Origin of the sequence: Paenibacillus sp. FSL H8-0175 (assembly GCF_045040615.1) — a bacterium.
GTDB classification, from domain to species: Bacteria; Bacillota; Bacilli; order Paenibacillales; family Paenibacillaceae; genus Paenibacillus_AQ; species Paenibacillus_AQ odorifer.
Genome location: NZ_CP150299.1, coordinates 2,595,043 through 2,652,713, shown reverse-complemented (window position 1 = coordinate 2,652,713; position 57,671 = coordinate 2,595,043). Strand labels below are relative to the sequence as shown.

Below are 57,671 nucleotides of genomic sequence, written 5' to 3'. Positions count from 1 at the left end.
TACATCAGGTATGACAGCTACGGGCACAGAGCCATTTTTCCCATAAAAATAAAATTCATCATAATCTTAAGTGTATGTAAGCATAAACAAACCGTAAGCTCTTCTACTCTTCATTACCTTTTCTGCATGCTGTAGAGCATCCTGCCGATTCCTTTTCTCCACTAACCCTTTCTAGTTGTTCTCCTTCACTAAGGTCTGTACTGCTCTTCTAGCAAAACAACCTTACCTTCTACAAATGTCAGATGGAATAATCTATCCATTAGCTCTTCGCTAATAAAACTCGTATAGTCCACTTGCTGATGTCTCGCCCCGTTTAGTTCAGCTATAGTTACATCAGTCTCCAGCTTAACCCGCTTAATTTCTTCGCTTGCGTTTCGGATATAGAATCCATTAGGCAATGATTCGGGTTCTAGTACACCATCTTCTTTAGCTGCAATTTCTGCCGCCTCTCCACCGAACCATTCCACCTCATCCAGATCCAGATAAACCGTATTCCCTTCTGTGATAACGCCCTTTATAAAAGCTAATTTTTTCTCCACTTGCGGTAACTTATAAATAATTTTTTTCAGTTCCTCCACACTCTCACCCTGCACTCCGCTCTCAGAGTTAGATTGGATTGAAATCTCACCTATAGTTTGAACTAGCTCCTTGGTAGTTGGGTTAGTCTCTTTTGGTGGCTTGTTATAAAAAGAATATCCATTAAAACCAAGTGAGACTAATGTGATACCCACTAAGACTGTAACCCTTAAATTTTTCCATTTCATAAGCTTCACCCTCTATCACGTGATTTAACGGAACCTTAATAAACAATTGCGCTATATCATAGACAATCACTAGTTGACCGGGCAGAATAAATATTATATACATGTCTTACCTATAACGTAGTTGAAGGAGCTCACACTTATGACAGAATCATTTCAAGCGTTAGTTGTCGACAAAACAGAATCATCCTTCTCCGTAGCTGTTAAACCGGTTACCCTAGAGGATCTGCCAGCTGGAGAGGTTGTAATTAAGGTTGCTTACTCCAGTGTAAACTATAAAGACGGTTTAGCCAGTATTCCAAACGGTAAAATTCTAAGAACATATCCCTTTATTCCAGGGATAGATTTATCCGGTATTGTGGTATCTTCCACAGACGAGCGGTTTCATAAAGGGCAGCAAGTCATTGCAACAGGATATGGTGTTGGCGTATCACACTTTGGTGGCTTTAGCGAATACGCTCGTATTCCCGCAGGTTGGATCACTCCCCTTCCCGAAGGCCTGACGCTTAAAGAAGCTATGATCTACGGTACTGCAGGACTGACAGCCGCCTTATCCATACTGGCCCTGGAAGATCATGACGTTTCCCCGGACAAAGGCAAAGTACTTGTAACAGGCGCTACCGGCGGTGTAGGTGGATCTGCTATTGCCATGCTTGGCGCAAAAGGGTATAGCGTAGTGGCAAGCACAGGTAACGCCGAAGCTGCCGATTACCTTAGAGGTATAGGAGCCGAAGACGTGATTTCACGTGAAGAGGTCATTGGCGGCGCCAGCAAACCCTTGGACAAACAATTATGGCAAGGCGCAGTAGATTCGGTGGGTGGTGACACCCTTGCCGCAGTTTTGAGTAAAATCACCTACAGAGGTTCTGTAGCTGCAAGTGGCTTAACCGGAGGCACTTCAGTTCCAACTACAGTACTTCCGTTTATTCTTCGGGGTGTTAACCTTCTCGGCATAGATTCCGTTGAATGTCCTGCAGACCTTCGCCAGAAGGCTTGGAAACGGATGGCGAGCGATCTGAAGCCAAGTCAGCTGGAGAACCTCGTGGATCGTGAAGTCACGTTAACCGAGCTACCGCAAGCATTGGAAGATATTCTACAAGGAAACCTTAGAGGAAGAGTACTTGTCCGTTTATCCTAGGTTTAACAACGAAACCTCCCGGAATCTAGAGTTCCGGGAGGTTTTTTTAGTTTACTCTTGGTTATTCGGATATTGGTAATGCGGCTGCTGCTGTACATAGGGTTGTTGGCGATAATGCTGATCATAACCCTGCGTATAGTACCCTTGCATCGGGTATGGCTGATAATTAAAGGCTTGTGTAGCTGGAGGCATTTGTGAAGATATCGGGATGGGTTGCGCCTGCATATGAGCGTATGGATTCATATTTGGCTGCATATTAGGATGCATATTTGGTTTAACATTGGCTTGCATATTTGGAGCCATATTAGGGGCCATATTAGGAGCCATATTGCTGCTGCCCATTACTTTATCTTCTTCGCAGCAGTCAGCAGGAGGGCCGATGAAGGTTCCAGGCTTGATTGGAGCTAAAGCTTCTTTTACCTTAGCTTCATTTAAGCAGTAAGTATGGGCTAATACATTTGCCGGGGTTTTGCTAAGAATATCCGAACCTAAGATAACCTCAGGAATAGGTGCGTCAAAAATCGCGAGCAGATGTGTATTATCGACAGTAGCTATCTCATAATGCCACCAGCCTTGCGGCACATTTGCCACTTGACCCGGACAAATCGGAAAATGCAGAAGTTCATTTGTGAACGGATTGATTAAAGACACTACCGCTGAACCGCAGATACAATATACAAGCTCTGCAGCATTTTGATGATAATGAGGTTCAACCACATTTGATTTGCTAAGAAAAATATCCAGCAGTGATATGTTCTCGAGCGTATTCAATTGTTTAACCGACAGCAAGTTAATGAAGTTGTTGGCATCTTTTTTAAAAAGTGTATTAGTGTTCACATCAAAAGTAAACTCTGTATTGGGGGACGTATAGTCCATGTATGAAGTCACTTTTTTTCCTACCTTTCTGTTGCTATAAATTTTTGCTTTCCCTAAACACAAGATATGCGTTTGCCTATGCCTAGGTGCGGAGATTCACTACTCCTGATAAAAATTCATCTTTCTTTTCTAAACGGGGCATCCTCTAAGTATTACACTCTCACCCCACATAGGAGGCACAGTATGAAATCGATTCGCACAAAAATAGTGTTAGCTTTATGTATCACTGTCTTTACAATTATGGGTTTCCAGCCTATGAATCTTAGCTCCACAGTTGAGGCCGCCAATAACAAAACAGCAGCGAAACAAGCGTCTCTTACATTCGTTCTAGTTCATGGGTCTTGGGCTACTGCTGGTTTTTGGGATCAAACGGCCGCCGCACTTCGCAGCTTAGGGCACACCGTCTATACTCCGGAATATGCCGGACATGGCGGGGACAAAAACAATAATGTAACACATGCGCAAATCACACAGTCTGTTGTCGACTATATCAAGCAAAAAGACTTAAAGGATATCATTCTGCTCGGACATAGCTTTGGTGGTTCGGTGATCCAAACCGTCTCTCAGCAGGTACCGGATCGAATCAAACGTCTGGTATTCTTCGACGCCTTCGTACCACTGGATGGGCAAAGTGTGGCGGACCAATTTCCAGCTGATTCGCTGAAGTACTTTGAACAGCTGAGAGATACTTCCGGCAATAACACCATAACGCTCCCTTTCCCTCTTTTCCGGGATACATTCGTCAACACCGCCAGTCTTGCGGAAGCGCAAGCTTTTTATAAACAAGCTCCTCCTGAGCCAGCAAGTCCACTTTTCGAAAAGCTTGATCTCAAGAAATTTTACAGTCTCCAGATCCCTAAAAGTTACCTTTATCTAACGGAGGACACCGCGATACCGCAAGGTCCATACGGATTCCACCCTACACAATCCAGTCATTTAGGCGTCTTCCGCTTCATCGAGGGCAAAGGAGATCACATGACCACCGTTCGAACCGAACCCAAAATGCTGGCGGAATTAATGGTGAAGGCGGGAAGAGATTAGTCGCTTAACAGCTGGATAATCTAGGTAGCTGTTGTGGCTTGGCTGGGGTTTTTGGCGCTGAGCTGGTGATTGAGCTGAGCTGTGTGATGTGAGTTGGGCTATGCGATGCGAGTTGGGCTGATGACGCTGGGCCGGGCTATGCGATGTGAGCTGAGCTGGCGGCTCGAGCTGCGCTTTGTGAGCAAGCTAGACTACTGACGCTGAGCTGGGCTATGTCATTCTGAGATAGCCTTGCCACTTTGAGCTGGCATTGTCACTCTGAGCTGAACATTGCGACTTTAAATACACTAGAGTTTGGCGGTGATCGGACCGAGGAGCTCTTATTTTCATAATTTCGGCGATTTAGCCTTGCTATCGGACTCAGATGCAGCTATTCACCCAAATGTACTCCTATAATGCGTGATTTCACGGGAATAAGAGCCATACAGTCCGAAACTCTCGCCAGGACGACCATAATGCCAAAATAACTGCAATACGGTCCGTAACGATCTGTGAAGCGAGGTTTCTTAAATAATCACCAACGTAAGCTGATGATTTGTGACGCTGAGTTGGCATTGCCACCCTGGGCTGACATTGTCACTGATCATTTGTAGAAAAACAGACCACGTGGACTAAACGATGTGCTTTCGAATCAAAAAAAGAGCAAGCGTATGGGCCCCCCTACTACGCTTGCTCTTTTTCCTATCCATAACCAACCTACTTCCTAGGCAATCCGCCACGCGGCAGCTCGGGGTCCGATGTCACTCCGGTAATCACCCAGCTATTCTTCTCTTGCACAAGTGAGATTGTCAAAAGTATAGAAGGTGCTGGTCCACTTGAAGTCGCAGTATCCAGACGCATTTCTATGACCTCTGAGTTCTTGTTAATTATCGTTTCTTTAGTGACCTCGTAGTTCGTGATCCAAGGACTTGAGACACCCGTCACCCAGTTTAGTTCAACAAACCGCGGATACATAATCTTTTTGAAATCTTTAGAGAAGATCGAATATTGAATCGAGGCATTCCGATGCTGTAATCCGAACCCGTATAGCTCTGATGCTTGAATTGCAGAAGGTAATATAATGCGCCTAGACTCCGGAGCTGGCTTGGGCATAGCCGATAGCAGTTCTCCATTAACGTGAGTCATAGTAACGGGAGCTGATGCACCCATAGCCATACCCGGCAGAAGCAACAATCCCGCAATTAGGGCAGTCGCCATTTTCATTTTGCTAATTAGAATCACCTCATTCGTAGCCTGTTCACTACATGTGAATTGAATCTAATTATTCCCCCACTTCACTCATAAATATGTACACGGTTTCCAAATCCACCAATAATGTATACCTCAATGAATTAAACTGGTAATATAAAATACAATGATACTACACAACCAGCAATTTCATTAAATTTTTATAGGAGTGTTCCCATGAAAAAAATCTTAAACATTTGTCTAGCAGCAGGTCTGCTACTCACTCTATCCGTCGCTACCTTGAATACAGCAAGCGCAGAATCCAAGGTCAAAACCTACAAAAACTGCACGGAGCTAAACAAAGATTACAAAGGTGGAGTTGCCATTTCCAGCTCAACCAAGAACAAAGGCGGCAAAACGAAATACAAACCCTACGTATCGAAAGAACTCTATAATGCCAATAAAAAAAGCGACCGTGACAAAGACGGAATCGCTTGTGAGAAATAGGCTTAGCCTTGCTCCACTATTTGCTTGAGCCTTAGATCCGGCGTGAAAAAGAGTCGGTAGCTCAGTACACTGAGCAGCATACTCGTTATGGCAGCAGAGGCAGTGAACGAGAACACAATTAATATCTGATAACGAACAGCTACTACAGGATCAGCGCCCGCGATGATCATTCCGGTCATCATTCCAGGGAGTTGAACAAGCCCAACCGTCTTCATACCGTCGATGGTAGGAATCATGCTGAATTTTACAGATCTTTTTCTAACTTCCTGGATCGCCTGTGGGATCGTTGCGCCAAGAGACAACAACGTTTCAATCTCCCCTTTGCTCTGCTGAATTTCATGCTTGATATGGTTAATGAACAACCCTGAAACCACCATAGCACTGCCAATGGTCATGCCGCTAATCGGAATGATATATTGTGGCGTAGCCTCAATGATATGTAAGCTGAGCAGAATGCCCATCATGAGCAGTTCCATAGTAGCAATCGCCAGTCCAATTCTCCAGACTAATCCGCGCAAGCCTTTGCCTCTTTTGGCTGCATTCCATGCGGCTACACTGATCATAAAGAGTATTATCACAATTACATAAATGACCTGATCCGATTTAAAAATAAATTGCAGCACATACCCCACCGCAAGCAATTGAATGGCCGACCGCACTGTGCCTACAATGATATCTTTTTCCAGTCCGAGCTTTTGCCACACGGAGACCAACATTGTCCCTAATACAAACAGAAGCGTGAAACTTAGTGCTGTATAACTCATAACAACGACGCTCCTTCCGAAGGCCAAACGAACCTTTTAGCCAATTCTTCCGCAGATTCAGCAAAAAAAGACTCGCTCACATGCTGTTCCAACCTGCCTTTTCCCATAAACCATGTAGTTGTGCTTATTCTGCTCGCCTGCCTAAGATCATGAGTGACCCAAATCATCGAAGTGCCTTCTTCCTTATGCCAATCCTCTAGTAGCTTCTCAACCATTTGAGTGCTGTTAACATCGAGCGAAGCGGTGATTTCATCGAGCAATAATACCGTAGGTCGGAGCAGCAAGGATCGAATTAAAGAAATCCGCTGCTTTTCACCACCCGAACAATCTGCCGCTTTTTTGCTTAAATCCAAATGCTCCAGCCCCAATTGCCCAATTAGTCGCTGCACTAGTTTAAGATCATAAGGTTTGTCATGCAGTCTGCTGACAGTTCTTAAATTATCCTCCACACTGCCAGACAGCATGACCGCTTGTTGTGCTACAAACCCTATTTTCATCCTCCATAATCTCGCATCCATACTTTTATATGAAGTCCCCTTTACCAACATATCTCCCTCATCCGGAGCATCCAAGAGAGCCAGGATTCTAAGGAGTGTACTTTTCCCTTGGCCAGAGGCACCAATCAATGCGATGCGGTCCGATTCAGCTATGTCTGCGGAGATCTCCGAGAAAAGATATTTCGAAGTTTGCTCGTTACTTTTCCAGTTAAGTTTTGCAAGTCTCTGAATCTCAAAAATACTACTCAATCCCCTACCTCCTAATACCATCCGCTAAAATAGCATACCGTCTAGTATTATAGCATTTCAGCTATAAAAAAGAGAAAGACATCCAGTTTCAGGACGTCTTTCCCTATTCGAACTATTGCATTTTATTGATTAAAACGGGCCACAACAAACACCGCAGGTGAATTCCAATAGATCGTCACTTCATTCGTAGAATAGCTAAGCTCATGATCGACAAAGCACTGCGCAGCTGGTTTTCCTTGTAAATGCTCAACTACATATTCATCATGCAGCCCACGATCTGGCCCCCCTGACACCAATCCCGGCACCGGATCAGCCACATGGTCACCTACAGAAGGGCGATGATGCGGATTCATCACGGCATGATCCCCAAACCCGGTAACATAGCTGATATCCAGAACGTTACGCCCTATCAGATAATGTAGATGATCTAAGGCACAGTCCGCAAAACCGGAGTCTCCACTAAAATATTCAGCCGCCAGCAGCAGCATTGCATTGTTCATTACTAGCATATTGCTGCCCCAGATATAGTCCTCCTCTTTTAAGGAGATCCTATAGCCCTCCTCACGACTCTGTTCCGCTAATCGTTGTGCCTCAGCAACAAGCCCTTCTTTTAACGAGGCATATAAAGCACGGTCTGCTTGCTCCTCACCATTTAACAGATAAGCAATAGTGCCATAGCCCCCCATATCACCCCAGCCTAAACTGTATTTTGGAAAAGCAAGCTGCACTAGCTGCAGAACAGCTTGATGATATTCCTCTTTCCCTGTCGTACGATACAGCTCCGCCGCTGCCCAATACCGCTCGTCCTTATCGACTCCATCCCCGTATTCTCCAGTGCTAATCTCAGGCGGATTCGTAAAACCGGGTACATCTGGATGCTGTACAACCCATTCCCATGCTGCCCCCGCAGCATCCAGACATTTATGCGCAAAAGCAGCATCAAAAGGCTCGTACACTCTTGCAGCCATAGCCATAACACCAGCAAAATCCCCAGTTGCAGTAGCAGATATTGGTGAGAAGTACAGGTCTGCTGTATCGTCCTCAGGCATAACATCCAGACCAGGAAAGCTTAACGTAGTCAATTTATGGTATACACCACCTGTTGCGGAGTCTTGCATTTTAAACAACCAATCGAGCTCCACCCTGCATTCCAGCAGCACATCTGGCGTAGATCCATCACTTTCAGGCAATGGGATAGCGCTTACAAAAGCCGAGGGATATAATTCATAGGCAAGCAGCATATCCGCGATAGCTTTCGCACCGGGACCGCTATATTTTCCATAATCACCTGCATCATGCCAGCCACCCGAACAGTCTAGTTGAAGATCCGGTTGCCCATATACAATCCCTTTTGCAGTATGGCACGCCTTGTGCTTCCAATCTCCAGCATATTCTTCAGTCAACTCAACGCCACAGCGATAATAATAGAAAGCTTTCAGCAAGCCCTGTTGAAGCTCATGATAAGGCTGATCTGAGATTGTAAAGGATGCCGAAGCTACACCCTCGCTCTGCTCAATCCGATATCTTCCCTCAGTATTGACTTCCGAGAAATCACCTGTGTGCAAAGTTACTCCACTGGCTTTATCAAATCTTCCAGCATCTGAACTACCTTTGAACACAATAGTCCCACTATCAACATCAACTACCTGAAAATCATGCTCAGTACCTGTAAATACTGCGATCTTTTGTCCATCCAGCGGATATCCGATTTGATTCACAGTAATGGTGCGAAGTGTACGCTCGCTCATCTTCATTCTCCTTTTATGTAAAAATGATGAAGCTAAAGTAACCATTCTCTTCTAGTTGAGAATACTCTATTCTAGTTATCTATGGCAATGATGTATACAAGAAAAAAACCTAGAGTCACCCGAAAGGAAACGGATAACTCTAGGCGGACAAAACAGCTTATTTGTCGTCAAGCAATTTAATAAAGTTAGCTGGAAGTGTGAACTGCTTATTATGAACCACTATACGGCGAAGCTCTTCCTCGAAGGAGCTAAGATCATCTTCATCATCGTCTTTAATTTCCTTTATATCCCGGTGCAGACGCTCCATTTGCAGATCAAGGGCATGAGCGGCATCCGCCGCATTTTTCAGTTCACGAGTCATACTCTCAGGTACTGATTTATTATATTTATAAAAGATTTTATGTTCGAGGCTTGCCCAGAAATCCATAGCAATGGTACGAATTTGAACTTCTACACAGACAAGCTCCTGGCGATCGGACATAAAAACAGGGACTTGAATCAGCAAGTGAAGACTCTGATATCCGTTAGGTTTAGGGTTCTTAATATAATCCTTTACCTCAAGGACCGTTAGATCATCCTGCTTCTGAAGCATCTCACTAACATGATAGATATCAGAGATAAAAGAACAGGTGATCCGCAGACCAGCGATGTCTTTAATACAATTTTTCACTGAATCCAGCGATAATTCACCATTTTTGCGCAGCATCTTGTTCATGATACTTTCTGGAGACTTAATACGCGATTTGGTATGTTCAATTGGGCTGTAATCATGCAGAGACTGAAACTCCTGTTTTAGGATCTCAATCTTCGTTTCCATCTCATCCAATGCAAATTTATAAATTAACATGAAACGAGTGATATCGTGCTTAAGCTTCTTAAATTGTTCGATTTGATTCTCGGGGGTCATTATCTCATTTCTCCTCTTGTAGCGTTTCTCTATATTTATCATAGCCAATCCACTAGTGAATTTCAAATTCAGCGGTAATGTAGCCATAATCCAAACCTACACTTCGTTTGATTACGTACCTTTTGCGCCGTGAATCCGCTTGCGAAGTCGCTATAGGACCCAGTTGACCTTATACACAGTATAATCCCATAATCGGGATGCTATCGGACTCCATAATCGCTATTGGCAAAAAAAACACAAAATATGAACCTCTTCATAAGAAATAACGTCACTGGAGTCCGAAACCCTGCTCAAACGGAGATAAACCTAAGAACCAAACCCATGATGCCCAAGAAACTAAAGTAACCCAAATAACCAAACTAGCCAAAGACCCTCAATATGTTACGGACCGTATTGCAGCTATTTGAGCTTTTGGGTCATTTTTACAGAAGTATCGGACCGTATAGCTCTTATTACCATGTAACAGTGTAGAATCCGTGTGGTTATGAGTAAATAGCTGCAATATAGTCCGATAGCTCGCCTAAAACATTCGAAATGGAGAAATAAGGTCAGCTGAGTCCGAGCGGTAAAGGTCATAGAGAAACTAATGCCTGATTTCGGTTGGTTTACGTCCAGATCACAGTGTACCCGAGTACCCGATCATTAAACTAATAGTTCATTATTCAGTTGAGCTGTTTCCACTTTTGCTCAAGCGTTTGCGGAACATACTCCTTCAATAGAGTTAAGAGTTCCAACGGCTCGTTGGATACGTTTAGCAGACTGAGATGCGAAGAATTAGAGAAGCCTTCTTGGATACTGTTATGTATCAGATTCATCAGAGGATCAAAATAATTCCTGATATTTAGAACCCCTACCGGCTTCTTGTGTATGCCAATTTGTGACCAGCACAAAACCTCAAAGAGCTCCTCATACGTTCCAAACCCTCCAGGTAAAGCAATAAAGCCATCTGCCAGCTCTCCCATTTTTGCTTTACGGCCATGCATATCCTCTACCTCTATCAACTGCGTTAACTCTCTATGTACCATTTCCCCATTAAATAATCCTCTAGGCATTACCCCGATTACCTCGCCTCCACCATTCAAAACAGCATTAGCGACCTCACCCATTAATCCGATTTTTGAACCACCGTAAATTAAACGATAATTATGCATAGCCATGTAGTTACCAAGTTCAACAGCTTTAGCTTTATAATCCTCATGCACCCCTAAATTCGATCCTGCGAAAACACATATTGATTTCAAAATCTCATCTCCAAACTATATATTGATAATGTCCGCTATCTAATATACTATATGTTGGAGTATAAATCATGTGAAAGATTAAGGAGTGCTACATAATATGGAAATTAACGATGTGCAGAAATGGATTAATCATTTTTATGGAGAACGAGGCTGGACTACTTATGGTCCTTTTATAAGAGTCGGATTCTTAATGGAAGAGACAGGTGAAGTCGCTCGAGCTGTACGCTCCTATGAAATCGGCAGAGATCGACCGGATGAATCGACTCGTACTCCAGAGCAACTGAAAAACGACTTGATTGAGGAAATCGGGGATGTTCTCGGAAATATCGCATTGTTAGCTGACTTATATGGCATCACTTTAGAAGAAGCTTTTACTGCACATAAAGAAAAATTAGTGAAGCGATTTAATTCCTAGGGACGAAGTAATCCTAGAAAAAATAGGACTACAATCGGCAAGACCGAATTGTAGCCCTTCTTTATTTTACTCTTTAAGCCCTGTTAAGCTTTACCGCCTAAAGTATGATTCGAAATGGCTTTGATTATTGTTTCCCAATCATCCGGGTGGACTTCGTGGCCCGTTCCTTCCAGGGTTAGAAGCGACGCATTAGGAATTTCCGCCGCAAGCGCCAAACCATGCTCTATAGGAAGCACCGTGTCTTCTGTGCCGTGGATAACCAAGGTAGGAACCATGATATTTTTTGCCTTGCCCTCGTAGCCGTCATCCCCTGTAAGAAGAGAATGATTAAACATGCTAAGCAAGTTGTTGGCACGTTTTATTTCCAGCCTTACTTGTTTATACGCTCTTTTCTCATCGAATTTATGTTTTGAACCACAGAGTATGCCGGAACCTGAAACCAAATAATTGGCTACCTCTTCCTCATTAGACCAATCCAGTGTTGCTCCATTTGCATGGAATGCGAGGATCCGCTCATCCATAGGAGGCAAGTTCCGATCATTATCGTCAGATTCGAAAAAACTTGATGCGATCAAGGTTAAGGTTAGAACTTTTTGCGGATGACGTGTAGCAAGGACTTGCGCAATCATTCCGCCTAAGGACATTCCAACGATATTTGCCTGTTCTATATTATAGGCGTCTAGTAACCCAGCAGCATCATTTGCCATGTCCATCACGGTATAATTGGAACTCCCAGGCTCATAAACAACGGAACGTCCAACATCCCGGTTATCATAACGAATAACGTAACGTCCGGTATCTGCTAATCGCTGACAGAACTCTTCATCCCAATAAACCATAGAACAGGTGGCACCCATAATCAGCAATATCGCAGGATTGCTAGGATTTCCAAAACTTTCCGAACATATATCAATTCCGTTTACTTTTACTATTTTTTCGCTCATTGTTCATTCCTCATTTCATTCGAATTTTATCAATGAATGCACAGTTAAATAAGACTCAATACATTTTCAAAAAAATGGATGATGTCATCATTGAATTGCACCTCAAATTAACGTAAACGAATGAATTTGATAATCACGATAAGCACTCTCCTATTCCATATTGAAGGGTTTTTAACCCAATTTCGATTATAACACAAAAAAGCTATCCCCTGATTTTACGGATCAGGGAGATAGCCTCCTATTTATCGCCACAAAAATATTCGTTAAATAAATACTTCTTCAACAGTCAAATTACGCTCTTTAGATAAGTCTCTAAACGTAGTCTCATTTATTTTTACCAGAGGTTTGAAAATATCCAACGGATTATTCATAATAATCGTACCTTGCTCACCATTGCTAAGCTGAACGCTCTTACCCACAAAATTCGGCAATAAATGTCCGATCAGAGCTTGTACCGCATTTCCATTCAGCTTGCCAAATCCAAGCTCATGTACCTTGCGCAGAACGTTAATCAGGCCTTGTTTTGGTTGATTCGCTCTTCCTAAGGTCATGCCTACATAAGTATTTGCGACAGCAACAATCTGCGTATACGGATGCAAGTCCTGTTTACGGAGATTGTTAGGATAACCTGTACCATCCTCGAATTCATGATGCTGAAGCGCCACTAGTGCGGTCTTTTCGTCATTCATCGATTTAAGGATAATATCGTATCCATACGTAGTATGACGTTTTAGTTCTTCTGATTCTTCGGGAGTTAAGTTATCCGTCTTATTTAAGATATGTGGAGCAATCTGGCTTTTTCCGATATCGTGCAAATAACCGGCTCTACTAATCTCAAATCTTTCGGCTTTTGTATGACCTAACCAAGTCGCTATGTAAAACGATAACAGTCCGACCTGCAATGAATGATTGTATGTACTGATATCATCACGTTCCAGCAGCAATAATAAAGAAACGACATCCTTTTGTTCATCCAATTTCTCCAGCAATGGCTGCAGCGTATTATCAACATCCGACTGCGTAAAGCTACCCTTGCTGAGTGCTTCCAGAAATATAGATTCATAGTTTTGGATGGCTTGATCAAAATTACCATCTATCCCTTGTGTCACATTCATTTCTTCATTATCCAGCACCATCATGCGTGGTTCAATATCGACATAATCAATCTGATGCCTCATCAGGATGGTGATTTCTTCTCCGTAGACCACTGTCCCCTTCGGAAGCACGTGTAGGCCAACACTATTGAATGTATCTGTGATTAGACAATCGCCATGTTTGAGATCTGTGACATGAGCTTTCAAAATTCAGCACCCCTTACTATATGTAGGTATATTTTACCTTAAGGATAGCTAAATTCTTCCAAAGTAACAATATGGTTAAAGACTCATTAAAGCACTCGGTTAGTTCAAAAGACCCCCGCGACTTCAGCACCCCTAAATCTATTTTTAGAGATTAAGCCTTACATTTATCCGTCTTACACACTACCTAAAAGGGATTGCTAAATTCAGCGATCACTTTCCCAATCAGCTTATCCTTCGACACAAATGGAGTATCCCACAGATGAGCATCATAGCTTATATTCCGGTTATCTCCGAGAAAAAAATAATGATCGGCGGGTACCGTAACCGGTCCAAAAGTGTAATCCATCTGTTCATTGAGGTAAGGTTCGTTAACCTTCGCTCCGTTTCGGTAAAGTGCGCCATCTTTAATTTCCAAGGTATCTCCAGGCAGCCCCATTAGCCTTTTTACATATCTTTTATTCTCATCACCAGCTACAGGTGGCGTAAATACAACAATATCTCCATGCTCCAGTGTGGTCATCCATAACATTTTCTCAACAATTAAGCGATCATTGATTTGAATCGTTGGGATCATAGAGCCCGTTGGAACTCTCATGGCTTCAGCAACATAGGTTCTAACAAACAAAGAAATAACCACTGCGATCACAATACTCGGCAACCATTGCTTCATAAATTTCAACATTATTGCTCACCTCACATTCATATTATAGAGTCAAACTTTTTTAGCTGGTTCATATTCAGTTCATATTGTCGTCATGTATAGTTCATCTTCATCGGGTAAGCTTTCTTTAGCAACTCATTAAGGTAGCTAGAATAAAGCGATTAGAACAGGAGAAGATGCGATTGAAACCAGAAGAAGAGGTTATAAAAAAAAGGATGAATAAACCGCTGAAAATTATACTTATTTCCTTAGGGGCTTTAGCTACTGCAATAGTACTTTTTCTAGTGACTGTTTTTGTCGCTAATATTTTCCTCAATAAATCGGACCAAGCTAAAATAAAACCCTATGGTCAGTCTGTAAGCGTCGATGGTAAAAATATGAACGTTTTGATTCAAGGAAAGGGTGAAGAGACAGTCGTGCTCTTACCTGGTTATGGAACGGTGGCACCGGGACTTGATTTTAAGCTGTTAATAGATGAACTATCTCCATTTTACAAAGTTGTCGTGATTGAGCCTTTCGGTTATGGATTAAGTGATAGAACTGAAAAAGAGCGAACCACAGAAAACATTGTGAGTGAAATTCATGAAGCTGTAAAGCAGCTTAATATTGACCGTTATATTCTAATGGCACACTCTATTTCCGGTATGTACAGTTTGAATTATGTGAACAAATATCCAAACGAAGTGAGTGCATTTGTCGGGATTGATAATAGTATTGCAACGGAAGACAGAATAGGTGTTAAAATACCAACAGGAAAATTAAAACTACTTAGAGAATCAGGCTTGGGCAGATTGTTATTTAAATCAAGTGGAAATCCCTATGCTGAATTGCCGTTTGATGATGAAACTAAAGAACAATTGAGATTGCTTACGCTTAGAAACACTTATAATTACACTAACTTAAATGAAGTGGAACATATGTCTTCTAATTATAAAGGGGCTCTAAATTCAACTTTTCCAAAGGATCTCCCCCTTTTGCTCTTTGTTCAAGGGGATGATACTCTCTTAAAAGATTGGATATCATTGCATGAAGAGCAAGTCAAAAATTCCGTACAAGGAAAATTGGTAAAACTTGATGCAGGACATTATCTGCACCATACCAAATCAAAAGAAATCGCCGAAAATTTTAAGACATTTATGGAAGAATTAAAATAAAAAGCGTTTCTTCTATTCTCCATGCTGCGGTCATCATGTGCAAGTTTCCTTGCATTTCATGACGCAGCATTTTTTCCTTAGTATTTAAATCTCGAACCGCTCAATAATTCGATTCATTTCCCCATCAACATCAATTGAAGTATTCTTAGGAATATGAATGACGAACAAACCGCCAAAGATCAACTCACATTTGCCTTCATTCTCTATAATTCTATGTTTAAAAGCTGCAATGGCCGTTGAATCAACAGCTTCTTTACTAAGCAGCCAAGCGTATCTTTTGAAAGGAGATTTCTGAACAGTCTCTTGGTAATAATAGACTCCATTTTCTTCCTTCACCTGTATAATATCTCCCATTGTAACAGCCGGATTAAAAATCGGTGTCTCTTCAATTCGAAATTTATCTTTGCCAAATGGAGTAACATCGAGGATTTCTATTTCACGGCCATCTGCGTTGAAGCAGATATGGATTCCGGACGATTCTAGCATCGGCACACCTCTATCCTTGTTCAATATCTAATCTTGTTCATTCTAAATAACACAAAACAAAGTAAATACATTAGACTCGTAATCCCGAACAACCTAAAGATTCCGGGTGTTAATAACATATATAAACTGTAGGGAAAACTCCAGATAAATGCAAGCAGCATTAGCCGACTTCTGTTTAAAAAGACACCTATTGCTAATAACCCCGCCGGTAATAACAACATGATTATACTAATCACAAGAGTGGAGCGATTCGTAATCTCAGCATAAGGATTGATGAATATAAAAATTAGCCATAAAAAAACGGTCATCAAACTGGACACATAACCTATTAGTTTAATGATTGTTAAATTTATGGATGACTCCATCCTATCACCTCAATTCTTTCGCAATAATTCTCTCCAGCCACTTCCATGGAAGCAGCGTTTTGCCTAAAATTAAGATTCGCGTACCTTTGCCGATAGGATAACGTAGCCGTGGTGCTTTCATTTCGGTAATACGACCGATAAGATTAGCCACTTGACTAGGGTCAGGCGCTGTCTCAGCAGTATGTTTGGAATATCGTAGCACAGCGTCAAGACGCGCTTTATACGGAGAATCCTCCTTACGTCGAATTTGCTCCATGCCTTTTCCCCATATCGGTGTACGGAAGGAGCCCGGTTCAATTAATACCACCCTTATTCCATAAGGGGACATTTCATGACGCAGGCTTTCGCTGAAGCCTTCAACAGCAAATTTAGAAGCTGCATAAGGCGCATAACCTGGAAATCCGGATAATCCACTTACACTTCCCACATTAATAATCGTGCCGCTCTGCTGTTCTCGCATAATGGGCAGCACAGCTGTTGTCACAGCCACTAATCCAAAAAAGTTCGTCTCCATTTGCCGCCGCCATTCCTCCATAGATATTTCTTCTATGAAACCGCCAATGGCAAAACCTGCATTATTGACTAGAACATCAATTCTTCCAAATGTTTCGTGTACTGAAGATATTGCTGTCTCTATAGAATCGCTGTCAGTTACATCCATGGTCATTAAATGAAGCTGCTTTAAAATCCCTGCCTGCTCTGCCTGCAGCACCAGCTCGCCTTTACGGCTTAAATCACGCATGGTTGCTATCACCTTAAACCCCTGTCCAGCTAATTTGAGCGCTGTCAGCAGTCCAAATCCACTGGAGGTTCCGGTAATCAGAGCCACTCGATCGTGCCCATACTCTAGATGTGAACTCATATTTACTCCCCTTTGTATTTCACAATTATAAAAATAAGCAAACAAATGTTCTATTATTCATTGACTATCCATTAATTTCAAGTTATAGTAAGAGCATCTTTATATTTCTGTGCGGGAGAAGCACCTCGCAAGACAGGCGTCAATGCCTATCTTGGAGGTGCTTTTTTGCGTATATTAACTAATCCATTAAGGAGCTGAGAGGAATGTTTAAGCCAAAAAACACCGTCAGATGTAGAACGAACATTTTCAGAATTAGGGATTTAAAATGGATGGCTCAAGTAGTGCTGGTAGCAGCTTTCTTAACCTGTAACCTCACACTTGTGTCTGCTGCTACTGGCTGGGATTCCGCGCTGGATGACATTAACAGTCTTCATGGTAATTATACCGCGCTTCAAGCCACCCTCAAGACAGATAACTCAAAAATTCAGAAGTTACGCAAACAGAATAATGACGCTCTGAAATCTATTCGTACCGTCATACAGTCAACAGATCAAGCACTGTTAAGCCGCTTATCTTCAGAAGCTAGCTCAGTTCAGAAGAAACATGCTCCCCTTCTGGAACAATACAGCACACTCAGTAAACAGTCTACCGCAGCCAAGAAAGCTAAAGACTTGAAAACAGTCACATTGCTGGACCTGAAGCGTAATAAACTAAAGGCTGCTGTAACCCTCGCCCGAGCCGAAATTAAGACAAAGACAACCGCTTTGGCAGCCGCTCGCAAGCAAACCGCTGCTAAGCTTAAACCCGTCAAAGATGCGTTGGCACCCATCACTGCTTTAAAGAAACAAATAACTGCCGAGAGTAAGAATCTCGCTGCCACGCAGAAAGTACGCGCGGAAGCTGACAAACAATATAAAGCAGCTGTTAAGCAAGGAGATGCAGTTAGAGCCGCCACAGAATTGAAATCATCCTATGAGCAAATGAAACGAATTCATTCCATGCAGCAGAATATTTACAGCTGGGAACAGAAGACTTCGCTAGCACTACGAGCAGCAGAATCTAAACTTCCCTAATGATTATGATTCGCCCCCACCGGCTCAAATCAGCTTCACTAACATACTAATTAATTGGGCTGCAGGCACAATTAGGAGCTGAGCAAATATAGTGCCTACAAATCGTGAACCCATCAATACCACATATATTTTTCCTAGCTGATCACGGTATTCTACATTTTCAGTAGCCTTATGGGTAATAAGACCAAGCTGTGGGTCGATAAATATGGTCAGCAGAATAGTCGCCATACCGTTAATCAGTCCGGAAGCTTGAGAAGCAGTCGTGCTATATTGAGGCATTAGATGAGCAGCGTACAAAGATGATATGACACCTACGGTGTAAAAGGCTGTCACAAAAACATTCATCACAATAAAACGTTTAGGAATCCCCAGGTATCTGAAGTTATATAGATTCACTTTTGGTTTTCTTATGTATTTTCTGGTGTTCTTTAGTTGCCCGATCGTCACACTGGTAAGCAGTTTTGGGATAGAACCTTCGATTTCAAGCTTAGAGATGATTCTCCCAAACAAGCCTACAAAGGTAGGGAACACAGCAATGGCAATTAAAGTCCCTAATGAAGAAGCCAATAATATAATTCTCAAGTAATTAAGAAGTGGAAAATCGGAATGTATTTTGGCATAATCTACGAATTTAGCCGTCAGTGGAGCTTGGATCATATTTGCAGTTCTTGAGACGAGAACAATAATGCCTGTGAGAGATAACGCAATGGCTATCTTGTTCAGCTTCACTCCGGCGTATCGTACCGAATACGATAAGGTTTCTGCCGTGTGAATAATCATCGTAAGCAAGCATACCACAATCAAACTATTTACCATTTAAAGGTTCCTCTCCAATAAACACTATTTATTATTTCGGTGCACCTTTTGGTGAAAGTATTGATCCAATCCATAACAAAGGGCAATGCCCACTAAATATCTAACAAGGTCGATCCACAGGAATCCTTTTCCGAGAATTAGACCACCCAATACTGTAGAACGGATGCTGTTGATCCACTCCGCTTGATACAGCTGGCTAAATTCTATGCCGAAGCTAAACACCAAACTCCATACAAAGGCGAGCCTTAGCTTTTGATTTACCAGTAGAACCCGAAACATAAAATAAACCATACTGCCCCAAAGCGCATCTCCGAAATGTCTAGATACAAACAAAGGCAGCTGATCCGTGAATACTCTAGTGCTTAACCCCAATACAATAACAACGAGGCAGATACAAATATAAAAAATTCTTTCTTTCAGATCATTGATCCTCATTTCCAACCTCTATCCAGCTTCTGACTTAAAATTGATGCTTGCGATAATACTAATCATTGCGATATAAAACGGATAAATAATCATGGCTCCTATTATGATCAGTCCTGTTACCGGTGCAGGTTTATCTGCAGGTTCTGTGATTGGGAACCAGGTTGCGAATAAACTAATGAATAGAATCAAATAGGGAAACCATAGGATCGTAGTGAAATACATGGATTTTTTTCCGCTCAAATATTTTTTTGTAAGCCAAATAAATACTATAGAAGATAATAAAAATAAAACAAGCTTGAAGATAAACAGCAAGGTATCTACTTTTCCCAGCTCCAAGCCGGAAATTCTGCTGATTCGATAAATATTCAATGGCAGCTCTATTACAACAAACAACATAAAGGCATAAAGTACGCTTAGTGCATTCAGCTTTATAAAATATTTCATCTGTTCAGCACTTCGGAGTCCCACAGCCGCTCCACATGGGTAAGCTCCAATTCTTCAAATTCCAGCTTATAAATATCCGGCTTGGACGTCTGTTCAAAGAACTCATATCCATACTTCTTATCGAAGTAGTTCAGGATAATGGTCATGATATTCCCATGCGTACCTAATGCGATTTTGCCGCCTTTATGCTGTTGAATTAATTGCTTGATGACAGGAATTGCACGCTCTTGTGCTCCCTGGGTACTCTCTCCATCCGGCATTTTATATTGCTTGTCGCTGAACGATGTCCGAATGCCCCGCAGAAAATCATCTTCACTGATTTCAATCTCGACACTTCCGATTGCTCGTTCTCTGAGTTCTTCATACAGTTCAATCTCTTGGTTCGAAGCTTCTGCCAAATATTTAATTGTCTCTACGGCTCGTCTATATGGGCTGGATACAAAATATGTAATTTCCTCCTCCGTCAAAAGCTCTTTGATTCTATAAGCGTCTGCGTGTCCTTTTTCGGATAATCCCCGTTCCCGCTCATTCCCTAATACAAAAGGTGACACTGCATGTCTAACCATATAAATGTATGTCTTCATGAGGCACTCCTCTCAGTCACTCGAATATCGTTGCAGTCTTCTCTCGGTCTTTTATAAAAATCTCTCTAGGATAAAGAATTGCAATCTCTGGCAGCTCGTTCTCTTTGAAAAATTTAAATTCTTCGATCTCCCCATCTATAGCTCTAAGCGTTCCTCTGATAATAGAGCACTCAAATACAATAACCGTATATTCTACCTGATCGCCATTACTATATTCGTATCTATATTTCGCTCCACCAAAAACACCTAAAATCGACGTAGGATGAACCATCAACCCTGTCTCTTCATATACCTCTCTGCGTAAGGTTCTTCCGGGACGCTCCCCTGGCTCAATCGCTCCCGCAGGCAATCCCCACAAAGATTCTCCTGGCTTGCGGATGAACAGAATCTCATCCTCTTTATTTCTTACTACTGCAGCTACGGAAGGCATCATTAATAATTCTGAGCCCACTTTCCCACGAATCCCTTGATAGTACTCAGACATCGGCATATTGATCATCCATCCTCTCCGTAAATGGGTTTATAATCTTTCTTTTAAAAAGCTGACCACGTTTATTTTCTCACCGTCTGGCTGAACATTACATTGAGATAACTCGACATTAAACCGCTCACCTGTCTCTATTAGTTCAATCGCTTGGCATACATATTCGATCTTCCCGGGACTACTACTCCATGCATCTCTTGTATCATCCTTTACCCAATGAAGCTCTTTACCATTAGAATAGAAATCATGAATTAACCGTCCACTATCCGTGGTTGGCTCAATCAACATCAGGTTATCCCCTTTACCTTCACTAAACCTTTGAACGGTTTCTTTCATCCTGTTTAAATCTTTTTGATCAAAATGTATTAAAATATCATCATGTTTAGACTCATCTGAGCCTGTCTCACCTAGATCGGCCGCCAATACGCCTACAAGCACAGCAATCATAAATAACTGCACAATGATTATCCATGTTCTAAATTTCATAGTTCCCCCTAAATTCTTTCCTTGGACTTCCCAAAAACCCACTATATGTATATTAGACATCACTATGAAGGAATCCTTTAGATTTCACAATATGCATAGCCGTGGACAAAAAAAGCTTCCGAACTCAAAAAATGCTGAGCTCCGGAAGCAGTTACAATGAGGTGAGTCTTAGTGTTTACCTTTTGTGCCAGCAAGCTGTACGATCATAATGACAAGAACGAGCAAAGCAATGAGCTGATCAATACTCATCTGCGTCCGCCTCCTATCCCAAATGAAGGATGGCTCATCGGACGGCATTTCCTCTCCCAAGGACACTGCTTCGTTCCCCTTATACACACTATGTATCCTGCAGCCTATTTATTACTTAAAGAATGCCATGCTCGTCCATACGTGCGAGTTCCTGCTCGACTTCATCCAGCTGATCTTCGCCAAATACTTTAAACCCATTTTTCCTCAACAGCTCCGTAGTGGTGCCCTCTCCCGGTGCTTTCGTATCTTTAAAGGTTCCATCATAAATATACAGGCTTCCGCATGAAGGACTGTCTTGTTTTAAAATAGCTAATGCAACCTGATGTTCCCTAGCCAGCTTTAGTGTGGCTTGAGCCCCCTTCATAAATGGCTCCGTAACATTAACGCCTGCCCCCGTCACTACCCGATCTCCTTGCCGCTGTGCGTCAGGACGAGGGGTTGGCAAACCTCCCACTACCTCTGGACAAATATGGACAAAACGCCCTTCCTCATACCACTTTAGGAATCGGGCATCGAGACACGGAACATCGCCATTATCATAACGTACTTTATGCCCTAACAGACATGCGCTCACTAGAATCTTCCCTGTCATCGTTATCGCCACCAGTCCGTCTAGTATTTAATATATTGCTATATTATTTATGACTAGAAACGGATATGCAATATCGAAATGCCTGTCCACGAAATGTTTGTGCTTGATACACAAAAGAAGACTCGTAGTACACATATAGAAAACCATTACTTCTGATATTGAGGGGTTTTCTCCATCCGATACCGGCTCCAGCAGGTCCATAATAAATCCGCCATAAAGTAGAACCCCACGATCGGAAGCACGAATTTCCAAATAGGCTGAACACCCGAATATAAAAGCTCCATAAGCGGCTGAATTACATACACACTAGCTACTGAAAGCCCCCACCAATATAGAGAAAAACGCAGGCAAATATGCCCTTGCAGTTGATAAGACATTCCTGAGTAATCCCACCATTGCTTATGGAATACCGTTTTTAACAGCCAACCGCTTATAAATTCCACAGCAGAAGGAATGATTAGCGCAAGAAATAGGAAAAGCGGAAGTGGCAGCGTCAAATCTCTAGCAATCAATAGCAATAGTGGAGCAAAGCCGTACATCGGCTTAAATGGACCTTTTAGAAATCCTTCTTTGCGAAAGCTTCCATTACTGTATAGATTATAGGTCCCTTCCAATACCCAACCTAAAAAGGAATAGACCATAAAATAAAAAAAGTATTGGCCCACCACAGTAACTGCTATATCTCCACTTAACGAAAATATAGGAATAATCATGACCTAATCTCGCCTCCCGTTGTCATTATTTTCTTAGTTGTCCATCCGGCCCTATTATGTCTTGATCGTTCTGGAAATATGCGCACAAAAAAAGACATAACCCAAAAGGTTATGCCTCCATTCCAGAATTCCAGGAGTAAAAGTCTCCCACTTGTTACCTCTAATTATTTATGCTCTTCTTCATGAGGTGTCGTCAGCAACTGATCGTCGTTTTGTTTCTTCAGTGCATCCATCTTAAGCTCACTGCGTACGCCAAAGTTTGAACCGTACTTTTTCTCAAAGTTTCCTGCGAGAGCCTCACCACGTTTTTGCCGGTAACGGCTGTTCTCATTCCGACTACGCATTCCATTTCCTCCCTGTTGGCAAAGATCTGTGAAATTTGCGAAAAGCTAAGACGAACTTGGAGAAAACACTCTGATGAGGTTGTACTTTTATTTATTATACAATACTTACTATAATCATCAACAAAAACAGACTGTCCCCTAAAGGACAGCCTGTCTTCCGAATCATTTACTCCAAATTATCGGGAAGCGGATCTGGGTGTGAGGATTCAGCAGGTTTGGCTACCCACTCATCTGCCTCTGGCTCGATGTCTACACCGTTCTCCATCTTCTTAATTTCAGCTAATGAATCGCCTTCTTTATTTTCCTTGTTGCGGATTTCCGCTTCATCTTGTGTGTGATCGGACATGTGAAATCCTCCTCAGGTGCTTTGCTTTTTTTGTTCCTTAGTTATAGTTACCCGATGGAGTGTTTTGCAAACATAGTCCAATTAAAAGAATAATTTAAGGGTACATCATCCACGCTACAAGTGGGCCGATACAAGAGCCAACTACGGCGCAAACAGTCATCGCAACCGAGCTCATCGAAACGGATTGTTCACCATATTCCAAGGCCTTTGCTGTTCCTAGAGCATGTGAAGCGGTTCCTAGACCAATTCCGATTCCAACCTCACTACGAATTCTAAACAGTTTGATGATAAAAGGTCCGCCAATCGCACCTGTAAATCCAGCAATCATAACAAATACAGAGGTTAAAGAAGAGTCCCCACCTAAGCTGTTCGAGATCTGTATCGCTACAGGTGTAGTGATCGATTTAGGTAATAAAGATAAAACATATAATTTAGAGAAGCCTAGACCTGCCGCCAAAAGCAGTCCACTAAACATCCCTATAAGCAGACCTACAATGGCTCCGCCCAGAATTGCCGGGAGATTCTCAATCAACACATTACGTTGTTTATATAATGGGTAGGCTAACGATACTACAGCAGGACCGAGTAGCTGATTAATCCATTTGCCGCCTATCATATATGTATCATACGGAATATGAAAATATAGTAGTAAAGTTACAACAATCACTGTTGCTGTAAGCGCGGGAATAAGTACAGGAATACGAAATCGTCTATATACTACTGACATCATCAAATAAATAGCTACGTTAAGCAGTACAATACCTGTTGCGATAAAAAACATTATATTTCCTTCCCCTTTTCGCTTAGTCTCTTGCCGCTCCATCCCGCTTTCAGCTTGTTGTTTACGCTAGTAAGCCATTGGCTAGAATGTGCAGCTGCGGCAATCGTGAGAACACTGCTAACGATAAGGATTAGGATTAATAGTAAACCTCTACCACTAAAGATATCCATATGATTCACGATCCCAGCTGTCGCTGGAATAAAAAATAACGGAAGATAAGCTAATATCGTTGTAGCACCCTCTTCAATCCACTTCACAGGCACGACCCTGAATAACAATAGAACAAAAAGTAACAGTAATCCTACGATACTCCCGGAAACGGGGAGATGCAGTTGCTTTTGCAGATAGTCCCCAGCCAAGTAGAACAAATATAGCAGGAACACTTGGATAATAATGCGAATGATTTTCATGATGCAGGATCCCTTCATTATTAAGTTAAAGCGATAGCGCTAATATGGAGTCACCTTCATAAGGGTATCAGAGTTTTCATGAAACTTTCAATTAATTTTTGAATCTTATAAGAAATATCGCAAAAAAACCTGCAAAATCCCCAGAATACAGAGACTTTACAGGCTCAAAGATTAAGATTCAATTTCGTTAAACCCACTGAATTACTTGCTCTGCACCTTGACGCGTCTTACCACGTGGTTCATTCAGGCGATATCCGAAAGCTGCCATACAGGAGATTCCAAAATGCTCAGCGTCCAAAATCCCTTCTTCTTCCAGAATCTGCTCAACCTTAGCTTTATCAAAACCTTCCATTGGGCAGGAGTCGATCCCGATTAACGCAGCTGAAGTCAGCATATTCCCAAGCGCCAGATAAGTCTGCCGGCAGCTCCATTCGAACATTGCCCGCTCATTCTCCATCAGTCCGAAATCAACCTTCAAAAACTTATCAAAAACTTTACGTTTTCCTTCCATTCCTTGCGGAGGCAACTCCTGCACATTCTCCATGATCCCTTTAATATAATCGGAGTCAGCAGCCATATCTTTAGGAAGACGTGAGAGAATAAGCACAAAATGGCTTGCGGTTGCCAATTGCTTTTGTGCGCCCCAGGCATAAGGACGTAATTTTTCACGTACTTCCGGACTTTGTACTACCACAAAACGCCAAGGCTCGAATCCGAATGAACTTGGTGACAATCGTCCAGTTTCCAGAATAAATTGAAAGTCCGATTCACTAATTTTTTTATGGCTATCGAATTCTTTAGTTGCATGTCTGAACTGATATGCAGACAGGATTTCATTCTTGTTTAACGATAAAGTATCCATGAGTAACACTCCCTTTACTTGATTAGCATCGACGAGCATTTGACTGTTTGCCGATCACATGCTTAATATTAGTGTATATATCACTTCTTTAAAAGTACGCACAATAATGTTATGTAGTATACAAAATGATACCATGGGAGTTGAACAGCTATGCGTGACCGAAAAGGTGGCTTCGGAAATTTCCCGGAAAGCAACAAAGAAGCTTGCCCTGTAGAATTCACACTGGACGTTATAGGAGGCAAATGGAAAGGAATTCTCATCTATCACTTGATTGATGGCACGAAACGTTTTAACGAATTCCGCCGGATCTGCCCGGGCATTACCCAACGTATGCTGACCCTGCAACTAAGAGAGTTGGAAGAGGATGGGGTTGTACACCGTGAGGTCTACCATCAGGTTCCCCCAAAAGTCGAATACTCTTTAACTGAATTCGGCAAGACACTGATTCCTATTATTAAACTCATGAAAGATTGGGGCGAGGTGTACAAAACAAAACAGCTTTCCGCAGAAAGCTGTCCTGAAGGTACAGATATTACGGTGTAGCTCAATGCTGCACCTTTTATTTTTCCCCATTAAAAAACGCTGCAGCTTTTTCCTTATGTTCGTTGGTTACCTGACCGGATATCGCTTTAATGCCTGCTGCGATAATCGCTGCATCATCTGTAAATCCAAGGCCTAGAATCGCATCGGGTATAGCATCTATAGGAGAAATAAAATAAGCCAATGCACCGAAAGCAATTCCTTTCGCCCATAAAGGTGTTTTAGCGTCGACGGCACAATAATACATTGCGATAGCATCTTTAGTAAATGGAATTTTGCCTGCGAACTTTTTAGTTTTCGTCCAAAAATTTTGCGTTACCATTTCCTCATTTTCTTTGCTATATGGAAATTCCTCTGCAGTGAGCTCCATGCTATTCTTGACCTTATCCTTCTTCATTGCCGGTTCCCTCCGAAAGGTTCATATGACGTACATACCTAAAGTATTCCCTCAATTGAGGTTTATATCTTTAAGATAAACTAAAGTCCGTATCCTGAACCTACTTACGATTAATTGATCGCTTTGATTTTCGTTAAATCGCTGCTGCATAACACTTCAAGATTCTTAAAGATTCGCTCAGCATCCCAATCCCACCACTTCAGCGCTTCAAGATATTCGATCATTTCATCATCAAAACGTTGTCTGATCACTTTGCAGGGATTTCCTCCAGCTACACTATACGCCGGAATATCCTTTACAACTGTAGAATTGGCTGCGATAACTGCTCCGTTTCCAATATGCACACCTGGCATAACCGTAACATTTTGTCCAATCCAAACATCGTTTCCGATGACTGTATCACCTTTTAGCGGCAGATCTTTTAAATCCGGGACCGCCTGTTCCCAGCCATGGGCCATGATATTAAACGGATAGGTCGAAACCGAATTCATCCGGTGGTTGGCACCATTCATGACAAATTCAATGCCTTTGGCAATCGCGCAGAATTTTCCAATAATAAGCTTATCGCCAATAAAATCATAATGATGAGTCACACGTTCCTCAAACTTCTCTGCACCGTTTATATCATCATAATAGGTATAATCGCCAACAATGATATTGTCTCTTGTAATCGCATTTTTTATATAGCAGATACTTTTAATTTGTTCATTGGGATAGAGCGTATTCGGGTTCGGTCCATATTGTTTCATAGTTTGCGCCTCGCTCTCTTTTGGATAAAACATAGCAGAGATCAGAGCTGAATTCAAATCATGTACGATTCATAAACATAAAAAAGCGGCTACCTGCCGGTAACCGCCTATCTTTTATCTACTTATATTGTTAAAGTTCGTTCTACTTCACTTCTACTTCTACCTCTATCTTTTCGATAAAACCTCAGCCTCATACTGTTTCACTTCATTTAGCCAGCTTTCCCGGACCGGTACGCCATTCTTCGCACAATAATAATCCCAAATGGCTCCAAACGGATACGATTTAAATTCCTCGACCAAGGCAAGCCTTGAAGTGTAATCTCCATCCAGCTCAATTTGCTTCAATTGCTCGATTGGCTCCAGCATGGCACGAAGCAAAGCTTTTAATGTATTTCGTGTTCCGATCACCCAAGCAGCAACATGATTGATACTTCCATCAAAAAAATCTAATCCAATATGCGTTCTGTCCAGAAACTGACCACGAACCAGTTCACGGGCAATCTCGAGCAGCTCATCGTCCATAGTTACCACATGATCACTATCCCAGCGTACTGGACGGCTAACATGCAGCAGTAATTGATCCCCAAACAGCAGCCAGGAAGACAGCTTATTCGAAATCGTCTCGGTTGGATGGAAATGCCCAGCATCGAAGCACACCGCCTTGCCCCGGCTTAGCGCATAACCCATATAGAATTCATGTGAGCCAACCACGTAACTTTCCGAACCAATACCAAACAGCTTACTTTCTACAGCATCAATGTTATATTGCTGATCGATTTCCTCGCTGAAGATTTCATCGAGTGACTGCTGAAGCCGTACCCTTGGTGACAAGCGGTCGATCGGCGTATCTTTATAACCATCTGGAATCCAAAAATTAGTGACACAAGGCTGACCTAATGCTTGGCCAAAGGACTCGGCGATTCGACGTGAGGCCTTGCAATGAGCGATCCAGAAGTTGCGGATTTCAGGATCTGGGTGACTCAGTGTGAAGCCATCGTTTGCTTTTTCATGAGAAAAACAGGTAGGATTGAAATCCAATCCGAGTCCCTGCTCTTTGGCCCAGCTCACCCATCGCTCAAAATGCCTAGGCTCTAACGCATCGAGATCTACAGTCTCTTCGGTATCCGCATAAATAGCATGTAAATTTATTTTATGTTGCCCTGGGATGAGTGCTAGAGCCTGTTCCAAATCCCGGCGCAGCTCCTCCGGATACCCGGCCCGCCCCGGGTAACTTCCGGTAACTGCGATCCCGCCGCTCAGTTCTTTTTCCTTATTCAAAAAACCCTTCACATCATCCCCTTGCCAACAATGCAAAGAAATCTTAATTTCCGCTAGCTGCTCCAACACTTTATCTACTTCGATCCCATGCTGTGCGTAAAGCTTTTTCGCTTCATTGTAGCTGTTCTGAATGCTCTGTAAGCTCTCTTTACTCTGCTCCATGTTTGAGCCTCCTGATTTTTAACTTAGTGTGTTTTAGATGAGGCATTTATGCCTCTCTTTCGCTCGTTTTCCGCGTACTCCGCTCAAAGAGAGGCACTTTTGCCTCTCTTTAGCTCGTTTTCCGCGTATTGCGCTCGATGAGAGGCACTTTTGCCTCTCTTTGGCTCGTTTTCCGCGTATCGCGCTCGATGAGAGGCACTTTTGCCTCTCTTTAGCTCGTTTTCCGCGTATCGCGCTCGATGAGAGGCACTTTTGCCTCTCTTTGGCTCGTTTTCCGCGTATCGCGCTCGATGAGAGGCACTTTTGCCTCTCTTTAGCTCACTTTCCGCATACGCCGCACGATGAGAGGCACTTTTGCCTCTCTTTAGCTCGTGTTCCGCGTATCGCGCTCGATGAGAGGCACTTTTGCCTCTCTTTAGCTCACTTTCCGCATACGCCGCACGATGAGAGGCACTTTTGCCTCTCTTTAGCTCGTGTTCCGCGTATCGCGCTCGATGAGAGGCACTTTTGCCTCTCTTTAGCTCGTTTTCCACTAAACTTAGCTACTAATTAACGACCTGCAGCCGGGCGAACTGTGCCAAAGCCGCTTTTTTGGTCGTGGGGTCCATCCCCTTCGGTATATAAGATGTTACTTGGAATGAACGACTTATAATTTCTCTCGCCTCTTGAAGATCAGTTACAGCACCTGTGCTGATCATCTGCACCACCAGATTGCCTAAAGCCGTAGATTCTGTTGGTCCGGCGTGAATTTCCATCTCCAGCAGATCTGCCGTAATCTGGCACAACAGACCGTTATTCGCACCTCCGCCAACGATATGCAACCTCTCTAAGTTGTCACCCGTCAATTGCTGGAGATCCTGAATGTAGAAATAATAAGATAAAGCAAGACTATCAAATACACATCGAGCCATTTCCCCAGGTGTTTGAGGGACCAACTGTCCTGCTTCCACACAATAGCTGCGGATCTCGTCAATCATGCTCTGTGGATTCATGAAGCGTTCATCATTGCAATAAATGATCGATCTAAAAGGGATTTCTTGTGCTGCCAGCTCTACCAGCTCGCCGAAGCTGTATTGTCCGCCGTACTCCTCACGAACCTTTTGAATCAACCACATGCCCATAATGTTTTTAAGAAACCGGAATGATCCGTAGGCTCCCCATTCATTCGTATAGTTGCGTAACATTGCCTCTGGACTTGTGATGGCTGAACTCCGTTCCACCCCGATGAGTGACCAAGTACCACTACTGAGAAATCCCCATTTCTCGCTGTTTGCCGGAACCCCTAGTACAGCTGATGCTGTATCATGAGAGGCTACTGCTATGAACTCGCAATCTGGAAGATCGCCGCGAGCCGCCAAGTCCTCCGTCAACCTCCCAACGGGTTCCCCAGGTTCTGTTAAGGGAGGGAATTGCTCTTTTGAAAGACCAAGCACCGACAGAAGATCCTCATCGTAATCACGAGTGTGAAGATTCAGCATCCCAGAGGTGGAACCTATCGTCACTTCACTAATCTTGCGACCCGTAAGCCGATAATAAAGATAATCAGGGACCAGCAGGATGGAATGTGCTGCTTCCAGCTCCGCCTGATCATGCACAAACAGTTGATACAACGTATTTATCGGGAGATATTGTATCCCCACTTTTCCGTAAACGCTTTCAGTTGAGATGTTACGATGCAGCCTCTCTATCGCTCCATCCGTTCGGGAGTCACGATAAGAAAAAACCTCATGGATCCGCGCCCCCTCCTGATCGAGAAGTACATAATCGACACCCCAAGTATCGATGCCCACGGTGCAGCGCTCGATCCCTCTAGCCTTGGCCTGCTGTAAGCCCTTGACGATTTCAGCAACTAAATAATCTATATCCCAATATAGATTACCATTTTGTTCAGCGAATCCATTACTGAAGCGATGAATTTCTTCTATAGACAGGGTTCCTCCCGGCTGCTGCAAGGTTCCACAGACCACTCTCCCACTAGAGGCTCCGATATCAACAGCAATATGATTCTGATTTTGATTATGAGCTTGTGTATTCATCCCTATACAACACTCCTTATCTCCTATCAGCCTACTAGCAAAGCGAATACGATTCCTGGACCATGCACACCTATCGTCAGATCATTCTCAATATCCGCTGAACGGCTAGGTCCTGAGATAAAATGGATGCCCGCCGGCAGCCCCGATGGCCCAGCTTCATCAAAATCAATAAGCACCTCACCGAGACGAGTCTTCAGCCGCTCCAATGGAACGATGGCAATTAATGCGGTAGGTAATAAGCTGACTGAACGGCCTTTATTCTCAGAGGACAGCACAGTAATGGAGCCTGTATAGGCAACTGCATAATCCGCAATCACAATTCCAATATCAGCCTCGGCCGCCCTAGCTTTCCATGCCTCCTGATCATCTGTATTCCAGACAGACACCCGTGTATCTGTGAGTTCCTCCTCTAGTCGAAGTGCTGCTAGCTCGGTGACATTTTGCCGGAGAATATACCGTGCGAGCATCTCATTGACTTTGCTGACGATGAAAGCTTTGGCTTCATCCATATCCTTCACACGAAATACATGGCCACCGGCGCTTTGAAAATTCGCCGTAAATTGTTCAATCCTTTCCTCCGGACTCCACTTGAATTGCTGCCAGTACTGCGGTGCGCCGCGAAAAGGGTGTGCGGGAGCTTCAGTAATTCTCGGCCGCTTCAGGCGGCGAGCGATATCATTCATGAATCCCTGCTGCTTTTCACGTGAATCCTGCTCCATACGTTCCAACCAGTTACTGTGCGTCTCTTCAGTCATGCCCGGCCTCTCCTTCCAGCTCTTCCCGCTTCCGCTTCGCTAGTAAATCTTCCATTCGCTTCTGTATCGCCGGGTCCATTTCGCGACTGTTCTTGTCTAGCTCCTGTTGCAGCCCCTTCCAGCTCTCACGGAAGGATTGATCTGCCAGCTTCGGGGCGATCCGATAATTGTTCCAGCCTTTCAGCGGCCCCAGTTTCGACGGAATTCCTCCGTCTCGCACGAGCAGCTTTTGCCCGATTCTACCTACCTTCATCACATTACTAAATCGCTGTGACTTCGCCATAATCGCCCCAAAACCCTTCATGCCGAGACCTTCTGCCTTATCCCCATAACCACGTTCAACCTTCCGCCGCCGTAAATAGATGAGCATATCATGCAGAGGAATTTTGACCGGACAGGCTTCATAACATGCTCCGCATAGGCTAGAGGCTGAGGCGATGTCATCCCATTGATCTACATTTTTATTCAGCGCCGGGGTCAACACTGCTCCTATAGGTCCGCTATACGTTCCCCCATATGCATGACCGCCAATATGACGGTAGACAGGACAAGCATTCAGACAAGCTCCACAGCGGATGCAATTCAGCAGCTCCTGAAACTCAGGATCGCCTAGCTGCTCAGATCGGCCATTATCAAGAATAATAATATGCTGCTCTTCCGGCCCATCACCATCGTTGGTTCTGCGGGGACCCGAAATACCCGACATATATACCGTTAACTTCTGTCCTGTTGCCGAACGAGGCAATAATGTAGCCATCACTTCAAGATCAATCCACGAAGGAATAATCCTCTCCATCCCCATCAGGGTAATTTGTGTTTTCGGTAAAGTGGTGACCATACGAGCGTTGCCTTCATTCTCGAACAGCACCATCGAACCCGTCTCTGCAATAGCAAAGTTACAGCCAGTCATTCCGATATCCGCATCAAGGAACTTCTCTCTCAGCTTTCGCCGTACAAATCCAGCAAGGATAGTAGTTTCAGGCAAAAGCTCCTCCCCTGCCTCTTTGGACAACAGCTCGGCAATCTGGTAGCGGTTCTTATGAATCGCCGGAATAATGATATGTGACGGGGTTTCCCCGGCAAGCTGGATAATATACTCCCCCAGATCCGTCTCTATGGTCTCCACACCAATGGATTCCAGCGCCTTATTTAAATGCAGCTCCTCAGTAACCATTGATTTGGATTTGACCACAGAAGCTGCCTGTTTTCGCTGCGCGATTTCAAGGGCAATCTTCACAGCCTCTTCACCCGTTGCTGCAAAATGAATATGTGTGCCGTTTGCTCTTGCCTTGTCAGCAAAAAGATTCAAATAGTAATCAAGATGGGCGATCGTGTGTAGACGGATTTGCCGCCCACGTTCACGCCACTCTTCCCAGTGGCCATGATCGTTAGCTGCTTTTTGTTTTCCATCACGCAGTCTCTCCGTGGTAAAACGAACAGCCTTGCGTAAAAAGTCATTATTCAGTGCCAAGTCTGCACGCTCTTTTACTGTTGCTGGCTTTCCATTCTCTGAACTCGCCGTGGAATTGGTGGTAGCTTGGCTCATTTATCAATCACCCCTTCATACAGCAGTTCTGCTAAATGCATAACTCGAACGGGTTCGCGGCGGTAACGCAGATTCCCGGCAATATTCATCAGACAACCCATATCCAGACCCGTTAGGATTTCTGCTTCCGTCTCCAGCACATGATCTGATTTCTCAGTGACCATCGCCCCGGAGATATCAGACATTTTCACGGCAAAGGTTCCACCAAACCCACAGCAGTCCTCAGCAAAAGGCAGTGGTACCAGCTCCATCGCCTTCACATTTTGCATAAGCTGCATAGGTTCGTCGCGAATCCCTAGAATCCTTGTGCCATGACAGGAAGGATGATAGGTAACCTTATGCGGAAACACTGCTCCTAGATCAGTTACGCCAAGCACCTGCACCATAAACTGGCTGAATTCATAGGATTTACGTTGCAAATTCTGCGCCTTGACCAGATTAACCGGATCATCCTGAAACAGCTTAGGGTAATGATGAAGCATCCCCGTACAGGATCCGGAAGGTGCAATGACAAAATCACTGTCATCGAAGGCCTGCAGAATCGTAAGTGCAGCTTGCCGCGCTTCATTCCAATATCCACTGTTGTACGCAGGCTGTCCGCAGCAGGTCTGCACCTCCGGGAACTCCAGCTGTACGCCATATCTGGCCAGCAGACGAGCCATGGCTTCCCCGACCTTCGGGAACACGGCATCGCTGACGCAAGTTATAAACATCGATACCTTCATGCCTTCACCTCCTGCACAACTATTTACTACACCGTCGTTATTGCGATGTTCAGCTTCTGCAACTGTTTCATTTGTTCTTCAACAGGGCTGTAATCCGTTATTAGAACATCCACATCACTAGGAGCCGCAAAATGTGTGAACGCTTGAATTCCGAATTTACTGGAATCGCATAATAAGATCACTTGCTCCGCTATAGAAATCATCTTTCGTTTCACCATAGCTTGCAGCTCATTTGATTCACTAGCGCCACGTTCGAGATGAAATCCTTTGCAGGAAAAAAACATTTTATCCACGTGATACAATTCAAGCGAACGTTCTGCTAAATGACCCACATAGGACATTGATCTGCGGCTCAGTTGCCCGCCTGTAGAAAAGACCTCGATCCGCTCCTTCCCGCTTAACTCTGCTGCCACTCTAGTAGAATTGGTCAACACAGTGAGCGGCATATCCGGCAAATGCGAAGCCATATACCAAGCCGTTGTACTGGCATCCAGCAAAATCCGATCGCCCGGCTTAATCATCATTACCGCCTCACGGGCAATCCGCTGTTTCTCCGCTGCATTCATGATTTCTCGTTCGGCATAAGGAGTCTCCGGTTGCCGGTCACGCAGGCTAACTGCTCCGCCATGCGAACGCAGCAGCCGCCCCGCTTTTTCCAATCGATCCAGATCGCGGCGAATGGTTTCTTCCGTCACTTGGCATAATGTACTCAATTCTGAGACACGGATGCTGCCACGTTCATTCACTAGTTCTACGATTCGTTCATATCTGTCTGCAATCAGCATGATTTCCCTCCGTTATTCCTATCTATATTCAAGCTACTTCTTATCTAGTAAAAGCTGCTGGCACTCCACCGTCGATTGTCAGCATACAACCCGTAGTTTTCTCTGACTTGGAAGAAGCAAAAAAAGCAACGCCTTCGGCAATATCACGTGGATAAATATTAACTAGCAGCGTCGTGCGTTTACGGTAATGCTCCTCTAATTGATCCGGCTCAATCCCGTAAGCAGCCGCCCGTTCATTACGCCAGTTCGAATTCCAGATGGCTGATCCTTGTAGAATTGCATCGGGCAGAATCGTATTGGCACGGATGCCAAACTCTCCACCTTCAGCTGCTATGCAGCGGGCCAGATGGGCTTCGAGCGCCTTGGCAGAACTGTAAGCCGAGACGCTTTTACCTGCAAAAATAGAATTTTTGGAGCCGATGAATACCATGCTGCCTCCGATTTTTTGCTCCTTCATCACTTTAAAAGCTTCGCGTGCAACGAGAAAATATCCTGTGCCCAGCACAGAAATATTCAAATTCCACTCTTTCAATGAAGTCTCATCAAACGGACTGGAGGTTGCAAGCCCAGCATTATTAACAATAATATCGACCCCGCCATAAAAAAGGGCTGTCTCCGCATAAGCTGCAGTTACCTGCTCTTCCTGAGTTACGTCCATTTTAACGGCGAATGCACGATTTTCACCATACTTAGCGTTAATCTCTTCCGCTACTTTTTGTGCACCCTCCAGATTGAGATCTGCCAATACAACATGCGCTCCTTCTGATACTAAACGACGAGCCGTCTCACTCCCAATTCCCCCGGCACCACCTGTAATAAAGGCAACTTTACGGGAGAACTCCGCTTCTGCCGGAGCCAAGGATAATTTATATAATTCCAGGGGCCAATATTCCACATTGTACGATTCATTCTCACTAAGAGAGACGAAATCTCCCAGCGCAGTAGCTCCGCGCATAACAGCAATCGCCCGGTGATACAAGGCTCCGCTGATCTTAGAATTGCTCCAGCTTTTACCTGTGTTGATCATGCCCACGCCAGGGATCAGGATCACACGTGGCGCAGCCTCGAACATTACATCGCCTTCATGTTTATTACGGTCGAAGTACGCTTTGTACTGCTCCTTATAAGCGCTAATCGCTTCGCTCAGCTTCGCCTTCAAGCCATCGATATCATTGGTATTTGGCTCCCACGCAACAAAAAGCGGCTTCATTTTGGTATGTACCAAATGATCTGGACAAGCTGCGCCTACACCGGATAACTTCTCCGAGTCAGCCCCTCCTACAAAACGCAGCACATCCTCCGCATCGTCGAAGGTCAAAATCATTTTACGCTCATCGCTGACCGCGCCTCTGATCAGTGGCATCACTGCCGCCGCTACAGCCCGCCGCTCTGCTTCCGGAAGTGCTTCCGATTTGCGGCCGCCAAATAGGTTCTGATCTTCAATTCTTTCTTCAATATAACTTTCCGCTTCGTTAATTATGGAGATTGTTTTGGCATAACAAGATTCAGGTGTATCCCCCCAAGTCACGAGACCGTGTTTCTCCATCAGCACTAATTCAGCTTTAGGGTTTGCGAGCACACCTTCGGCAATCATTTTGGATAAAGTGAAGCCTGGACGGATGTATGGCACCCATACGAAACGATCCCCATAAATCTCACGGGCAATTTCCTTACCGTTATGAGCGCAGCATAAGCTGATAATGGCATCTGGATGCGTATGATCCACATGCTTGAAAGGTAAAAATGCATGCAGCAACGTTTCGATAGAAGCACGCGGATGTTTAGGATCAATCATACAATTTGCGAGATAAGCTACCATCTCTTCATCTGGCATTTCATCACGTTCAAATAACGGGGCAATATCCTGAAGCCTTAGTCCGGTAAAGTTGCCTGCTTTCATCGTAGCAAGGTCAGAGCCGCTGCCCTTCACCCACATTACTTCTACCTCACGCCCGCGAAAATCCAATTCTATCGTTTTGCTGGAGGTATTCCCTCCGCCAAAGTTACAGACTCTGCGATCTTCGCCCAGCAGATTAGAGCGGAACACTAATGCATCCAATCCCCCGTTTAATTTCGTTTCCCGAGATGAATCCCATAAGTTTTGTACCATTTGTGAATACCTCCGTTTTTGAATATTTGTTTTTTTGTTTATTTTTGTTTGTTTTGATTTTAAACTATTTGTTTGTGTTTGAATAGAGCGCTTTCAACAAAATTTTAAATTTTTTCACATTTTAGACGAATCTCCATTGGATGAACTACAATAACATCGCGAATAACAAAAAAGAGCTGCCTCTTGGCAACTCCTCCCCTATTTTTCACACCAGCTTAAAGGGTGATCCAGTAGTTACATTTTTCATTCTCAATGCCATGTAGTATTCCTTTGTTCGCTTCAATAACCTTTCTCGAAGATATATTATCCGGCTCACAAGTCAGCATGACCTTATCAATCCCCATGTCCGCAGCTTTTTTTAACAGCTCTGCCAAAAAAATCGTGCCATAACCCTTTCCTCTTTCACTGGGTCTGATACTATAACCGATGTGTCCACCGGACTTCCTCAATTGATCATTTAAGGAATGTCTTAGTTTTCCGACACCAACAGGATAAGCGTCAATCAGTAGCCAGTAGTTGGTTTGTGCTACATACTGTGGCGGAAGATTATCACCTTGTGAAAGTGCTATCCGATCCCGGATGAAATCAGGAAATTGACTGTAAGCCAGATCAAATCCGTTATTGACGAATCCATTCTCCCCCGGACCTATCTCCACAATCAGCTCAAAAATATCGCGTCCATCTGAAACACTAGCTTCCTTTAGCTCAACGAGCATAATCATCCCCACCTAGAACGTTATTAATAAATTCCCTATCAAAATTTACCGCAAAAGAGACCGGCATGCATTATTTAATTGCACATTCTACAACTAAAATGAACTTCAATGCTCACGCCTAATGTGTTAAGTGTACTTTGTGCAATTAAATTCGCCCAATTTGGCTGAATCAGCTAAATACGAGAGAAATAGTTGTACGAAGTACATCTATTTCACCGTAGTGAGAGTAAAGTAGCAATTTAGTTGTATGAAATACACTTATCTGGTCTGCACCCCTCTTTTCACAGGAATGTTCCTATTGCGCGCTCCTCCTTCCCCACTCTCGTAGTATACTTATTGGAATAAGATACAGATGTTGTATTTTTACTAAGGAGGTTTGTGATGGTAAATAGCTTTAAAAATGCCAAGGTGCAAGAACGAGTGTGGCAATCCTACCAACAGCTAGTTGATCAGTGGCCTATTCCTCTTGAAGAGCTCGATCTCCCAACCACATATGGGCTGACGCATTGTATCCTTACCGGGCAAAAGAGTAATCCCCCTTTATTTCTGTTTCATGGCGTTGGTGACAACTCGGCGGTCATGTGGCTCCTTAACATCGAGGAATTATCGCGGCATTTTTACTGCGTTGCTATTGATACTCTGGGCGGACCCGGAAAAAGTATTCCTAATGCGCACTTTAATAAACAAAAGTTTGAGCAGGTGGAATGGATTAATGAAATAGCCAAACATCTGAGCATAGACATCTTTAATATTGCAGGGGTGTCAAATGGAGCCTATATTGCTTTTAATTATGCAACCAAGCAACCGGACAAAGTGAACCGTGTGATTTGTTTGGAAGGCGGAATGGTCACCACACCCATCAAAGCCATGCTGCAAACGCTAATGATGATGTTCCCAGAGATTCTGATTCCCACGGATCGCAATTTACTGAAAGTGCTGAAGAAGTTAAGTGCGCCTGACTCCCCTTTATTTGACAATCACCCAGAAGTAGCTGCTCATCTAATTCTTTTAATGCGAGCTCATAATCAGCAAGCTATGTTTGTTCATAAGCTTCAAAAATATGATAAAAACGCCGCAGTTGCCGTCAGAGATAAGCTTTATTTTTTAGTAGGAGAACACGCGTTAAAACAATCAAAGGACTTCATAGATATTTTAGAGGATGGAAAGTTTCATTACCAAGTGATCCCCCGTGCGGGACACGGCATTAATCATGAGCAACCGGATAGAGTCAACACTGAAATCATCAATTTCCTGACCCGCGATAATGATAAATCACTTGCATCCTTATGAAAGCGTTACTATTATGAAGGTTATTACTCATACTTACTCTATTAAAGGAGAGGTTACTCATCAGATACGGAACTCTGGCCCACACATTTGGCTGCTTGCCGCTCAAGTCGTTAACTGCAACCCTTCAGAATTATGATATCGATTTTGTTCAGCTTGCATTATCCAAAGCCATTCAGGACATCGACACTTCTACCGGTAAACTAAGTCCAGGTCTTGCCAGCTATATTGGCGAACAATTTGACAAAGCAGGAATACGTATCGGTGTTTTGGGCTGTTACATCAACCCTGTTCATCCGGATCCTGTCATCCGGAGAGCTGAGATCAATCGTTTTAAAGAGCATCTTCGTTATGCCCGCCAATTCGGCGCACCTATGGTGGCAACAGAAACAGGTGCGCTGACTACTTTTCAAGCACAAGATCCGATCCATTACGAAGCTATCGGCTGGGATACGTTAAGGGCAACTGTAGAAGAACTTGCAGAGGAAGCTGAAAAATGGGGCGTTTTTCTAGGACTAGAAGGGGTCTGCACACATACACTTTCTACACCAGACAAGATGCGCCGCATCTTAGATGAAGTCTCATCAAGCTGTATAGGTGTTGTATTGGACCCTTGTAATTTTATTGGCACGGCTGCGCATTTGCAGGATCAAATTGTCGATGATTCCTTCAGATTATTCGGCGACCGTATCATTCTGGCGCATTTAAAAGATATCTATCAAGATGGTGAAAAAGCATACCACGGAAAAGCAGGCAGCGGAGTATTCCATACCGAGGCTTTCCTGCGCAAACTCCAAGTATATAAGCCAATGATCGATGTGTCATTAGAAGATATCAAGGATCTGGAGGTTAATGAAACCGTTGCTTTACTGAAGAAGCTTGCACCTATAACACAATAAAAATCCATTTCTGAGGATAGGTGTTAGCAGCAGCTGCGCATCTATCCCCAGCTTTATCTATGCTCAAAAATAATGCTTCCAGTTATTGAGCAGATGATCATCCTCTTTCTGCAGCAATTTAGAGGCATATACGATTTGACCTGTATGATAGGAATAATGCTCTGCCGCTCCGATCATAATCTTTTGAATACTCCAAGTATAATTCTCCATTCCAGCCCCCTCAGGGAAACTAATGGTGACCTCCCGTTCTAGATCAGCCTTCGTCAAATTGCCCACCACCGAACGGCTTTCTTCCCTGACCTTTAGCATATACTGCAATAATTCCTGTGATGAATAACCGCCTCTGGTCAAAAATTCATTAGGTCTATCTCTTTCTATTGGCTTATTGCCGATTCCGCTGACCAGATGCTGATATTCGCTGCCCGCAATATGCAGGCATAGGTTACCAATGGCATTCATTTTTGACTTTGGACGAAACCAGATCTCTTCGGTCGATAGCTTATTTACAGCTTGCTCCACATACCCCAAGGATTGATCGAGCCTTCTCATACATTCGATAATGATTTCACTCATACTAACCCCTCTTCCTTCTACTTTTCTTTATAAGCTTGATAAATGGTACTTTTCTATAGGAGCTGAATAAAATAAAAAAAGGAACGATTGAATCATATTGTTTCACCATTATAGCTCTAACTTGGAAGGGACGGGATTATCAATGCGATTCACATTCCCTATTCTGACCTTATCTCATGGCGGAGCACAACGTATGCTAGTAGAGCTCACCAATGGGCTGACAGACTTGGGTCATCAGGTCAATCTCCTTTTGCCTGTGGATGGCGCTATTTCTTATGATGTGCGCGCAAACGTAATCCGCTCCTCACATATGAATATTCACGAGCATGACTTTCCTCCCGGAGACGTCATTGTTTCTAATTATTTTACAACTGTCCCCATCGCCCAAGCAGCAAGCCAACTAGGAAAAGGGGTTCATGTACGTTTATCTTTATGTTATGAGCCACCTTTTTTACCGGATAACGGACGCTCCTTCCCCTCCTATCACATCACTGAGCATCTAATCGTTTTATCACGTTGGCAGCAGGAGCTGATCCGTTTAAATCATGGCATCACCGGCAGTATCGTGCCCATTGGCATTAGCTCCTCTTTTAAAAATATGAATATCCGTCACAGTCTTCAAGAGCCTTTAAACATAACAGCTATATTAAGAAAAACAGAACGAGGTTTCTCCTGGCACCGTGAGCAAGATTATCTTATAGAACAGCTGGATTACGTAAAAAGCCAATATCCCGATGTAAATATTAACTTCATCAGTCCGCCTGACGAGTTCAACACCTCAGAAATTCTCCAAAGAATGAAAGCTACTGGCAAATATCGGTTCTTTACGCCAGCAAATGATGAGGAGCTCTGCTATCACTATAACGGTGCGGATATTTTTGTTAGCTCAAGTATTTTTGATACAGGCTCTTTACCGGGACTTGAGGCCATGCGTTGTGGAGCAGCGTTAGTCTGTGTATATTCAGGTGGGAATATGGAATACGCCCATCACAAGAAAAACTGTTTGCTCTCTTATCGATATGAGAACCGGCTCGGTGAAGATGTCATCCGCTTAATACGTGATCCCAACTTAAGAACTAAATTAGCGGAGCAGGGGGAAAGATATTCGCGCAAATGGACTTGGGAAAATAGTGTCAGATTATTTGAACAAGCGATCACAGATTTATTATAAAAATATAAAAAAGCAAGTCTCCGATGGCTGAGATTTGCTTTTTTATTGATCCAAAAGAATCATTGACTAGAGAAATAATACAAGATATTATGTAAGCGTTATCAATTGCAAAATAATGAAACACTTTAGGTAAATCTAAACTAAAAGGAGAAGGAATATGGCGAAAAAAGGTAGGCAAGGTTATCGGTTGTTATTGTTGTCTTTTTTAATGCTTTTTACAACTGTTTTCTCAGCAGGATCGCAAGCTTATGCAGCAACCTGGAATCTGACTGGAGATACCAACGTACACGACCCTTCATATATCAAAGAGGGAAACACACATTGGGTATTCAGCACGGGATCAGGTCTCCAAGTGATGTTTTCAAACGATGGAACGAACTATATTCGCTCCCTCCCGATTTATAACTCGAAACCCTCCTGGTGGAGCTCTTACGTTCCCAATCAAGAAGGGCTAGATGTATGGGCTCCAGAAATTTTCTACTATAACGGTACCTATTACCTCTATTATTCTATCTCCACATTCGGCTCAAGAGTGTCTGCTATTGGTTTAGTAACTACTAAATCGATCTCCGGGGGAAAATGGACGGACCAAGGTGTCGTTATCTCGTCAAATGACGCCTCCAATTATAACGCCATTGATCCTAACATTACGGCAGATGCTAACGGAAACCTATGGATGACCTTCGGTTCCTGGAGCAACGGGATTTACATTACCTCCATCAACAAAACAACCATGAAGCCAACGGGCAACTCCTATCGCATTGCCACTAAATCCGGGGGGATTGAAGGCTCCAGCATGGTTTACAATCCAAATACCGGATATTATTATCTATTCGTATCCATTGGCCAATGCTGCTCAGGCGTAAACAGCACCTATAAAATTGCAGTGGGACGCTCAACCAGCGTACTGGGGCCTTTCTATGCAAAGGACGGTACTGATATGAAAAATGGCGGGGCTACGGTCATCGATAGCGGCAACAGTTTTTGGGCGGGTCCTGGTGGACAGGATATATATGGAACCAACGTTATCGTCCGCCATGCTTACAGTGTCGCCGAGAATGGTGCACCCAAATTGTTAATCAGTGATCTCGAATGGGATTCAGCTGGCTGGCCTTATTATAATTAACGTCTAATCGAGGAGTTGCCCCTAAGCCCTATTCTGTGATTTATGGGGCAGCTTCTTTTTACTGCTAAACCTTCTACTCTCTCTTTCGATAAATACCTGGCGAGACACCATAACGCTCCCGAAACACCCTGTGAAAATAGGTATAACTTCCAAACCCCGTCTCCTCTGCTATACGCTCTAAGGTGTAATTGGTATTGTCCATTAATCTCAGTGCCATCGCAAGCCGGATTTGCCCCACATATTGCATAATAGAATAACCGAATTGGATTTTGAATACATGCACGGCCCTTGTCACACTAATTCCAGCATGAGCGGCTACGTCCTTTAGTCTGATCTCTGAAGTAGCATGCTCCTCCACATAACTCTTCATCTTAAGTCCGTGTAGAAGCGAAGCCGAAGATGATGCAGGTGCCTCTTCCATAGCCCGATCTAACAGCAAACATAAAGCTTTAAATAGCGCTTCTAGTATTTCAGGGCTACCCCCGTCTAGTCTTCTATTCTCCAGATCAAGCTGTTGCCATATACTTTGCAGCTTACCATCATCCGCAATTCTAACCTTTTTGGGTCGCTCACGCAGGTTCCACCAGTGGTCCACCCATTCCCCTGTACACATTATAAAATAGTCCACACTATGTCCCAGAGGACTTTTCTTTTCACCGATTCTCAGATCATATATATCATAGGGCTTAAATAATAGTAGATCCCCAGGTACTACGGTAGTCATTTCTCCATCAATGAGGACTTCACATTCCCCTTCGGCTTGCAGCCTGATGATATAGGTATCCAACCCACTGCGATATAGTTGCCGAAAAGGCTGAGTATGGCGGATAAATCCACACAAACTAATTTGAACGCTGTTTGTTTCCATCGCATTTGCTCCTCTTTCTATAGTAATCAATGACCAGATTGTTGAGGTTCTTAGCCATATAGTTTCTTCAAAGTGCAGTGAATCTCCTTCTATAATAAAGACAGAATTCATATGTAGGAGGTTATCAACCATTATGAGTAAAACTATTCGCGTCATTCAAACCGCTAAAGAAACCACGGATCGTTTAACAGAAAAGGACCCTCTGATTTTCCTTCCCGATACGTCAGGAGTCGAATCAGAGCTAATCAATATCTATGATGATCTGGAGTATCAAGAAATTGAAGGCTTTGGTGGAGCCCTTACGGAGTCCTCTGCCGTTACTATCGCTAAACTTAGTGAAGCTAAACAAAAAGAAATCATTGACGCTTATTTTCATCCTGAGCACGGCATCGGATACACCCTTTGCCGCTCACACATCCAAAGCTGCGACTTCTCACTGGGCAACTATGCTTATGTAGAGGAAGGCGATGCGGAGCTACGTTCATTCGATATTTCCAGAGATCACGAATCAATTATCCCCCTCATAAAAAATGCTGCCGCAGCAGTAGGTGAAGATTTTCGTCTGTTCTCTTCCCCATGGAGTCCTCCAGCGTTCATGAAGACAAACGGGCAAATGAACGGAGGCGGAGCTCTTAAGCCTGAATATCGTGAGGCTTGGGCTAACATGTTCGTTAAATATATTGAGGCGTACGCTGCAGAAGGGATTGATATCTGGGCTGTCAGTGTTCAGAATGAAGCCAAAGCTGTACAAAGATGGGATTCCTGCCTGTATACCGCTGAAGAAGAAAAGGATTTTGTGCGTGACTACTTGGGACCTGCTCTGGAACAAGCGGGCTTGGGCCATGTAAAAGTTATGATCTGGGATCATAACAAAGAACGGGTATATGACCGTGCTAAGGTTGCTTTTGAAGATCAAGCAGCGTCCAAATACATATGGGGAATCTGCTTCCATTGGTATTCCGGTGATCACTTCGAAGCCCTCTCTGCTGTACATGATCGTTTCCCAGATAAAAAGCTGTTCTTCAGCGAAGGCTGCCAAGAAGGTGGCGTTCATCTCGGCTCATGGAACACCGGTGAACGTTACGGACATGATATCATTGGCAATCTGAACAACTGGATGTCGAGCTGGACAGACTGGAACATTGTCTTGGATGAGCAAGGTGGACCTAATCATGTAGGAAATTACTGTGACGCTCCAATTATCGGAGATACCAAAAACGATGAAATTACTTTTGAGAGCTCTTTCTATTACATCGGGCACTTCAGTAAATATATTCGTCCGGGTGCTAAACGCATTGGTTTCTCCAAATATACAGATAAGCTTGAAACAACAGCTTTCCGCAACCCTGATGGCACTATTGCTGTTATCGTTATGAATCGCACAGAGCAAGAGCTTCCATTCACCCTGCGCTTCCATGACGAACTGGCTGAGAACATGATTCCGGCTCATGCCATTCAAACCCTGCTAATTAAGTAGCAGCGGTTCATTCCTAATAAAAAAAAGGTTCTCTTTATGCCAGCGCACAGAGAGAACCTCCTTTTTTATTAAATTCAATGAAATAGTGCTTAAAGTCTTGCCGACAGTATTTCGCATAACGCTCCATACAGTGTATGTTCAAGATCCAACGAGGCAAGAGAAGCCAGGGCTGCCATCGGCGTTACTGCTGCTTTGACTACATGGTAAATTTGTTCTTTCAATTGGAAAAGAATTTGCGCACGGTTCAGAAGGCTGAACACCTCATCATCTACCGAATTCACCGCAATCCGGGCATCTGTGAACGTTACCTCCAATGAATGCTCTACCGCTTGATCCGAAATCATGATCGTAAGCGTATGTGTAGCCTCATCATAGTCCATGTTTGCTTCGATTTCTGTGCCGCCAGCGAATACCTGTACCTTCGTATCAGCAAAACCAACAAAGGACAGCTTCCACGATCTCCGCTCAGGCACAACCTTTGTATTTCCCTTAGCAGAGAGGATCTTGAAGCTCGCTCTATCCCCCATTTCCAGGATCATTTCTGTATCACACCATTGATCGTCCTGATCCTCCGCAGTATCGCCCTCATCCTCCCAGAGATGAAAATGACCCCTTCCTCCCGCAAATACACGGACCTCCATATGCCTCGGATTATCCACTGAAGAGGTAAATTGCGTCAGATCTGCCATGGGCACAATAGCACCCGCTTTAGCTAATACAGGGATATTCTCAAGATTGCGATAAAGAGAAAGCTTTCTGCCACCGTCGTACACTCTTCCGTTAAAAAAATCTATCCAAATCCCTTCAGGTAACCAAGCCTTAAATTCGGCAACGCCTACCTTTGGGTTGACCGGCTGTGTAATCGGACAGGCAATAAGTTCCGTTCCGAAATAATATTCATTGGGCACTTCATAGGCTTCATTCGACAACGCATGATGATAATACATCGGTCGGATTAACGGAAGACTATCGCGGCTGGCGTAGCGATTCATAGTGTACAGATAGGGAAGTAAACTATGCCGCAAGCGCAGGCAATCCTTCATCACATCTTCCGCAATCTTATTGAATCGCCATGGCTCCTTGCTGTTAAAGGCACTAGCAGAACTATGTAACCGCAGAATAGGTGAAAACACACCGAATTGCACCCAGCGCATTGCCAACTCATCGTCTAAATAACCATTCATATGGCCCCCGATATCATGGCTCCACCAACCATATCCCACGTTGGCGGCGTTGGCTGTGAAGTATGGCTGGAAATCCAGCGACTCCCAAGTGACAATGGTATCTCCAGAGAAGCCCACAGGATAACGATGGCTGCCAAGACCTGCATAACGGGAAAAAGTAATCTGCCGGTTGCCGCGCCGGCCGCTATCCAGATAGTGATAATGGTTCAGCATCCAAAGCGGATCTAGTCCCGGTACTTTAGTCACTCCACCCTGCTGCCAATCAATCCACCAGAAGTCCACACCTTCATCCTCTAGCGGATGATGCAGAAACTTAAAGTATGCCCGCAAAAAATTCGGATCCGTGATATCAAATTCCACAGCATCCCCTTTTTCCGGGTCCATCCCCATCTCTGCAGCAATGGCCAGATAAGGATCTTCAAACGCCCGTACACCGTCTGCTGGATGTACGTTGAGCGTTACTCGAAGGCCTTTTTCATGCAGCCATGCCAAAAATCTTTGAGGCTCCGGAAACAGTTCCCGGTTCCAGGTATAACCCGTCCAGCCACTGCCGTACTGCGGATCAATATCGACGAGATGCCAATCCATATCTATAACAGCGACGGAGAACGGAATTCGCTCGAGCTCAAACCGCTCCATTAACGCTTTGTATTCTTCTTCTGAATATCGGTAATAACGGCTCCACCAGTTGCCAAGGGCATAACGTGGCAATAGGGGCGTACGACCGCAAAGGTGATAGAAATCCTTCAAGCAGTGCAAATAATCATGACCGTATCCAAAAAAATAAACATCGAGGCCAGCCAACGCCCGTAGCTCGACCCGTCCATCCTCTTCCAGTACTAGGGAGGTGCTATCATCAATTAACGTATACCCCGCACGTGAAAGTAGTCCGTGCTCCAGCGAAATGGCACCATCTGCATTATCCAGGGTACGTGCAGTCCCTCCCAAATCTTGGACTGTATCTCCATAATTCCAGACACTCATTAGGTGACCCGCTTCGTTTCTCACCCGAACATTGAGACCATGCCGGGAGAAAGGCTGCTTGTCATAAGTTAAATGCAGGCGCTCCGTAATCAACTCAAGTTTATTCCCCAGATCCATTACGCGGAACTCTGGAACCGGGAAATTGCGATTCACAACGGTCTGCGACGCCCGATCTTCGAAAAAACCTTCCTCACTATATTCCATCCGGATAAGCTCCGGAGTTAAGACAGTGAACCGATAGCACTCCCCCTGAATAATCGCGTCAGCATTACTGCCTGGTTCAGAATGCAGCTTTAATTGGGCCGCCAAAGGGGTTGGCTCTTTCATTATATTTCCCATCAAGTAAAAACCTCATTTCTTGTTATTCAACGCCCATATAACGGCTGAAAGCATCTGTCCGAATTTTCACCATCTTTTCGAGGCCCATCCCCCGTAGCTGCTTCACATAGTCATCCCACTGCTCGTCAATAACACCTGAGATTATAAATTGAGCACGCATTGTATTGACGTAACTATCAATATCGGTGGTCAAGGTCGGCAGCTCCTGAAACTCTTCTGCAGTGTACATTACGTTGGGGAAAGGTGGTGTTGTGTAGTCACTTCCCAGCTTATCGAGTTGTAGCTTCAGTCCATCTCCGGTTTTAGGATTTAGAAAGATGGTCTTTTCAAAAGCTGGGCTTACATATTTCGGCCCAAAATCCCGGAGTGACTGTTCCCAATACCAAGCATCCGCACTGGTGCCGGTTGGAGGGTCCATCAATGTATACGTACCGTTGTCATTTTTCTTAATCACCGTTCCAATGGCACCCCAGAAATTCTGAATGCTGGCTTCATTGGTATAGAACTGATCCGCCCAGCGTGCTGCAATTTCTGGATACTTGCAGGATGTGGTGATCAACAGCTCGTTGCGTTCCAGATTCATCCCATACGGGTTCCCAACGGTGTAGCGCTTCCCGTCTGGTCCAGCAATTGGCGGAATGGTCACATATTGATCACTCCATTTGCCAAACATAGCGTCTGGCGTCCACTGATAAGAGAAGCCTACGATTGGGGCATCCGGATTTAGAAACTTTGCCGATCTCATCGTTTCGTCTTGAGTGAATACTTCTTTATCAAGTAATCCGTCTTTAAACAATTTGCTCTCCCATTTGAGCCCTTCTTTGTATTCCTCTGAAATCGGGTAATAAACCGCATTTCCGTCCTTGACCACCATGAAGTTATTATTCAAATCTGCAATTCCGAAAGGACTGATTAGATCATTACTTAATTCGATAAAAGGAATCTCATCCTGTTTTCCGTTTCCATTCGGATCTTGTTCTTTGAATGCTTTTAGCACGTTATAAAGATCGTCTATCGTATCCGGTACCTTCAAACCCAATTTGTCCAGCCAGGTTTTATTAATCACAGGCTGACGTGAGCTTTTAGGACGTGAGGGTAATCTTGCAGGCAGCGAGTAGATTTTCCCGTCAGGAAAGGTGCTGATTTTTTTCATTTCCGGTGTTTCTTCCATAGCTGCTTTGAGATTAGGCATGTTTTGCTCAATATAATCATCTAGCGGCCGAAATAAGCTTAAATTATTGACGATATCCGCATCTCCAAAGGTCTGACTCCCTAAAATGATATCTGGAAGTGTGCCGCTGGCCAGCATAATAGACTTCCGTTCACTCCAATCATTGGAGGACATCACCTGCCACTCGATTTTGACATTCGTGTTCTTCTCCAAATCCTTGAGCCATTGATTCTCGGTAAAAGAATCTCCCATGCTTACCCACCGGACAGTGAGTACTTTCAGCGTCACAGGCTTATCCACTATCGGCAATCCTTCTTTGTTAAATCCGCCCGGCTCAGGTTCAACAGAATTAACCCCATTGCTCCCTTTACAGGCAGTAAGGCTAGCAAGCAACGTTGTCACTAAAAGAATGACGGTGATTGTTCTATATATCCTGTTTTTTTGTTGCTTTTTCATAACGTTCTTGCTCCTTACGAATGAATGTTAGTAGAATAGCCGAATGTACTATTCCTTCACTGCGCCGATCATTACCCCTTGGTTAAAGTATTTTTGTACAAAGGGGTACACACACATGATCGGAACCGTTGCCACGATAATAACAGAATACCGCATCATATTGGCGAGTCGTAATGCGATTTGCGCAGCTTCCCCGGTTCCCATCCCCGATTGCATCTGATTGGTGATCAGAATATTTCGCAGAATCAGCTGCAAAGGATACATATTAGGATTTTTCAAATAGATCAAGGCATTAAAATATGAATTCCAGTAACCAACGGCGATCCATAGACCCAGCACGGCAATAATCGCCTTCGATAGTGGCAAAACGATCTGTACAAAATATCGAAGATTTCCACAACCATCGATCTGTGCAGCTTCCCATAAATCTCCCGGAATACTCGACTGAAAAAAGGTGCGGGCAACGATAATGTTAAACACCCCAACGGAGAAAGGCAGTACCATCACCAGAAATGTGTCGTACAGATGGAAATCACGGATCGTTAGAAAAGTCGGAATTAACCCTCCATTAAAAAACATCGTAAAGATGAAAAACAGGGAAAGATATTTTCGTCCCACAAGATCCTTTCTGGACAACGCATAGGCCGCAGAAATATTTACAATTAAACCGATTGCCGTCCCTACCACCGTATACATGATGGTATTCCAGTAACCGATCCAAATATTTTCATGACGCAGCAGCTCTTTGTAACCATCGAAGGTGAACCCTTTAGGAAATAACCAAACCTGCCCCCCCGCCACCGCAGAAGGATCACTGAATGAAGCAATGACGATAAAATATAGCGGATAGATTAAGATAACTAGAAAAATTGCTGATATAACATACATCACTATTTCCATTATAGTATCCGAAGAACGATTCTTCTTTATTTTCCCCACATTCCCTTTAGTAACTGTCTCTAAACCTCCCATTTCAATGCTCCTCCCTTCTACCACAAGCTATTTTCGCTTAGTTTTTTAGAAATCTGATTGACCATGATCAATAAAATAAAATTAATAACGGTGTTAAACAGGTTGATCGCCGAGGAAAAGCTGTATTGACTGCTGAGCAAGCCAATTTTGTAGACATAAGTAGAAAGAATTTCGCTTGAAGTGATGTTCAAGTCATTTTGCATTAAGTACACTTTTTCAAACCCAACCCCAAGCAATCCACCGACCCGCAAAATAAGCAAGGTTATCGCTGTTGGCATCAGCATCGGAATATCGATATAACGAATTTTATGCATCCGGCTTGCTCCGTCTACGGTTGCCGCCTCGTACAAGCTAGGATCAACTGCGGAGAGCGCAGCGATAAAGATAATGCTGTCCCAGCCGACATGCTGCCACACATCTGACCAAACATACACACTGCTGAATAATCCAGCGGAGCCAATCAGATCAGGAGCCTCTTTTCCAAAAAGACTATATATATTGCCCAGCAGTCCGGTGCTAGGTGAGAACAAAATCATCATTAAACCCACCATTACTACCGTGGAGATAAAGTGCGGCATATAGGACACCGTCTGGAAAAAACGTCTGAACCGGTTTGGTCTCATCTGGTTAACCATCAGCGCCAGTATAATTGGAATCGGAAAGGTAATCAGACTGTATACACTGATGATCAATGTATTTTTAATCGTTGATGAAAATTGATAGGAATGAAAAAATTTCTCGAAGTACTTGAATCCAGCCCAAGGGCTGCCTCCAATTCCCAACGCCGGGCTATAATCCTTGAAAGCAATCAGCACCCCGTACATTGGCTTGTACGCGAATAATAGCGTCAGAACTACAGCAGGGAAAAGCAATAGATAGAGACCCCAATTTTGTTTGATTTGTCCGAATTTCCGCCCGAAATGAAGTGGACTAGATTTCATGACATCCCCTCCTTATTTAAAATAGAGAATGCTACCCCACAGCTATCCTGCAGGGCAGCACCTTTTTCGAAAGACGAATAGGTTATTTCACGTTCATATAACGGCTGTAAGCATCCGTGCGAATCTTAACTAACTTTTCAAGTCCCATTTTATTAAGCTTGCTCACATAATCATCCCAGCCCTCGTCAATTCCGCCTTTGCTAATAAATTGCGCCCGCATAGTATTCACATAGCTGTCGATATCCGTAGTCAAGGTTGGCAGCTCCTCGAACTCCTCAGAAGTGTACATTACGTTAGGGAAAGGTGTGGTTACATATTCACTGCCCAGCTTATCCAGTTGCAGCTTCAGTCCATCTCCACTTTCAGGGTTCAGGACGATTTTCGATTCAAAGGATGGGCTCACATATTTCGGTCCAAAATCACGTAGCGATTGATCCCAATACCAAGCATCTGCGCTGGTTCCAGCTGGTGGATCCACCAATGTATAAGTGCTATCATCGTTTTTCTTAATAACCGTTCCAATCGCACCCCAGAAATTCTGAATGCTCGCTTCGTCAGTATAGAACTGATCTGCCCAACGTGCGGCAACCTCAGGATATTTGCAGGACGTGGTGATCAGCAGCTCATTACGGTTAAGATTCATCCCAATCGGATTCCCGATCGTATAACGTTTACCATCTGGTCCGGCAATCGGTGGAATCGTCACATATTGATCGCTCCATTTCCCAAACACGGCGTCTGGAGTCCATTGGTACGTAAAGCCTACGATTGGAGCATCCGGATTCTGGAACTTAGCCGATCTCATTGTATCGTCCTGAGTGAATACCTCTTTATCTAGCAAGCCTTCCGCATACAATTTATTTTCCCATTTGAGACCTTCTTTGAACTCCTCCGAAATAGGGAAATATATCGCTTTTCCGTCCTTGATGATCATATTATTGTTATTTAAATCGGCAATTCCGAAAGGACTAATCAAGTCATTACCAATTTCAATAAAAGGAATCTCATCTTGTTTTCCATTCCCATTCGGATCTTGTTCTTTAAAAGCTTTGAGCACGTTATAAAGCTCATCAATCGTTTCAGGCACCTTCAAGCCCAATTTGTCCAGCCAGGTCTTGTTAATCACAGGCTGACGTGAGCTTTTTGGACGTGCAGGAAGTCTTGTTGGCAGGGAGTAGATTTTTCCGTCAGGAAATGTGCTGATTTTTTTCATTTCTGGGGTTTCTTCCATAGCTGCTTTGAGATTAGGCATATTTTGCTCAATATAATCATCAAGCGGCCGGAAAAAGCTCAGATTATTTACGATATCGGCATCCCCAAAGGTTTGATCTCCCAAAACGATATCCGGAAGCGTGCCACTTGCCAGCATAATGGACTTCTGCTCACCCCAGTCATTGGAGGACATTACTTGCCAATCGATTTTGACATTCGTATTTTTCTCCAGATCCTTCAGCCATTGGTTTTGCGTAAAGGTGTCCCCCATACTCCCCCAACGGACAGTCAGCACTTTAAGTGTCACAGGCTCATTCACAATCGGCAAGCCTTCTTTGTTATAGCTGCTCGTTTCATTTGTCGCTGCATTATTCCCTTTGTTACCGCCGCAGCCAGCAATTCCAAATACCATCGCAGCCGCCAGCAGACCCACAGTCCATTTCTTTGCAGTTTTTTTCTTACTGTGTTGACTCATCTCTTAATCCCCCATTTCAATTTATCAAAATGCATCTGAATAGCTTTATAATAACTTCTTATTTTTTCGTATTCCGGACACATTAAGACGGTTATCCAGACCTTTGAATTCGCTTACAAAAAATACAAAAGCTAAATGCTCTACTTGGGGAGATTTAATAACAGTATCCCGACTTCTGTATGTGCTATCCGGACTTTGAGGGGAATCGATAGCGAGTTCTTATGTTTTTTTCACGCAGAGGTTTTATAATGACTTTATGATCAAAAAAACAGTGAAACACAAAACCTACCCCATTCGCCATTATATAAAAGTCATGATGTTGGTTTCATTCACAGTCCTTATTCTGGATTTAGGAATCAGCATCGCTTCCATTTCCATCGTTAAGCAGCAGTCCACTCGAAATTTGCAGGATACTGCGGCGCTTTACATCAATCGTATTAATCATGATTTTGCCTACATTAATCACTATATGGGCTGGACGCTTGGGAACGATGAGAGCTTACTAACGATGAATACTTACGGGGTCAACAGTATCGAGTTCTTAAAAGCAAATGATAATCTGTTCAAACGCTTTACCGAGCTGCAAAAAAACTACGGGCATGAGTATAACTTCTTCTACTATTTGAAAAATGAGACCTATTTTTTGAATTGTGCACCGATCAGCGTAAGCTATACGGATTACAGGGAGCTGAAAAAGAAGATTATTTCTTATATTGATGATAAGGAGATGTATGAGAAGTTTTATTCCAAATGGACGCCTATTCTTGTGAACAACCATTATTATGTAATTAATATCGTGCCCTATTACAATCGCTATTTAATTGGACTGATCTCCGCAGATAATCTGATCCGGCCGCTACGCCAAATTAATCTTGGCGCCAATGGTTATGTTTCTCTAGTAGATGAGAATGAACAGCCTTTAACCAGTCCGATCTCCAATAGCGGAACGTTAATAACGGAAAATGGGGGATTCGCTAATCTTTTGCAATCGCGTACAACCATCAACAGCGCATTCTCAGACACCACCTTCAGCACCAAAATGGTCATTAAATATGGCATATTCGAAAAAATCATGATTGCCCAGCTGCTTATTATGTTATTGTTCTTCATTGTGACCTCCACGTTATGCATTGTTCTGCTCTTTTTCAAAAAAAGAGTGTTAGGTCCGATTCAAAGCTTCTCCGATAACCTTGCCTTCATTAATGAGTCTGGGCAACCCGCAGATTTCAAAAGCAGTGAGATTATAGAGCTGGAACAGGCAAACACTCAGTTTAAAGGCTTGGTTGAACAAATCAAAACCTTTAAAATCGCTATGTACGAGCAGGAACTGGAGAAACAAAGAATACAGCTGGACTATATGAAGCTACAGATTAAACCACACTTTTTCTTAAACTGTCTGACTAGCATCTATAGCATGGCGCAAATTCATATGTATAAAGAAATTGAAAATATGACGTTGTCTACCTCTAAGTATTTCCGTTACATTTTTCAGAATGGCGAGAATTTTGTCCGGTTGGAGGATGAAATCGAGCATGTCCGAACCTACTTGGAGATTCAAAAGCAACGTTATCAGGACGCATTTATTTATTACATCGAACAAGAGGATCAGGCAGGCAGTGTGGAAATTCCACCGTTAGTGCTGCAAACCTTTATCGAAAATTCAATTAAATATGCGATTTCACGCGAACATGAAGCCGAGATCAGACTTACAGTACAACGATTACAGATGGAGCAGGAAGAAGAAATGCTCATTATCCAGCTCACCGATACCGGTCCCGGTTTTCCACCTCAGGTGTTAGAGAAACTTAATCTTGGAGAGCCCTTGGATCAAAGTAAAGGTACGCAAATCGGCATTATGAATACGCTTAAAAGACTAGAGTACCTATATTTAAAAAGAGCAACCGTCACCTTCTCCAATTTGGAGGGCGGCGGCGCTAGTGTAATCTTATATCTTCCGAAGCTTCCTAATAAATCTAAATGAATGGAGAGCAAACTATGAATGTACTGCTTGTTGATGATGACTTTTATGTTATTGCCGCATTGCAAAAGAAAATAGATTGGGAATCACTCCACATTGATACTGTTTATACGGCTAATAATGTCGCTCAAGCACGTGAAATAATAGAAAAGCATTCTGTTCAAATTCTGATTTCAGATATTGAAATGCCGCAGGGCAGCGGACTGGAATTACTGGCATGGATTCGCGAGGGAAATTATAGTATTCAGACTATTCTTCTTACCAATTATGCAGATTTCAACTATGCGCAGAAAGCAATCGAATTGCAGAGCTTTGAATATTTCCTCAAACCCATTGAATTTGACAAGCTGATGTTGATCATCCAAAAGGCGGTCACCCAAGCAAAAGAGCAGCAAAAAAACGAAAAAGCCATTCAGGGCGGTTACTTTTGGCAAAAAAATCAGGCGAAGATTCTTGAGCATTTTTGGCGGAAGCTAGTCAGTGGCAGTACATCATTTCCGATTAAGTTGGCAGACATCACACATGCCATTGAAGAACAAAACCTCTCCTATCAAATGAGCGATACTCTACAGCCTTTGATATTTAACTTATTCCCTTACAATGGCAGCATGGGAAAAGAAGAAAAGGATCTGTTTGATTTTGCCCTGCTAAATGTATTGTACGAATTGTTTCAGCACCCTTGTTTTACCATCGAAAGCATTCTGGAATATAGAGATTATAACTGGATCGCCATTTTAAAATGGAACCAGGCACCAGACACGCAACGGCTTGAAGCATTATGTTCTTCTTTTATTCAAAAGGCGAATCCTTATTTAAAATGTGATGTCTGCTGCAATATTGGCTTATACGATAAACTGAGTAATGTAGGGAATGTTCTAAAACAATCCCTGACTATGGATGAAGAAATTACGAGATGCAGAAATCAGACCTTTTTGGTGGAGGCTTATCTGCAGCAAAATAAACCGGGCTATACACCACCGGATCTTGCCTATTTGGAAGAGCTGCTGAACCAGAATAAATTCACTGCTTTTCTTGAAGAAGTTACACAATATTTAAAGGTCATGCTTAACAATAGAACACTTGAGACCTCTGTCCTTAGCTTGTTCCGTTTAGATGTAGTTCAGCTAGTCTATTCATTTCTCAATCTGAAAGGGATACGATCGCACAAATTATACTCTGGCAAAACTAATGATAAATTATCTATGCACTCTTTGGATTCAATCGAGGATATGGAAGAATATCTTAAATACCTTGTCACTACAGCCATGAAATATCGTGACTTTGCTGCCCAGCCTAAGTCCGTCGCAGAAGAAATCAAACAATACATTCATTCACATTACGGCGATGATCTGACCCGAAATGATTTGGCTGAAATTGTTTATCTCAATCCTGATTACCTGGCGAGGATATTCAAACGAGAAACTGGGGTTTCATTAGGAAGCTACGTCATCCACGTCCGAATCGCTGCTGCGAAACATCTATTAGAAACCACAAATATGTCTGTATATACCGTCGCGAACAAAGTCGGCTATAGCAACTACTCCTATTTCTCCAAGCTTTTCAAACAAGAGGTAGGTCTCCCTCCAAACGATTATAAAAAGGAACAACAATACAATCCAGCTTACTAAAAGAGGGTAACCAAGCATCTAGTTCATGGATGCTTGGTTACCCTCTTTGGGATATCTTCTGAATATTAATTACTGTCTACCTTTACTCCTACGCTGCCGGGAATCATTTACGCCGAACATTACTCTTACATCCAGTAACCCCCGCCCCACCCTCTCCCCTCTGATGCTTCCGGACCCAGATGACGCTATTTGCTCATTTATCGCCTTTTGAGCACAGTTTCGGACTCCAGTGCAACTATTCCTGAGATATTGCTCCAAATCGAGTGTGTTTCAGGTCGATAGCGACTATGCGGTCCGTTAGAATTCCAAATGTGCCATATAGCAGCGTTTAAGGTCAGCTGGGTCCGATAGCTACTTCGTACGCGGAAATTTGGAGCCAATCAGCGAAGCTTGACGGGGATCAAGGGAACAGCTCAACATCGCCAGTAACTATGCGCTTCACTCTTACACACAGTAATCATCCGCCACGCCTTTTCTCCTACACTACCGGGAATCTTACACCTCTTACCTTACTCTTACACCCGGTAATCATCCGCCACGCCTTTTCTCCTACACTACCGGAGTCATTTACGCCGAGCTTACTCTTACAACCAGTAACCACCCGGCCCACTCTCGCCTCAGGTGCTTCCGGACCCAGATGACGCTATTTGCCCATTTATCGCCTTTTGAGCACAGTTTCGGACTCCAGTGCAGCTATTCCTGAGATATTGCTCCAAATCGAGTGTGTTTCAGGTCAATAGCGACTATGCGGTCCGTTAGAATTCCAAATGTGCCATAAAGCAACGTTTAAGGTCAGCTGGGTCCGATAGCTACTTCCTACGCGGAAATCTGGAGCTAATTAGCGAAGCTTGCCGGGGATCACGGGAAGGTTCCCCACTGCCAGTAATCTTGCAAGCTCCAAAAAACGCATTAATGCCCCAGCAGTTATAATCAGAACGGCTGGGGCATCTCTTTTACTAAATTAAGCCTGAAGCGCTACATATTTATCGCCAAGCAGATTTTTAAAATAGGTGCGATTGTATAACATACTAGGATGGGATGGATAAAAACTCAACGCCGTTTCATTGTGATGATTCGCCTTCTCGTGTTGGCCGAGACGATCATAACAAAGTGCCAATTGAAGATGCGGCAGCCAGGTATAAAAGATCCCATTCTTCATCCCCATCGAATCGTTATCCCGCGGTAGCTGAATCGCTAGCTCATACCAGTATGCGGCTGGATGCAACTGGCCTTTTTCCAGCAGAAGTGCCCCCAGTCGGCAACAGAACTCTGACCGTGGTTTATCATACTGCAAGGTTTTACATAACGCTTCAAATGCACCGTCTTTATCCCCCAACCGTTCCCGGCATTCGGCAAGCTTTAGGCAAGCCTGGAAATTATCTTCAATCCAGCCCTGCCCACCCGCTAAGAAAATCTCATAGTATTTGCAAGCCTCTTCATTTATAGCATGATCCCTTAATTCATTCGCATAATAATACTGGTCTCTCGGCGAAAACA

Annotated in this window: 58 protein-coding genes and 1 pseudogene (1 of these 59 running past the window's edge); 14 read left to right on the top strand and 45 right to left on the bottom strand. The window is 43.5% G+C overall.

Translation table 11 applies throughout. The features are described 5' to 3' along the window. Positions 1-188 precede the first annotated feature (188 nt). Entirely contained in the window at positions 189-764 is a 576-nt protein-coding gene (locus MHH46_RS11385) for a hypothetical protein (protein ID WP_076193869.1), read from the bottom strand. A gap of 139 nt (positions 765-903) precedes the next feature. Here MHH46_RS11385 and MHH46_RS11380 point away from each other — a divergent pair, with 139 nt between their 5' ends. Continuing rightward, positions 904-1,899 carry an acryloyl-CoA reductase gene (locus MHH46_RS11380; RefSeq protein WP_076193867.1) on the top strand — a complete coding sequence of 332 codons (996 nt, stop codon included), beginning with the start codon at positions 904-906 and terminating at the stop codon, positions 1,897-1,899. Between the two features lie 300 nt (positions 1,900-2,199). On the opposite strand, the pseudogene MHH46_RS11375 reads toward MHH46_RS11380, so the two are convergent. Continuing rightward, positions 2,200-2,787: pseudogene (locus tag MHH46_RS11375) on the bottom strand (cupin domain-containing protein); the annotation flags it as partial. Between the two features lie 171 nt (positions 2,788-2,958). Between MHH46_RS11375 and MHH46_RS11370 the strand changes: the two are divergent. Further along, positions 2,959-3,816: an alpha/beta hydrolase gene (locus MHH46_RS11370; protein ID WP_081387925.1), complete on the top strand. Its 858-nt coding sequence runs from the start codon at positions 2,959-2,961 to the stop codon at positions 3,814-3,816. A gap of 696 nt (positions 3,817-4,512) precedes the next feature. Here the strand turns inward: MHH46_RS11370 and MHH46_RS11365 are convergent. Next, entirely contained in the window at positions 4,513-5,019 is a 507-nt protein-coding gene (locus MHH46_RS11365) for a hypothetical protein (RefSeq protein WP_036689814.1), read from the bottom strand. 201 nt (positions 5,020-5,220) lie between these two features. Here MHH46_RS11365 and MHH46_RS11360 point away from each other — a divergent pair, with 201 nt between their 5' ends. Continuing rightward, the gene (locus tag MHH46_RS11360) at positions 5,221-5,490 is read left to right on the top strand and encodes an excalibur calcium-binding domain-containing protein (protein ID WP_076187014.1); all 270 of its coding nucleotides are present in this window, start codon (positions 5,221-5,223) and stop codon (positions 5,488-5,490) included. A gap of 2 nt (positions 5,491-5,492) precedes the next feature. Here the strand turns inward: MHH46_RS11360 and MHH46_RS11355 are convergent, their stop codons facing one another. The 5 genes from MHH46_RS11355 to MHH46_RS11335 form a co-directional block, all read right to left on the bottom strand. Further along, entirely contained in the window at positions 5,493-6,254 is a 762-nt protein-coding gene (locus MHH46_RS11355; protein WP_076193865.1) for an ABC transporter permease, read from the bottom strand. Then, positions 6,251-7,000, bottom strand: coding sequence for an ATP-binding cassette domain-containing protein (locus tag MHH46_RS11350; protein WP_076193863.1), 750 nt, complete (start codon positions 6,998-7,000; stop codon positions 6,251-6,253). Before MHH46_RS11350 ends, MHH46_RS11355 begins: the two co-directional genes overlap by 4 nt. Before the next feature lie 122 nt (positions 7,001-7,122). Next, complete coding sequence (locus MHH46_RS11345; protein WP_076193861.1) at positions 7,123-8,748, bottom strand: glycoside hydrolase family 9 protein; 1,626 nt, start codon at positions 8,746-8,748, stop codon at positions 7,123-7,125. Between the two features lie 157 nt (positions 8,749-8,905). Next, positions 8,906-9,655 carry a GTP pyrophosphokinase family protein gene (locus MHH46_RS11340; RefSeq protein WP_076130330.1) on the bottom strand — a complete coding sequence of 250 codons (750 nt, stop codon included), beginning with the start codon at positions 9,653-9,655 and terminating at the stop codon, positions 8,906-8,908. 662 nt (positions 9,656-10,317) lie between these two features. Continuing rightward, positions 10,318-10,896: a TIGR00730 family Rossman fold protein gene (locus MHH46_RS11335; RefSeq protein ID WP_076193859.1), complete on the bottom strand. Its 579-nt coding sequence runs from the start codon at positions 10,894-10,896 to the stop codon at positions 10,318-10,320. Between the two features lie 97 nt (positions 10,897-10,993). Here MHH46_RS11335 and MHH46_RS11330 point away from each other — a divergent pair, with 97 nt between their 5' ends. Next, complete coding sequence (locus MHH46_RS11330; protein WP_076130332.1) at positions 10,994-11,311, top strand: MazG nucleotide pyrophosphohydrolase domain-containing protein; 318 nt, start codon at positions 10,994-10,996, stop codon at positions 11,309-11,311. 83 nt (positions 11,312-11,394) lie between these two features. Here MHH46_RS11330 and MHH46_RS11325 read toward each other — a convergent pair whose 3' ends face one another. From MHH46_RS11325 to lepB, 3 genes are all read right to left on the bottom strand, one after another. Continuing rightward, positions 11,395-12,255 carry an alpha/beta fold hydrolase gene (locus tag MHH46_RS11325; RefSeq protein WP_076193857.1) on the bottom strand — a complete coding sequence of 287 codons (861 nt, stop codon included), beginning with the start codon at positions 12,253-12,255 and terminating at the stop codon, positions 11,395-11,397. Between the two features lie 263 nt (positions 12,256-12,518). Continuing rightward, entirely contained in the window at positions 12,519-13,556 is a 1,038-nt protein-coding gene (locus MHH46_RS11320; protein WP_076193856.1) for an HD-GYP domain-containing protein, read from the bottom strand. Positions 13,557-13,740: 184 nt separating this feature from the next. Continuing rightward, positions 13,741-14,238: a signal peptidase I gene (lepB, locus tag MHH46_RS11315; RefSeq protein WP_076130335.1), complete on the bottom strand. Its 498-nt coding sequence runs from the start codon at positions 14,236-14,238 to the stop codon at positions 13,741-13,743. 155 nt (positions 14,239-14,393) lie between these two features. Here lepB and MHH46_RS11310 point away from each other — a divergent pair, with 155 nt between their 5' ends. Next, complete coding sequence (locus MHH46_RS11310; protein WP_076193854.1) at positions 14,394-15,371, top strand: alpha/beta hydrolase; 978 nt, start codon at positions 14,394-14,396, stop codon at positions 15,369-15,371. Positions 15,372-15,455: 84 nt separating this feature from the next. Here the strand turns inward: MHH46_RS11310 and MHH46_RS11305 are convergent, their stop codons facing one another. Continuing rightward, on the bottom strand, positions 15,456-15,881 hold the full coding sequence (locus tag MHH46_RS11305; protein ID WP_139330203.1) for a DUF4265 domain-containing protein: 426 nt from the start codon (positions 15,879-15,881) through the stop codon (positions 15,456-15,458). 345 nt (positions 15,882-16,226) lie between these two features. Beyond that, a complete protein-coding gene (locus tag MHH46_RS11300) occupies positions 16,227-17,084 on the bottom strand; it encodes an SDR family oxidoreductase (protein ID WP_076193852.1) in 858 nt (285 codons plus the stop codon). A 203-nt stretch (positions 17,085-17,287) separates the two neighbouring features. Between MHH46_RS11300 and MHH46_RS11295 the strand changes: the two genes are divergently transcribed. Further along, positions 17,288-18,097, top strand: a complete 810-nt coding sequence (locus tag MHH46_RS11295; RefSeq protein WP_143759902.1) for a hypothetical protein — start codon at positions 17,288-17,290, stop codon at positions 18,095-18,097. Between the two features lie 24 nt (positions 18,098-18,121). Here MHH46_RS11295 and MHH46_RS11290 read toward each other — a convergent pair whose 3' ends face one another. The 14 genes from MHH46_RS11290 to MHH46_RS11225 form a co-directional block, all read right to left on the bottom strand. Further along, positions 18,122-18,913: a lipid II flippase Amj family protein gene (locus tag MHH46_RS11290; RefSeq protein WP_036689792.1), complete on the bottom strand. Its 792-nt coding sequence runs from the start codon at positions 18,911-18,913 to the stop codon at positions 18,122-18,124. 24 nt (positions 18,914-18,937) lie between these two features. Continuing rightward, entirely contained in the window at positions 18,938-19,348 is a 411-nt protein-coding gene (locus MHH46_RS11285; protein ID WP_076193850.1) for a DUF2809 domain-containing protein, read from the bottom strand. A 9-nt stretch (positions 19,349-19,357) separates the two neighbouring features. Then, positions 19,358-19,783, bottom strand: coding sequence for a hypothetical protein (locus MHH46_RS11280; protein WP_076130341.1), 426 nt, complete (start codon positions 19,781-19,783; stop codon positions 19,358-19,360). Continuing rightward, complete coding sequence (locus MHH46_RS11275; RefSeq protein WP_076193848.1) at positions 19,780-20,367, bottom strand: histidine phosphatase family protein; 588 nt, start codon at positions 20,365-20,367, stop codon at positions 19,780-19,782. The genes MHH46_RS11280 and MHH46_RS11275 overlap by 4 nt, the downstream gene beginning before the upstream one ends. Positions 20,368-20,383: 16 nt before the next feature. Further along, a complete protein-coding gene (locus tag MHH46_RS11270) occupies positions 20,384-20,857 on the bottom strand; it encodes an NUDIX domain-containing protein (RefSeq protein ID WP_076130372.1) in 474 nt (157 codons plus the stop codon). Positions 20,858-20,887: 30 nt separating this feature from the next. Further along, positions 20,888-21,337, bottom strand: coding sequence for a DUF4362 domain-containing protein (locus MHH46_RS11265; RefSeq protein WP_076193846.1), 450 nt, complete (start codon positions 21,335-21,337; stop codon positions 20,888-20,890). 168 nt (positions 21,338-21,505) lie between these two features. Continuing rightward, positions 21,506-21,652: a hypothetical protein gene (locus tag MHH46_RS11260; protein WP_155288116.1), complete on the bottom strand. Its 147-nt coding sequence runs from the start codon at positions 21,650-21,652 to the stop codon at positions 21,506-21,508. Between the two features lie 49 nt (positions 21,653-21,701). Continuing rightward, the gene (locus tag MHH46_RS11255; protein WP_076193844.1) at positions 21,702-22,178 is read right to left on the bottom strand and encodes a DUF523 domain-containing protein; all 477 of its coding nucleotides are present in this window, start codon (positions 22,176-22,178) and stop codon (positions 21,702-21,704) included. A gap of 146 nt (positions 22,179-22,324) precedes the next feature. Then, complete coding sequence (locus MHH46_RS11250) at positions 22,325-22,891, bottom strand: putative ABC transporter permease (RefSeq protein ID WP_036689784.1); 567 nt, start codon at positions 22,889-22,891, stop codon at positions 22,325-22,327. 164 nt (positions 22,892-23,055) lie between these two features. Continuing rightward, positions 23,056-23,235 carry a hypothetical protein gene (locus tag MHH46_RS11245; RefSeq protein ID WP_038570027.1) on the bottom strand — a complete coding sequence of 60 codons (180 nt, stop codon included), beginning with the start codon at positions 23,233-23,235 and terminating at the stop codon, positions 23,056-23,058. Between the two features lie 166 nt (positions 23,236-23,401). Next, positions 23,402-23,581 (bottom strand): hypothetical protein, encoded by a 180-nt coding sequence (locus MHH46_RS11240; protein WP_036689781.1) that lies wholly within the window; start codon positions 23,579-23,581, stop codon positions 23,402-23,404. A 94-nt stretch (positions 23,582-23,675) separates the two neighbouring features. Then, positions 23,676-24,362 (bottom strand): LrgB family protein, encoded by a 687-nt coding sequence (locus tag MHH46_RS11235; protein WP_076130346.1) that lies wholly within the window; start codon positions 24,360-24,362, stop codon positions 23,676-23,678. Continuing rightward, the gene (locus MHH46_RS11230) at positions 24,362-24,772 is read right to left on the bottom strand and encodes a CidA/LrgA family holin-like protein (RefSeq protein ID WP_036689778.1); all 411 of its coding nucleotides are present in this window, start codon (positions 24,770-24,772) and stop codon (positions 24,362-24,364) included. The genes MHH46_RS11235 and MHH46_RS11230 overlap by 1 nt, the downstream gene beginning before the upstream one ends. 187 nt (positions 24,773-24,959) lie before the next feature. Then, positions 24,960-25,634: an NAD(P)H-dependent oxidoreductase gene (locus tag MHH46_RS11225; RefSeq protein ID WP_076130347.1), complete on the bottom strand. Its 675-nt coding sequence runs from the start codon at positions 25,632-25,634 to the stop codon at positions 24,960-24,962. Between the two features lie 150 nt (positions 25,635-25,784). Between MHH46_RS11225 and MHH46_RS11220 the strand changes: the two genes are divergently transcribed. Beyond that, positions 25,785-26,177 (top strand): helix-turn-helix domain-containing protein, encoded by a 393-nt coding sequence (locus tag MHH46_RS11220; RefSeq protein WP_076130348.1) that lies wholly within the window; start codon positions 25,785-25,787, stop codon positions 26,175-26,177. Between the two features lie 16 nt (positions 26,178-26,193). On the opposite strand, the gene MHH46_RS11215 is transcribed toward MHH46_RS11220, so the two are convergent. The 10 genes from MHH46_RS11215 to MHH46_RS11170 all read right to left on the bottom strand — a co-directional run bounded on the left by MHH46_RS11215 (position 26,194) and on the right by MHH46_RS11170 (position 37,433). Next, entirely contained in the window at positions 26,194-26,571 is a 378-nt protein-coding gene (locus MHH46_RS11215; protein ID WP_081383451.1) for a YkvA family protein, read from the bottom strand. A gap of 110 nt (positions 26,572-26,681) precedes the next feature. Continuing rightward, complete coding sequence (locus MHH46_RS11210; protein WP_076130349.1) at positions 26,682-27,320, bottom strand: Vat family streptogramin A O-acetyltransferase; 639 nt, start codon at positions 27,318-27,320, stop codon at positions 26,682-26,684. A 165-nt stretch (positions 27,321-27,485) separates the two neighbouring features. Further along, positions 27,486-28,760, bottom strand: coding sequence for an L-rhamnose isomerase (gene rhaA / locus MHH46_RS11205; RefSeq protein WP_076193842.1), 1,275 nt, complete (start codon positions 28,758-28,760; stop codon positions 27,486-27,488). Positions 28,761-29,305: 545 nt separating this feature from the next. Then, positions 29,306-30,796, bottom strand: a complete 1,491-nt coding sequence (gene rhaB, locus MHH46_RS11200; RefSeq protein ID WP_076193840.1) for a rhamnulokinase — start codon at positions 30,794-30,796, stop codon at positions 29,306-29,308. Between the two features lie 26 nt (positions 30,797-30,822). Then, the gene (locus MHH46_RS11195; RefSeq protein ID WP_076130352.1) at positions 30,823-31,551 is read right to left on the bottom strand and encodes a lactate utilization protein; all 729 of its coding nucleotides are present in this window, start codon (positions 31,549-31,551) and stop codon (positions 30,823-30,825) included. Continuing rightward, positions 31,544-33,097 carry a LutB/LldF family L-lactate oxidation iron-sulfur protein gene (locus MHH46_RS11190; RefSeq protein WP_076193838.1) on the bottom strand — a complete coding sequence of 518 codons (1,554 nt, stop codon included), beginning with the start codon at positions 33,095-33,097 and terminating at the stop codon, positions 31,544-31,546. The genes MHH46_RS11195 and MHH46_RS11190 overlap by 8 nt, the downstream gene beginning before the upstream one ends. Continuing rightward, on the bottom strand, positions 33,094-33,822 hold the full coding sequence (locus tag MHH46_RS11185) for a (Fe-S)-binding protein (RefSeq protein WP_076193835.1): 729 nt from the start codon (positions 33,820-33,822) through the stop codon (positions 33,094-33,096). The genes MHH46_RS11190 and MHH46_RS11185 overlap by 4 nt, the downstream gene beginning before the upstream one ends. Before the next feature lie 26 nt (positions 33,823-33,848). After that, positions 33,849-34,607: a DeoR/GlpR family DNA-binding transcription regulator gene (locus MHH46_RS11180; protein ID WP_036689767.1), complete on the bottom strand. Its 759-nt coding sequence runs from the start codon at positions 34,605-34,607 to the stop codon at positions 33,849-33,851. A gap of 40 nt (positions 34,608-34,647) precedes the next feature. Further along, positions 34,648-36,717, bottom strand: coding sequence for a bifunctional aldolase/short-chain dehydrogenase (locus MHH46_RS11175; RefSeq protein ID WP_076193833.1), 2,070 nt, complete (start codon positions 36,715-36,717; stop codon positions 34,648-34,650). Between the two features lie 215 nt (positions 36,718-36,932). Further along, on the bottom strand, positions 36,933-37,433 hold the full coding sequence (locus MHH46_RS11170; protein WP_076130357.1) for a GNAT family N-acetyltransferase: 501 nt from the start codon (positions 37,431-37,433) through the stop codon (positions 36,933-36,935). Positions 37,434-37,814: 381 nt separating this feature from the next. Here MHH46_RS11170 and MHH46_RS11165 point away from each other — a divergent pair, with 381 nt between their 5' ends. Beyond that, positions 37,815-38,723: an alpha/beta fold hydrolase gene (locus MHH46_RS11165; protein ID WP_076130358.1), complete on the top strand. Its 909-nt coding sequence runs from the start codon at positions 37,815-37,817 to the stop codon at positions 38,721-38,723. A 95-nt stretch (positions 38,724-38,818) separates the two neighbouring features. Next, on the top strand, positions 38,819-39,619 hold the full coding sequence (locus tag MHH46_RS11160) for a sugar phosphate isomerase/epimerase (RefSeq protein WP_256717238.1): 801 nt from the start codon (positions 38,819-38,821) through the stop codon (positions 39,617-39,619). Between the two features lie 63 nt (positions 39,620-39,682). On the opposite strand, the gene MHH46_RS11155 is transcribed toward MHH46_RS11160, so the two are convergent. Then, positions 39,683-40,192, bottom strand: a complete 510-nt coding sequence (locus tag MHH46_RS11155; protein ID WP_076193829.1) for a DinB family protein — start codon at positions 40,190-40,192, stop codon at positions 39,683-39,685. 142 nt (positions 40,193-40,334) lie between these two features. On the opposite strand from MHH46_RS11155, the gene MHH46_RS11150 reads away from it, so the two are divergent. Together MHH46_RS11150 and MHH46_RS11145 are read left to right on the top strand one after the other, a co-directional pair. Next, on the top strand, positions 40,335-41,363 hold the full coding sequence (locus tag MHH46_RS11150; RefSeq protein ID WP_076193827.1) for a glycosyltransferase family 4 protein: 1,029 nt from the start codon (positions 40,335-40,337) through the stop codon (positions 41,361-41,363). Between the two features lie 157 nt (positions 41,364-41,520). Next, a complete protein-coding gene (locus MHH46_RS11145; protein ID WP_076130361.1) occupies positions 41,521-42,489 on the top strand; it encodes a glycoside hydrolase family 43 protein in 969 nt (322 codons plus the stop codon). A gap of 73 nt (positions 42,490-42,562) precedes the next feature. Here the strand turns inward: MHH46_RS11145 and MHH46_RS11140 are convergent, their stop codons facing one another. Further along, positions 42,563-43,357: an AraC family transcriptional regulator gene (locus tag MHH46_RS11140; protein WP_076193825.1), complete on the bottom strand. Its 795-nt coding sequence runs from the start codon at positions 43,355-43,357 to the stop codon at positions 42,563-42,565. A gap of 133 nt (positions 43,358-43,490) precedes the next feature. Here MHH46_RS11140 and MHH46_RS11135 point away from each other — a divergent pair, with 133 nt between their 5' ends. Next, positions 43,491-44,834 carry a glycoside hydrolase family 30 beta sandwich domain-containing protein gene (locus MHH46_RS11135; protein WP_076130363.1) on the top strand — a complete coding sequence of 448 codons (1,344 nt, stop codon included), beginning with the start codon at positions 43,491-43,493 and terminating at the stop codon, positions 44,832-44,834. An 89-nt stretch (positions 44,835-44,923) separates the two neighbouring features. On the opposite strand, the gene MHH46_RS11130 is transcribed toward MHH46_RS11135, so the two are convergent. The 5 genes from MHH46_RS11130 to MHH46_RS11110 all read right to left on the bottom strand — a co-directional run bounded on the left by MHH46_RS11130 (position 44,924) and on the right by MHH46_RS11110 (position 52,568). Then, a complete protein-coding gene (locus MHH46_RS11130; protein ID WP_256717237.1) occupies positions 44,924-47,341 on the bottom strand; it encodes a glycoside hydrolase family 31 protein in 2,418 nt (805 codons plus the stop codon). A gap of 22 nt (positions 47,342-47,363) precedes the next feature. Then, positions 47,364-48,968, bottom strand: coding sequence for an extracellular solute-binding protein (locus tag MHH46_RS11125; protein ID WP_076193823.1), 1,605 nt, complete (start codon positions 48,966-48,968; stop codon positions 47,364-47,366). A 48-nt stretch (positions 48,969-49,016) separates the two neighbouring features. After that, positions 49,017-49,940 (bottom strand): carbohydrate ABC transporter permease, encoded by a 924-nt coding sequence (locus MHH46_RS11120; RefSeq protein ID WP_076130365.1) that lies wholly within the window; start codon positions 49,938-49,940, stop codon positions 49,017-49,019. 17 nt (positions 49,941-49,957) lie between these two features. Further along, the gene (locus MHH46_RS11115; RefSeq protein ID WP_076130366.1) at positions 49,958-50,881 is read right to left on the bottom strand and encodes a sugar ABC transporter permease; all 924 of its coding nucleotides are present in this window, start codon (positions 50,879-50,881) and stop codon (positions 49,958-49,960) included. Positions 50,882-50,963: 82 nt separating this feature from the next. Further along, positions 50,964-52,568, bottom strand: a complete 1,605-nt coding sequence (locus tag MHH46_RS11110) for an extracellular solute-binding protein (RefSeq protein WP_076193821.1) — start codon at positions 52,566-52,568, stop codon at positions 50,964-50,966. A gap of 256 nt (positions 52,569-52,824) precedes the next feature. On the opposite strand from MHH46_RS11110, the gene MHH46_RS11105 reads away from it, so the two are divergent. Together MHH46_RS11105 and MHH46_RS11100 are read left to right on the top strand one after the other, a co-directional pair. Then, entirely contained in the window at positions 52,825-54,549 is a 1,725-nt protein-coding gene (locus tag MHH46_RS11105) for a sensor histidine kinase (RefSeq protein WP_254847626.1), read from the top strand. Next, positions 54,546-56,174: a response regulator gene (locus MHH46_RS11100; protein WP_405132602.1), complete on the top strand. Its 1,629-nt coding sequence runs from the start codon at positions 54,546-54,548 to the stop codon at positions 56,172-56,174. The genes MHH46_RS11105 and MHH46_RS11100 overlap by 4 nt, the downstream gene beginning before the upstream one ends. Before the next feature lie 961 nt (positions 56,175-57,135). Here the strand turns inward: MHH46_RS11100 and MHH46_RS11095 are convergent. Next, on the bottom strand, positions 57,136-57,671 hold the 3' portion of the coding sequence (locus MHH46_RS11095) for a glycosyltransferase family 2 protein (protein WP_076193817.1). 559 nt of this gene lie beyond the right edge of the window; only the last 536 of its 1,095 coding nucleotides appear in the window; its start codon lies beyond the right edge, outside the window; the stop codon is at positions 57,136-57,138.

Excerpts from the sequence above, each read along its gene's own strand:
- MHH46_RS11340 (WP_076130330.1), bottom strand. The coding sequence starts at position 9,655 with ATGACCCCCGAGAATCAAATCGAACAATTTAAGAAGCTTAAGCACGAT.
- MHH46_RS11250 (WP_036689784.1), bottom strand. The coding sequence starts at position 22,891 with ATGATTATTCCTATATTTTCGTTAAGTGGAGATATAGCAGTTACTGTG.
- MHH46_RS11165 (WP_076130358.1), top strand. The coding sequence starts at position 37,815 with ATGGTAAATAGCTTTAAAAATGCCAAGGTGCAAGAACGAGTGTGGCAA.
- rhaA (WP_076193842.1), bottom strand. The coding sequence starts at position 28,760 with ATGGAGCAGAGTAAAGAGAGCTTACAGAGCATTCAGAACAGCTACAAT.
- MHH46_RS11345 (WP_076193861.1), bottom strand. The coding sequence starts at position 8,748 with ATGAGCGAGCGTACACTTCGCACCATTACTGTGAATCAAATCGGATAT.
- MHH46_RS11135 (WP_076130363.1), top strand. The coding sequence starts at position 43,491 with ATGAGTAAAACTATTCGCGTCATTCAAACCGCTAAAGAAACCACGGAT.
- MHH46_RS11300 (WP_076193852.1), bottom strand. The coding sequence starts at position 17,084 with ATGAGTTCACATCTAGAGTATGGGCACGATCGAGTGGCTCTGATTACC.
- MHH46_RS11330 (WP_076130332.1), top strand. The coding sequence starts at position 10,994 with ATGGAAATTAACGATGTGCAGAAATGGATTAATCATTTTTATGGAGAA.
- MHH46_RS11155 (WP_076193829.1), bottom strand. The coding sequence starts at position 40,192 with ATGAGTGAAATCATTATCGAATGTATGAGAAGGCTCGATCAATCCTTG.
- MHH46_RS11290 (WP_036689792.1), bottom strand. The coding sequence starts at position 18,913 with ATGGTAAATAGTTTGATTGTGGTATGCTTGCTTACGATGATTATTCAC.
- MHH46_RS11145 (WP_076130361.1), top strand. The coding sequence starts at position 41,521 with ATGGCGAAAAAAGGTAGGCAAGGTTATCGGTTGTTATTGTTGTCTTTT.
- MHH46_RS11130 (WP_256717237.1), bottom strand. The coding sequence starts at position 47,341 with ATGGGAAATATAATGAAAGAGCCAACCCCTTTGGCGGCCCAATTAAAG.
- MHH46_RS11235 (WP_076130346.1), bottom strand. The coding sequence starts at position 24,362 with ATGTTTTTTATCGCAACAGGTATTGTACTGCTTAACGTAGCTATTTAT.
- MHH46_RS11285 (WP_076193850.1), bottom strand. The coding sequence starts at position 19,348 with ATGAGGATCAATGATCTGAAAGAAAGAATTTTTTATATTTGTATCTGC.
- MHH46_RS11255 (WP_076193844.1), bottom strand. The coding sequence starts at position 22,178 with ATGACAGGGAAGATTCTAGTGAGCGCATGTCTGTTAGGGCATAAAGTA.
- MHH46_RS11170 (WP_076130357.1), bottom strand. The coding sequence starts at position 37,433 with ATGCTCGTTGAGCTAAAGGAAGCTAGTGTTTCAGATGGACGCGATATT.
- MHH46_RS11100 (WP_405132602.1), top strand. The coding sequence starts at position 54,546 with ATGAATGGAGAGCAAACTATGAATGTACTGCTTGTTGATGATGACTTT.
- MHH46_RS11115 (WP_076130366.1), bottom strand. The coding sequence starts at position 50,881 with ATGAAATCTAGTCCACTTCATTTCGGGCGGAAATTCGGACAAATCAAA.
- lepB (WP_076130335.1), bottom strand. The coding sequence starts at position 14,238 with ATGTTGAAATTTATGAAGCAATGGTTGCCGAGTATTGTGATCGCAGTG.
- MHH46_RS11150 (WP_076193827.1), top strand. The coding sequence starts at position 40,335 with ATGCGATTCACATTCCCTATTCTGACCTTATCTCATGGCGGAGCACAA.
- MHH46_RS11215 (WP_081383451.1), bottom strand. The coding sequence starts at position 26,571 with ATGAAGAAGGATAAGGTCAAGAATAGCATGGAGCTCACTGCAGAGGAA.
- MHH46_RS11240 (WP_036689781.1), bottom strand. The coding sequence starts at position 23,581 with ATGTCCGATCACACACAAGATGAAGCGGAAATCCGCAACAAGGAAAAT.
- MHH46_RS11385 (WP_076193869.1), bottom strand. The coding sequence starts at position 764 with ATGAAATGGAAAAATTTAAGGGTTACAGTCTTAGTGGGTATCACATTA.
- MHH46_RS11175 (WP_076193833.1), bottom strand. The coding sequence starts at position 36,717 with ATGGTACAAAACTTATGGGATTCATCTCGGGAAACGAAATTAAACGGG.
- MHH46_RS11185 (WP_076193835.1), bottom strand. The coding sequence starts at position 33,822 with ATGAAGGTATCGATGTTTATAACTTGCGTCAGCGATGCCGTGTTCCCG.
- MHH46_RS11380 (WP_076193867.1), top strand. The coding sequence starts at position 904 with ATGACAGAATCATTTCAAGCGTTAGTTGTCGACAAAACAGAATCATCC.
- MHH46_RS11355 (WP_076193865.1), bottom strand. The coding sequence starts at position 6,254 with ATGAGTTATACAGCACTAAGTTTCACGCTTCTGTTTGTATTAGGGACA.
- MHH46_RS11270 (WP_076130372.1), bottom strand. The coding sequence starts at position 20,857 with ATGCCGATGTCTGAGTACTATCAAGGGATTCGTGGGAAAGTGGGCTCA.
- rhaB (WP_076193840.1), bottom strand. The coding sequence starts at position 30,796 with ATGAATACACAAGCTCATAATCAAAATCAGAATCATATTGCTGTTGAT.
- MHH46_RS11280 (WP_076130341.1), bottom strand. The coding sequence starts at position 19,783 with ATGAAATATTTTATAAAGCTGAATGCACTAAGCGTACTTTATGCCTTT.
- MHH46_RS11275 (WP_076193848.1), bottom strand. The coding sequence starts at position 20,367 with ATGAAGACATACATTTATATGGTTAGACATGCAGTGTCACCTTTTGTA.
- MHH46_RS11370 (WP_081387925.1), top strand. The coding sequence starts at position 2,959 with ATGAAATCGATTCGCACAAAAATAGTGTTAGCTTTATGTATCACTGTC.
- MHH46_RS11120 (WP_076130365.1), bottom strand. The coding sequence starts at position 49,940 with ATGGGAGGTTTAGAGACAGTTACTAAAGGGAATGTGGGGAAAATAAAG.
- MHH46_RS11325 (WP_076193857.1), bottom strand. The coding sequence starts at position 12,255 with ATGAGCGAAAAAATAGTAAAAGTAAACGGAATTGATATATGTTCGGAA.
- MHH46_RS11360 (WP_076187014.1), top strand. The coding sequence starts at position 5,221 with ATGAAAAAAATCTTAAACATTTGTCTAGCAGCAGGTCTGCTACTCACT.
- MHH46_RS11125 (WP_076193823.1), bottom strand. The coding sequence starts at position 48,968 with ATGAAAAAGCAACAAAAAAACAGGATATATAGAACAATCACCGTCATT.
- MHH46_RS11265 (WP_076193846.1), bottom strand. The coding sequence starts at position 21,337 with ATGAAATTTAGAACATGGATAATCATTGTGCAGTTATTTATGATTGCT.
- MHH46_RS11140 (WP_076193825.1), bottom strand. The coding sequence starts at position 43,357 with ATGGAAACAAACAGCGTTCAAATTAGTTTGTGTGGATTTATCCGCCAT.
- MHH46_RS11245 (WP_038570027.1), bottom strand. The coding sequence starts at position 23,235 with ATGCGTAGTCGGAATGAGAACAGCCGTTACCGGCAAAAACGTGGTGAG.
- MHH46_RS11230 (WP_036689778.1), bottom strand. The coding sequence starts at position 24,772 with ATGAAAATCATTCGCATTATTATCCAAGTGTTCCTGCTATATTTGTTC.
- MHH46_RS11195 (WP_076130352.1), bottom strand. The coding sequence starts at position 31,551 with ATGACTGAAGAGACGCACAGTAACTGGTTGGAACGTATGGAGCAGGAT.
- MHH46_RS11210 (WP_076130349.1), bottom strand. The coding sequence starts at position 27,320 with ATGAAACAATATGGACCGAACCCGAATACGCTCTATCCCAATGAACAA.
- MHH46_RS11295 (WP_143759902.1), top strand. The coding sequence starts at position 17,288 with ATGTTTAAGCCAAAAAACACCGTCAGATGTAGAACGAACATTTTCAGA.
- MHH46_RS11220 (WP_076130348.1), top strand. The coding sequence starts at position 25,785 with ATGCGTGACCGAAAAGGTGGCTTCGGAAATTTCCCGGAAAGCAACAAA.
- MHH46_RS11365 (WP_036689814.1), bottom strand. The coding sequence starts at position 5,019 with ATGAAAATGGCGACTGCCCTAATTGCGGGATTGTTGCTTCTGCCGGGT.
- MHH46_RS11110 (WP_076193821.1), bottom strand. The coding sequence starts at position 52,568 with ATGAGTCAACACAGTAAGAAAAAAACTGCAAAGAAATGGACTGTGGGT.
- MHH46_RS11180 (WP_036689767.1), bottom strand. The coding sequence starts at position 34,607 with ATGCTGATTGCAGACAGATATGAACGAATCGTAGAACTAGTGAATGAA.
- MHH46_RS11105 (WP_254847626.1), top strand. The coding sequence starts at position 52,825 with ATGATCAAAAAAACAGTGAAACACAAAACCTACCCCATTCGCCATTAT.
- MHH46_RS11310 (WP_076193854.1), top strand. The coding sequence starts at position 14,394 with ATGCGATTGAAACCAGAAGAAGAGGTTATAAAAAAAAGGATGAATAAA.
- MHH46_RS11225 (WP_076130347.1), bottom strand. The coding sequence starts at position 25,634 with ATGGATACTTTATCGTTAAACAAGAATGAAATCCTGTCTGCATATCAG.
- MHH46_RS11190 (WP_076193838.1), bottom strand. The coding sequence starts at position 33,097 with ATGAGCCAAGCTACCACCAATTCCACGGCGAGTTCAGAGAATGGAAAG.